Below are 56,915 nucleotides of genomic sequence, written 5' to 3' on the forward strand. Positions count from 1 at the left end.
GGCCTCGACATAGACGTCCGATCCCCAGACCGCGTCCAGCAGCTGCTCGCGGCTGAACACCCGGCCCGGGTGCTGCATGAAGTGGTCTAGCAAGCGGAACTCGGTCGGGCCCAGATGGACCTCCTTGCCGTTGCGCTTCACCCGGTGCGAGACGCGATCCACGACGATGTCGCCGTGGTTCAAACGGTCGTCAGCCAGACCCGGACGGATGCGGCGCAGGACGGCGCGGATGCGCGCGATCAGCTCCACCATCGAGAAGGGCTTGGTCAGATAGTCGTCCGCGCCGGTGTCCAGACCGCGAACCCGGTCGCTCTCCTCCCCGCGCGCCGTCAGCATGATGATCGGCAGGTTGCGGGTCTCGGCCTTGCCGCGAATGCGACGGCAGACCTCGATGCCCGACAGCTTGGGCAGCATCCAGTCCAGCAGAACCAGATCGGGCAGACGCTCGTCGATCTGGAGCATGCCCTCCTCGCCGTCGGCGGCGACGGCGACGTCGTAGCCTTCCTTTTCGAGATTGTACTGAAGAAGGGTCGCCAGCGCGTCCTCGTCTTCCATCACAAGGATATAGGGCTGCACGTCGGGTCTCCGGTCTCGGGTCAGTGCGTCGAAAGGTTCGGCGTCGGATCGGAATCCTCAGCCGTGGGCTGGGCGCGCGGGCGTTCGCCCACGATGTCCTCGCCCGTGATCTCGTAGTGGACGGTCTCGGCGATGTTGGTCGCGTGGTCACCGATACGCTCCAGGTTCTTGGCCATGAAGAGCAGATGGGTGCAGGCGCCGATCGTGCGCGGATCGCCCATCATGTAGGTCAGCAGTTCGCGGAACAGGGCGTTGTAGTGCTCATCGACCTCGTCGTCGGTCTGCCAGACGGCGACGGCGCGATCGATTTCCGAGGCCGTATAGGCGTCCAGCACGTCGCGCAGGCGGGTCGACACCAGACGGCCCATCCGCTCGATCGAACGGGTCAGGGGCTGCATCGGCTGGGCTTCGGCCAGGATCAGCGCGCGCTTGGCGATGTTCTTGGCCAGATCGCCGGTGCGCTCAAGGTCGGTGGCGATCTTCATGGCGCCCAGGGTGCGGCGCAGGTCGCTGGCGACCGGCTGGCGCAGGGCGATCAGGCGGATCGCCTTCTTCTCGATATCGCGGTGCAGGGCGTCCAGCTTCAGATCGCGTTCGACCACGGCGCGGGCCAGGGCGATGTCGCGCCGGGCGACGGAGTCGATGGCGTCCGCGACCTGGGCCTCGGCGAGACCGCCCATGCGGGCGATCTCGGCCGTGATCTGGTTCAGTTCGTCGCCATAGGCTTTGACGGTGTGCTGGTTCATCGGATTAGCCGAAGCGTCCCGTGATGTAGTCGAGCGTGCGCCGTTCGCGCGGATTCTGGAAGATGTCTTCCGTGTCCCCGGTCTCGACCAGACGACCCATGTGGAAGAAGGCGGTGCGTTGCGACACGCGCGCGGCCTGGGCCATCGAGTGGGTGACGATGACGATGCAGAACCGCTCGCGCAGTTCGTCGATCAACTCCTCGATCCGCGCCGTGGCGATGGGATCCAGCGCCGAACAGGGCTCGTCCATCAGGATGACCTCGGGGTTCACGGCGATGGCGCGGGCGATGACCAGACGCTGCTGCTGACCGCCCGACAGACCCATGGCCGACGATTGCAGTCGGTCGGCGACCTCGTCCCACAGGCCGGCGCGCTTCAGAGCCTTCTCAACGACCTCGTCCATCTCGGCCTTGGACGACACCAGGCCGTGGATCTTGGGCCCGTAGGCGACGTTTTCGTAGATCGATTTCGGGAAGGGATTCGGACGCTGGAACACCATGCCGACGCGGGCGCGCAGCAGCACCGGATCGATGGAGCGGTCGTTGATGTCCTCGCCGTCCATGGCGATGCGGCCCGTGACCTTGGCCCCGGCGATGGTGTCGTTCATGCGGTTCATGGTCCGCAGGAAGGTGGACTTGCCGCAGCCCGACGGGCCGATCAGGGCCGTGACGGTCTTGTCCGGAATATCCAGCGAGACGTCGTAGAGCGCCTGTTTGCCCTCATAGAAGACCGAGACGTCGCGCGCGGCGATCTTGATCGGACCGACGGGCGGGCTGTCGACCACGGCGAGGCCCGACCGGGGCGTGGCGTCCTCGATGCGCGGTTCGGCGGCTGCGCCCTTGGACGGGGCGATTTCGGGCAGGACCTGGCCGCCCATGCGCGGCGCTTCGGTCGGATCGACCGAGCCGGCGCCGGTCTGGTCCTCGGCGGAGCGGAAAATACGGAATTTCATTCTCTTACCACCGACGCTCGAAGCGCCGCCTCAGGATAATGGCCGCCGCGTTCATGATGATCATGAAGACCAGCAGGACGATGATCGCCGCAGCGGTGCGTTCGTGGAAGGCCCGCTCCGAGGCGTTCTCCCAGATGTAGATCAGCGAGGGCAGCGCGCCGACCGGCTGGTCGATGGCGTGCGGCACGCCCGGCACGAAGCTGACCATGCCGATCAGCAGCAGCGGCGCGGTCTCGCCCAGAGCATGGGCCATCGAGATGATGGCGCCGGTCATGACGCCGGGCATGGCGAGCGGCAGGACGTGGCTGAACACCGTCTGGGTCTTGGATGCGCCCATGGCCAGGGCGGCCTCGCGGATCGACGGAGGCACGGCCTTCAGCGCCGAACGGGTGGCGATGACCAGGGTCGGCAGGGCCATCAGGGCCAGGACCAGACCGCCGACGATGGGGCTGGCGCGCGGCAGATGCATCCAGTTGATGAACAGGGCCAGACCCAAGAGGCCGTAGACGATCGACGGCACGGCCGCGAGGTTGTTGATGTTGACCTCGATGATGTCGGTCAGCTTGTTCTTGGGCGCGAACTCTTCCAGCCAGATAGCCGCGCCGACGCCCAGCGGAATGGCGATCAGAGCCGTGACCATCAGCATCAGGGCCGACCCGACCACGGCGCCCAGGACGCCCGCCAGCTCGGGCTGCGTGGAATCGCCTTTGGTGAACAAGGCCGTATTGAAGTGCGAGCCGATCACGCCACTGGCCTTCATCCGGTCCAGCCAGGCGATCTGCTGATCGGTGAGACGGCGTTGATCCTCGGGCGTGGCCTTGGAGATTTCGCCCTTCAGATACAGATCGGCGTCGTCGGACAAGGGCACGGCCAAGGGCACGGTCTCGCCGATGACTTCGCTGCGCTTGGCGACCAGGTCGGCGGCGACGAACTTCAGCTCCGACGAGAACAACCGCTTCATCTGTGCGGCTTTGGTCCCGGCCGCGTCGTCCGGAATGCCCATGCGGACCAACTGCTGCTCGGCGGCCAGTTGCTCGAAGTTGGAGCCCTGCGGATAGGCGCGATCCACGCGCGCCGGGTCCATGAAGACCGGCACGGTGACGGTATGGGTGTAGAAGGCGGTGTGGCCCTGCTCGACGATGCGGACCAGCAGCACGGCCAGGAACAGCATGGCGGCGGCGATGGCCAGGCGGCCATACCATTTGAAGCGCGTTTCCTTGGCGTGACGACGCTTCAGACCGGCTCGCAGGCGGTCCAAACGTCCCTTGGCGGCCGCGCCGGCGATCTGATCGGGGGTCGCGTCAGTCATATTGTTCCCGATAGGTCTGCACGATCCGGTGGGCGATGATGTTCAGCATCAGCGTCACCAGGAACAGGGTCAGGCCCAGGCCGAAGGCGGACAGGGTCTTGGCGCTGTTGAACTCCTGGTCGCCGGTCAGCAGGGTCACGATCTGCACGGTCACGGTGGTGACGGTGTCCAGCGGGTTGAAGGTCAGGTTGGCGGCCAGGCCCGCGGCCATGGTCACGATCATGGTCTCGCCGATGGCGCGCGACACCGCCAGCAGCAGGGCGCCGGCGATGCCCGGCAGCGCGGCGGGCAGCAGAACCCGCTTCACCGTCTCGGACTTGGTCGCACCCATGGCGAACGAGCCGTCACGCAGCGACTGGGGCACGGCGTTCAGAATGTCGTCGGACAGGGACGACACGAACGGGATCAGCATGATGCCCATCACCGCGCCGGCCGTCAGGGCCATCTGGTTCTGAACCATGGCCAGGTATTGGCCCAGTCCGTCCAGCGGTCCGCCGATCAGGAAGAGGCCGATCTCGTTGAACAGGACCCGCAGCACGGGCCCGACGGTCAGGGCGGCGAAGAAGCCGTAAACGACGGTCGGCACGCCGGCGAGAACCTCCAGCAGCGGCTTGATCACCGCGCGGGTCGTGCGGCCGGCGTATTCCGACAGATAGATGGCCGACAGCAGGCCGATCGGCGCGGCGACGCACATGGCGATGACCATGATCAGCAGGGTGCCGGCGAACAGCGGCACGGCCCCGAAGGCGCCCGACGACCCGACCTGATCGGCGCGGATCGCGATCTGGGGGCTCCATTGGGTGCCGAACAGGAAGTCGAGAACCGGCACCTTCTGGAAGAAGCGGAAGCTGTCGAAGGCCAGGGAGGCGATGATGCCCAGGGTCGTCAGGACGGCGATGGCCGAGCAGACGAACAGGGCGCCGTAGATCCAGCCCTCGACCCGGTTGCGGGCGCGCGTCTGAGGCTTGATCTGCGTCAGGGCGAACAGTCCGCCCAAGACGGCGGCCAGGATGGCGGCGACGCCGCCGCCCCACGACAGGGTGCGTTCGATACGAACCATGCGGCGCGCCTCGACCGGCAGTTCTTCGGCCAGCGGACGCTCCCAAATCTGCATGGCGGGCTCGCCACGACCCACGCGGTGGGCGTCGGCGAAGAAGGCGTCGCGACGGAAGGGCTCCAGCGCAGCGACTGCATCAGGCGTGCCGGCGGCCGTCAGCTGACGCTGAAGCGGGGCGGCGAACACCGAAGCCAGGATCAGGACCAGCAGAGCCGGCGCGGCGACCCAGATCAGCGCATAGGCGCCGTGCTGGCCGGGGCGGGAATGGGGCTTTGCGCCGATCGCACGACGACGCGCCAACGCGCGTCCGCCCAGGAAGGCGGCCGCACTCAAGGCGACGAGGATCAGCAGATAAATCCAGATCATTCAGAAGTCCGAAGCGCCGTGCGCGAATCGACGACGGTCCTGAACATCGGGACCAACGCGGCGCGACTACTGCCTGCGAATGGTCAGCGGATTACGACGGGTCGATGACAGTTGGGTGACAGCGACCGTCCGGCGCGCTCTCAGCGTCGCTCGACCGGTTGAGGGAACCAGGCGGTGAAGGCCGCACCCATGCCCGGCACGCTTTCGACCACCAGACCGCCTTGGTGACGGTTGATGATGTGTTTGACGATGGCCAGCCCCAGCCCCGTCCCCTGCCGCTCGCCGCTCTTTTGACCCTCGACCCGATAGAAGCGCTCGGTCAGGCGGGGCAGGTGTTCGCGCGCCATGCCGGGCCCATGGTCGCGCACCGTGACAGCGGCATAGGAAACGCCCGCCGTGCGGTCCGGCGTGACCAGCGGCAGTCGTGTGGCGCCGGGCATGCGCGAGGCCCAAGCCTCGTCGAACGACAGGTCCGAACGGACGGAGATTTCGACCGTGCCGTTGCGTGACGAATATTTGACGGCGTTGTCGAGCAGGTTCTGCACCACCTGCAATATCTCGTCGCGATCGCCGCTGATCGACGCCCTCGCCTCCCCTTGATCCAGGGCGATGGCGATCTCTTTTTCACGCGTCAGAACGCTGATGGCGTCGACCACGTCAGAGGCGGCGCGGTCCAGATCGACGCGACCGGACGGCGGAATATGCTCGTTCAGCTCGATCCGGCTGAGCGACAGCAGATCCGCGACCAACCGCCCCATCCGGTCCGCCTGGGCCGACATGATGTCCAAGAAGCGGTCGCGCGCAACCACGTCCTCACGGGCATGGCCCTTCAGGGTCTCGATGAAGCCGCTGAGCGAGGCCAGGGGCGTACGCAGTTCGTGGCTGGCGTTGGCCAGGAAGTCCACGCGCATCATCTCGATACGGCGCGAGTCCGTTTCGTCGCGCAGGATCAGCAGGGCCAGCTCCGACCCGGCCTTCCCTGACGATTCGACTGAGAGCGGCCGGGTCCAGGCGCGCCAGCGTCGGTCGCGCTGACCGCCCGTCGCATAATCCGTCGTGCGGGCCGTCCCGCCGAACAGGGCCTCGTCCACCGCCTCCAGCACGCCCGGTTCGCGGATCACCTGGACCAGCAAGGCGCCCTGACGCTGGATACGCAGAAGCTCGCGCGCCGCCGCATTCGCCATGACAATGCGTCGCCCTGCGATGTCGTCCGGCTCGCCGCCGCTGACCACCAGCACCGGATCGTCCAGCGCCTCGAACACCCGGTCGAGAAGATCGCCCGTCATCATGTCGATGGCGGGCTCGATCGCAGCGCCTTGACTGGCCGCCGGCTCAGCCCTGCTCGCCTCGCTCATGTTCAAAAGCCAGGCCGAGGCCGCCACGATCACCGCCCCGCCGACCAGCCAGTTCGCCATTTCGGGATGCAGGATCGCCAGCACCAGCAAGGTCACGATGGCGATGCCGATGCTGGCGCCGACCGTCCACAGCCTTGAGGTGGAGACCGGCGCGACAGGCGATGGCGAGACTTCGTAAGGCATGGGTCCGGGCGACCTCGAACTGAAGAACGATTCCGATCCTTGCACGGATTCTGTGACGGCGTGCCGACAGCCTGCGGCGCCCATAAGCTTCGCCGCACGGTTTCTTTAGAATTGTCGCCTATCGTACGCTTAACGGGAGGCCTCGTGGACCGCATCATCCATTGCATTGCGCACGATCACGACTGGCGGATCACGCTGTTCGCTGCGCTGATCTGCATGGCCGGTCTGGGCGTCTCCACCCACGTCATGCAACGGATGGGTCGGCGCGATCCCGGGCGACGCCGTCGCTCGGTCCTGCTGGCCGTCATGATCGGCGCCCTATCCATCTGGGCGACCCATTTCGTGGCCATGCAGGGGTTCGTGGCCGGTGTGCCGGTGCGGCACAATCCGTTTCTGACGATCGCCTCTCTTGGAATCGCGCTGGCCATGATCGGCCTGACGATCGGCTCGACGTTGATGGGCAAGGGCCGCATGTGGCGCGTGCTTGCCGCGGTGATCGCGGTCGCCGGCGTCGGCGCCATGCATTATCTGGGCATGGCCGCCATCAAGGCGCCGGCGCACATCAGCTGGGACCCCGGTCTTGTCGCGCTGTCCATCATCGCGGCCCTGGCGATCGGCGGAACGACGGCCTTCTTCTATCGTCGAGGCGGCCTGCTGCGCCTGCTGGCGACGACGACGGGACTTTCGGCGACAGTTCTTGTTCTTCACTTCATCGGCATGTCTGCCATCACGGTGACGCCGGACCCGACCGTCGCCGCCGACCAGGGGCTCTCCAGCGAGGCGATGCGACTGCTGCTGGCCGCCATTCTGCTGATGATCTGCTCAGCGGCCGCCGTCCTGGGCATGATGGCCTATATTTCGCGCGCCACCGCGCTGCGCCGTATCCGCGAGGCGGTGGACGCCATGCCCGATGGCCTTGGCTTCTATGATTCCAAGGATCGGCTGGTGCTTTGGAATGCGCGCTATGCCGAGGTGAACCCCGAACTTGAGCCGCATCTGGTCGTCGGCCTGACCTTCCGAGAGGCCCTGCGCATCGGCATCGACGAAGGCCGCTATCAGGAAGCGGCCGGTCGCGAAGAGGAATGGTTGAACGAGCGCATGCAGGCGCGTCGTCAGTTGTCCTCGAACAGCGAGCAACAGGTTGCCGGCGGGCGCTGGCTGCGTATTCAGGACCGCCGTACATCCGAGGGCGGGACGGTCACGGTCTGCAACGACATCACCGATCTCAAGCGCGACGCCGAGGCCCTGTCCGAAGCGCGTGACGCGGCCGAGGCCGCCAACGTCGCCAAAAGCCAGTTCTTGGCCAACATGAGCCACGAGATCCGCACGCCGTTGAACGGTGTGATCGGCCTGTCCCAGGCTCTAGCCAAGACCGATCTGACGGCTGAACAGCGTGAGATGCTGGATCTGATGCAGGCGTCGGGAAAGACGCTGCAGACCCTGCTGAGCGACATCCTGGATCTGGCGCGTGTCGAATCGGGCAAGCTGGAGCTGACGGAAGACGCCTTCGAACTGGCGACGGTCGTGCGCGAGGCGGCTCAACTCTATGCCGAGAACGCGCGTGAGAAGCATCTCGACTTCCACGTCGATATCGATCTGGAGGACGACGTCTGGATCCTGGGCGATGCGGTGCGCCTGAAGCAGATTCTGACCAATCTGATTTCGAACGCCGTCAAGTTCACCAGTAAGGGATTCGTCGGCCTGATCGTGCAGCGCGGAGCGGATCGCCAGGGCTCGCCCGTGCTGCGCTTCACCGTCGAGGACAGCGGCATCGGCTTCGACGCCGCGACGCGGGCGCGCCTGTTCAGCCGGTTCGAACAGGCCGACGGCGGCATCACGCGCAAGTTCGGCGGTTCGGGACTGGGCCTGTCCATCTGTCGTCAGCTGGCCGAGATGATGGGCGGCGACCTGGGCTGCGAAAGCGAACCCGGCGGCGGCGCGGCCTTCATCCTGACTTTGCCGCTGATACAGACTGAGGCCCCGGCCCGCAAGGAACCGGCGCCGGCGCAACCCGCCGTCGTCGAGCAAGCGCGGACGATACGCGTGCTGGTCGCCGACGACCATCCGACCAACCGCCGCGTGATCGAACTGATTCTGGCGCAGACGCCGACGCAGATCGTGATCGCCGAGAACGGCGCCCAGGCGGTGGAAAGCTTCCGGGCCGACACCTTCGACTTGGTGTTGATGGACATGCAGATGCCCATCATGGACGGGCTGACCGCGACGCAGGAGATTCGCCTGCACGAGGCGACGATGGGTCTGGATCGCACGCCGATCGTCATGCTGACCGCCAACGCCATGCCAGAGCACGTCGCCGCCGGACGCGCGGCCGGGGCCGACCACCACCTGGCCAAGCCGTTCAACGCCGCAGAGCTGCTGGGCATCGTGGGGGCGCCGACCTCACTGCTGAAGGATCGCGCGCGGGCGGCGTGAAGCGGAACCTTTGACGGTTGCGCCTTGGACCTGATGCGTGTAATAGCCCGCGCTCTTGAATTCGAGGGTTCATCACCCCCGCCGCGAGAGCCCCGGGTTGGCGCGGCGTTTCCGTTGTTGTTGAGGCGAGCCACATGGCCGAGATCATTCTGAACGTGGACGTCCGCGATGGCGTCGGCACCGGCGGCGCTCGCGCTGCGCGTCGCGCCGGTTTCGTGCCGGGCGTCCTTTACGGCGGCGAGCAAGCCCCCGTCGCCATTTCGGTGAACGAGAAGGACTTCCGCAAGTCGCTCTACACCGGCAAGCTGCTGGGCCACCTGGTGACCCTGAAGTACGGCGACGAGACCCAGCCGGTCATCGCCAAGGACGTGCAGTTCGACCCCGTTTCGGACCGCCCCCTGCACTTCGACCTGATGCGAGTCGACGAGAAGGCTCCGGTCAAGATCGAAGTCCCGGTTCACTTCCTGAACGCCGATGAAGCGCCCTACTCGCGTCAGGGCGGCTCGCTGGAGATCGTCCGCCACGCCGTCGAGATCCTGGTCCGCGCCGACCAGATCCCGGAAGAGCTGGTTGTCGATCTGGCCAAGGCCGAAATCGGCGACACCATCCGCATCTCGGACATCAAGCTGCCCAAGGGCGCGGAAGCCACCATCACCGACCGCGACTTCGTGATCGCCACGGTCAAGATCTCGTCGGCCGCCCTGTCGGAAGCTGCTGACGAAGCCGCTGACGCCGAGGCCGCTCCGGCCGAGAAGACCGAAGACTGATCCTTCGTCGCTTCGACAAGATCGCGCCCCGCCCGGTTCGCCGTGCGGGGCTTTTCTTTGCCTGACGCAAACGGCAAGAGGACGCCATGATCATCATCGCGGGGCTCGGCAATCCGGGCGGGAAATACGAAAAGAACCGGCACAACATCGGCTTCATGGCCGCCGACGAGATCGCGCGCCGGTGGCGGTTCGGTCCCGAACGCGCCAAGTTCCAGTCGATCGTCAGCGAGGGTCTGGTCGACGGGACCAAGGTCCTGCTGATGAAGCCCCAGACCTATATGAACGAAAGCGGTCGGGCCGTCGGCGAGGCGGCGCGCTTCTACAAGATCAAGCCGAGCGAAATCATCGTCTTCCACGACGAGATCGACCTGGCCCCCGGGCGGTTCCGTATGAAGACCGGCGGCGGCGCGGCGGGACAGAACGGCATCCGCTCCCTGATCAGTCACCTGGGCGCCGATTTCCGACGCGCGCGCATGGGCATCGGCCATCCGGGCGAAAAGGACCTGGTGATGCCGCACGTGCTGGGCGACTTCCACAAGGCGGAGCAGCCCTGGCTGGACGCCATGCTGCAGGCCTGCGCCGACGCCCTGCCCTTCGCGATCGCCGGCGACGACGAACGCTATCAGGGCGAGGTCATGCGCCTGGCCCCCGCGCCCAAGTTCAGCCCCCGCCAGGCGGCGCGTGGCGAGCTTTAGGACAAACCGCCGCCTTTCACGCCGTTGCAAAACGCCGTAGAGGCCAGACGTGACCCGCGCCCAGGCCGACAATTGGTCGATCTCGCAATCGCTCGCCTTCCTGGCGGCGGTGTTCGCGCTCGTGCTCGGCACCCTGCTGCCGTTCGCGGCTCTCGCGGCGGTCCAGCCGGGCCACCCGCTGGTCATCTGTTCGGCGGAAGGCCCCCAGACGATCCAGTCCGGCGGTATGGACGGCCCGGTCAATAAGCACGTCGGGGCCAAATGCGCCGCCTGCGTCATGCCGTTGGCCGCCGCCCTGCCCTGCCCGCCAGCGCCGGAGCCGGCGCCGGTGGTCCGCACCGTCGAGCGCGTCGTCTATGTCGCCGCCAGCGTCAGCCCCCCGCCGCCCGCGCGCGCGCCGCCGCGTCCCCCGTCCACCGCCCCGCCCCACGCCTGAACCAGACCCCAAGCCCGCGCCGGCCCCAGCGCCCGCGCGCCGTCTCGTTCTGATTTCAGGTTCATTCCATGTCCTTCAAGACCACCGTAGCGCCCTGCGCGCTGCTGCTCGCCGCCCTCTCCAACGCCGGTTGGACAAGCCCCGTTTGGGCCCAGCAGACGCCCGAACCGGCATTGCTGGATAGCGTCATCGTCACCGGCCGCCGCAACGCCGAGGATCCGCCCATCGTCGCAGACGCGCGACAGCGGCTGTCGCGCACGCCGGGCGCCGTTGCTGTCATTTCAGCCGAATCCTATGCCGACCGGTATGCGACCAACCTCGCCGACGTGCTGCGCGATGCGCCCGGCGTCTATGCCCAGAAGAAGTGGGGCGGCGACATTCGCCTGTCGATTCGCGGATCGGGCATAGGCAATGCGGCTCACAATCGCGGCGTTCTGCTGGCTCAGGACGGCGTGCCGTTCAACGAGGCCGACGGGTTCGGTGATTTCCAGCTGATCGACCCGCTGATCGCCCGCTACACCGAGGTTTATAAGGGCGGGAATGCGCTGCGGTTCGGCGGAGCCCTGCTGGGCGGGGCGGTCAATCTGGTGACACCGACGGGGCGCACGGCCTCGTCCAACCTGCACCTGCGCCTGGACGGCGGCTCTTACGGAACCGTGCGCGCCCATGCGGAGGCCGCGGGCGTTCGCGGCGACTGGGACGGTTTCGCCGCCGTCACGGGCCAGAGCGTCGATGGGTGGCGTCAACAGAGCGAAGGCAAGGCGCTGAACCTGTCGGGCAACATCGGGCGCAGCTTTGGGCAGGATCGCGAAGTTCGCCTGTTGGTCTCGTGGGGCGACATCCATCAGGAGATTCCGGGCAGCGTCAGTCTGTCCGACGCCCTGACAAATCCCGAGGCGGCCAATCCCGCCAATATCGCCCTCAACTATCAGCGCAATATGCGCTCGCTTCGCACCACTTTGCAGACCCGCTGGAGGCTGGACGACGCAACGGTGTTCGAGGGCGCCCTCTATGGAACCTGGAAGGATCTGGACCATCCCATCTTCCAGGTCATCGACCAGCAGAGCCGCAACTACGGTGCCTTTGGTCGGTTCGATTGGCAGGGCCGGATCGGCGGGATGCGCGCCGACGCCTTCTATGGCGCCTGGTATCGACAGGGTGATCTGGACGCCAAACAGTGGGTCAATGTCGGCGGACAGCAGAACGGTCTACGCGCCCGCAGCTTCCAGAACGGCAAGGGGCTGGATGTCTTCGGCGAGGGGCGGCTGTTCGTGACCGATCGCCTGGCGCTGGTCGCGGGAGGAACCTGGGGGCGCGCCGAGCGGGACTATCAGAGCTATGTCGTTCCCGGCGTCGTCGGCACGATCGACCTGACCACCGACAAGACCTTCGACTGGTTCGCGCCTCGCGCCGGCCTGTTGTGGGAGAGCGAGGACGGCGCCCAGGTCTTCGCCAACGTCACCCGCTCGATCGAGCCGCCCAACTTCTCGGCCTTGTCGCCGACTGCTGGCGGTTATCAGCCCCTCGTTCCGCAAGAGGCCGTGACCTGGGAAATCGGCACGCGGGGTCGCCGGGGACCGCTGACCTGGGACGTGACCGCCTATCGCGCCGATCTGAAGCACGAACTACTGAACTTTGCTGTAAACGCCGCCCTGGGCATACCGGCCGCGACCTTCAACGCGGGACCGACCATCCACCAGGGGATCGAAGCAGGGCTGGATTGGCGGATCGCGCCGGAATGGCGGCTGCGCCAGACCTACGCCTTCTCCGACTTCTATTTCGACGGGGACAAGGTCTATGGAGACGGCCACCTGCCAGTCGTGCCGCCGCACCTGTACCGCGCGGAGCTTCGCTACGACGATCCGGCCGGCTGGTTCATCGCGCCTAGCGTGGAATGGTCGATCAAGGATGCCTGGGTCGATTACGCCAACACTCTGAAGTCGCCGTCCTATGCGGTCGCGAACCTGAACATGGGCTGGACCGTCAATCGCCGACTGACGGTGTTCGCCGATGTCCGCAACCTGTTCGACGAAGCCTATGTGTCGAACTTCGGCGCGGTCACGGACGCCCGCGTGGCCACCGTGTCCAAGGCCGTCTTCTTCCCCGGCGACGGCCGTTCGGCCTATGTCGGCGTCAGGATGAGCTACTGATGGCGCGCAATCTCGACAAGACGACGCCGGACGACCTGTCCGACGCCTACCGCGCGGTCTGGCGCTGGCACTTCTATGCCGGCGTCTTCGTGATGCCGGTGCTGATGCTGCTGGCCCTGCCGGGCGGGCTTTATCTGTTCAAGGACGAGATCGACGAGTTTCTTTATCGCGACATGATCCGCGTGCCGGCGGTTCAGGCCCAAGCGACGCCGAAAACCTGGGTGGCTTCGGCCGCCCAGGCCGCAGGCGGCGGGCGGGTCGCCAATCTGGTCATGCCTGCCCGCGACGATGAGGCGATCCGGCTGCGGGTCGATCGACCCGACGGCGTGCAGAAGACGGTCTTCGTCGATCCGCACACCGGGCGGGCCACGGGCGTCATTCCGGCCGGCGGGTTCATGGAGTTGGTCAAGAACACGCACAGCCTGACCCTGCTGGGGCGGCCGTTCAACATCCTGGTCGAGATCGTCGCCGGCTGGACGATCATTCTGTTCGCCACGGGGCTCTATCTGTGGTGGCCGCGCGGGCGGGGCGTGGCGAACTTCGCACCACAGACGACCGACGGTCGCCGCCGTCCGTTCTGGCGCGACCTGCATGCGCTGACGGGTTTCTATGTCGGCGGGGTGGTGCTGTTTCTGGCCGTGACCGGCATGCCGTGGTCGGCGGTCTGGGGCGACAAGGTCATGGGGGCGGTCAAGGAGACGGGGCTGGGGCGGCCGCCCGCACCCGTCGCCGGCGCCTGGCAAAGGGCGCAGCACCACGATGCGCCGGTCGGGACCGGCTGGACCATGGAGGGCATGGTGATGACCCACGACCACGCTGGCCATGGCGGCCTGGCGCAGGTTCTGCGGGTCGCGGATGAAGCCAGCCTGGCGCGCCCCTATACGGTGAACATCCCCAAGGCCGACGACACCGCCTATACGCTGACGACCCAGGCGACACGGGTTCAGGACAGCCGGTCGCTCTATGTCGATGCGGCCTCCGGGCGGCTGCTGGGCGACATCGGCTATGACCAGTTCGGCGCCGGCGCAAAGGCCATCGAGTTCGGCATCTATACGCACCAGGGCACGCAGTTCGGACAAGTGAACCGCATCGTCATGCTGATGGGCTGCATCGGCGTGTGGCTGCTGGCCATCAGCGGCCTGGTCATGTGGTGGAAGCGCCGCCCGCCCAATCTGTCGCGCCGACGCCTGGGCGCGCCGCCCGCCCCGCCGGGACCGCGTGCGCGCGCGGCTGTCCTTGGCATCGTCCTGCCACTCGCCATCCTCTATCCCCTGACGGGACTGAGCCTGATCGCGGCCGTATTGCTCGACCGAGCCCTGCGTCCGATGATCCGGCGCCGTTCCGCCGCATCGTGAAAGACCTGACGCCATGAAGATTAAACTCGCCCTTGCCGCCGCCGCCCTGTCGCTGGCGGCCTGCAATCCGTCCGAACCGGCCAAGGCGCCCGCCGCTGAGACGCCGACGGCGACCGCCGCCGTGACCGCGACCGACGCCTGGTGCCGCCCGTCGCCGAACGGAGCCAAGGCCGGCGGCTGCTACGTCACCCTGACCGCTGCGACCGACGACCGACTGACGGGCGGATCGACACCGCGCGCCGGATCGCTTCAGGTCCACGAGATGAAGACCGAGAACGGCATGATGAAGATGGCCGAGCTGACGGGGGGCCTGCCCCTGCCCGCCGGTCAGGCGGTGGCCTTGGCGCCGGGCGGCAACCACCTGATGCTGATCGGCCTGACCGCGCCTCTGGTGGCGGGCGAGACCGTGCCGCTGACCTTGCAGTTCGCCTCGGCGCCGGCGATCACCGTTCAGGCCCAGGTTCGCCAACCGGCCATGGACGGCATGGATCACGGCGCCCACTGACCTCAGTTGAAGCGCGAGCCTGACAAACGGGTTGGAACCCGCTAAAGGCTCGCGCCTCACGAGGAATACCATGGCTCTTAAAGTCGCGATCGTCGGCCTGCCCAACGTCGGCAAGTCCACCCTGTTCAACGCCCTGACCAAGACGGCGGCGGCCCAGGCGGCCAACTATCCATTCTGCACCATCGAGCCGAACACCGGCGACGTGGCGGTGCCCGAGGCGCGTCTGAACGCCCTAGCCGAGATCGCCGGCTCGAAAGAGATCATCCCGGCCCGCATCACCTTCGTCGACGTCGCCGGCCTGGTGCGCGGCGCGTCCAAGGGCGAAGGCCTGGGCAACCAGTTCCTGGCCAACATCCGCGACTGCGACGCCGTGGCCTTCGTGGCCCGCTGCTTCGTCGATGACGATATCACCCACGTCGAGGACCGCATCGATCCAATCGCCGACCTGGAGATCATCGAGACCGAGCTGATGCTGGCCGACATGGAAAGCCTGGAGCGCCGTCGGCCGCAGCTGGAGAAGCGCGCCAAGGGCGGCGACAAGGAATCCGTCCTGACGCTGAAACTGGTCGATCTGGCACTGGCCCAGCTGAACGCCGGCAAGCCCGCCCGCACCGCCGAGGTGTCCAAGGAGGACATCAAGGCCTGGCACATGCTGCAATTGCTGACGGCGCTGCCTGCCCTCTATGTCGCCAACGTCGAGGAAGGCTCGGCCGACAAGGGCAACGACCTGTCCGACAAGGTCGCGGCCCGCGCCGCCGCCGACAACGCCAACTCGGTCGTCATCTCGGCCCAGATCGAGTCCGAGATCGCCGTGCTGGACGACGAGGAACAGAAGGAGTTCCTGGAGACCCTTGGCCTGGAAGAGCCCGGCCTGAACCGTCTGATCCGCGAGGCCTACAAGCTGCTGGGCCTGCAGACCTATTTCACGGTCGGCCCCAAGGAAGCCCGCGCCTGGACCATCAATGTCGGCGACACCGCGCCCCAGGCGGCCGGCGTGATCCACACCGACTTCGAAAAGGGCTTCATCCGCGCCGAGACCATCGCCTTCGACGACTTTGTCGCTCTGCGCGGCGAAGCCAAGGCGCGCGAGGCCGGCAAGCTGCGCGCCGAAGGCAAGTCCTATGTCGTCAAGGACGGCGACGTGATGAACTTCCTGTTCAACTAGGCGGCGCGGCAGGCGGGGTTTCGGCCCCGTCCTTCTTCATCATCTTTTCAAGCGGATTGGCGGGATCGGGCGCGCGCGGCGAACCGGGGCAGCGCGCCAGTTTCACCGTCTTCATGTCCTGATCGACATAGGTCAGGTTCATCACGTCGCCGCTCGTGCTCATATGCACCCGCTCGGTCTGAGCCTGCCCCGCGCATCGCAGAACCGCGACATAGCCGGAACCCGTCTCATCGATGCTGGCGATGTCGCAGTTGCGGCCATAGGCGTCGAAGCGCAGCGGCGTCAGGGTGATCGGGCTGCGTTCGCCTTGGGGCCGGGCGCACCATTGCGGGTTCGCCGCCCAGACGCCCACGAAACTGCGCGGCCCACGTCCAGCCAGAGAAGACGGCCCAGGCGGTTCGACCGGCTGCATGGCCTCGGGCGTTCGCAGGGGCGCCGCCGGTTCGTTCGGCGGATTGACCTCGTGATCGCCGCAGGCGGCCAGAAGGGCGATCACGCCCGCCATCGGGATCAAGGCTGTTTTCATCCCGCCACAACGCCACGGCCAAGGTTCGGGTTCAATCCGACTAACCGCGCCGGCGCCTGATGTCGATTTCAGCTCAAAACCACCCGGCCGTCGATCATGCGGAAGGCCACGTCTGTGCGCTGGAACAGGCGCGCGATGACGGCGGACGGATCGGACGCGCCCTGATCCAGCAGCCGCTCGACATCGCCGCGCAACGACGGGTCGCGCGATGTCCGGGTCAGGGCCGTCAGCCATTCCTCGCGGCTGAGCACGCCGTCCGGCTGGCGCAGCAGCGGTCTCAGGAAATCGAACCAGTCGCCGCCGGTCCGCTGGCGTTGCGCGCCCTCCGCCGCCAAGGCGAAGACGGCCCCGCAGGCGTAGTAGGCGCGGTGTTCGCCCCGGGCGCCGGCCTGGGCGACCGGCTGGCGGGCCAGGTTGACGCAGTCGTCCACCTCGGACTGAAGCTCGGCCCGGTCGTCATAGTTTGCATCGAGGGCCTTCAGGGCGCGCACAGCCATCAGGTCGGCCCCGCCCTCGGTGATCCAGGCCTCATCGGCGAAAGCGTAGCGCACCATCTGCCCCAGCCAGAAATGCGCCCCCTCATGGCCGATGAACCAACGCGAACGCTCCATGATTTCGGGCTGGGGCGAGGTGACGCCCCGCCCCTCGAACGACATGACGATCAGGCCCGGCAGGACGCTGCCGCCCATGCTGGTCATGCTTTCGGTCGGCCCGTTCCAGGCCACCATGACGATGGGCGTATCGCCGCCGGAGCCCGGCGCGCCGAGGCGATCGCGGTAATAGTGACCGACTCGCGGTGCAAAGCCGCGGATCTCCTCGCCGATCCACGGCGGCAGATTGGGGTCCATGACGGTCGACAGTCCGTCGCCCGGCGTGACCGTCGCCTCGCCCAGCAGGACGTAGCTGCGCTCGTCCATCGTGGTCAGCTCGTCGCGGCGGCGCCCGTTGAACAGGACGGGTCCGTTCTCGTCCCGCCACGTCACGCGCGAAGGACCGCCATCCAGCCGGATCCGGTTCAGATCGTCCGGCACCAGCTCAGCCGCCCGGGCCGACGGCAGGGCGAAGACGTCCAGTTGCCGCGTCGGCAGGGCCACCGCGCCATTGGAGAACAGCAGGGTCGGATACTCGGCCTCAAGATCTACCGCCTGCGGTCGAACGCGGAAGCGGACCTCGCGCGGCACCGGACCGCCGTCCGTGCTGCGGATGATGTCGTAATGGCCGCGCCGCTCCATGACGACGCCGGGCGTCTCGACCGTCCATTGGCGCGGTCGCCAGGGTTGACGCGAATCCTGTTCCAGCGCCGAATCCTGGAAGGCCCAGACCGGCACGTCGCGCCCGAAGCGATAGTCGATGTTCAGGTGATCGCCGTCGCGGGTCACCGTCACCTGGGGTCCGTCTTCCGCCTGAAAGGTCGCCGGCGCCGACATGGGTCCGGCGGCGCAGGCGCCGCTCATCAGGGCGAGAGCCAGGGCGGCGGACGAGGCGAAGGCGTGGACGCGCAAGGGCGATCTCCTGAAGGGCGGTCGGCGCGAAGCCTAGCGGTCGTCAACGCGCCGCGTCAGCTTACGGTTTCGTCAGGCTGAGGCCCGTTCCAAGGCGCGGCCCGCCGCCGCCAGTTCGCCGGCCATCACGGCCTTCAGCCGCTGCGGCGCCAGGATCTGCACCTGCTCGCCCCAGGTGAACAGATGCCAGGCCAACTCGCGCATGCCCGAGGCGCGGAACCGCACGATCACGCCGCCGTCCGGCTGATCCTCGAACGACTGGGTGGGGTGCCAGCGCCAGCCCCTGGCCTCGGCCGCGCCCTCGGGCGCGATGCGCAGCACGACGTCCTCGATCTCGTCCTGATAGATGCCGAAGGACTGGCTGGCGAAGACGTTGAGATCGAAATCGGCGGGTGGTACGGCCATCCCCTCCTGCGGGGCGACGTGGCTCATTCGGTCCAGGCGGAAGGTCTGGATGCGGCCGGTCTCGCGGTCGGCGGCGACCAGATAGTTGGCCCGGCCGAACATGACGCCGCACGGCGCCACGCTGCGCCGACGCGGCTCGGCGCCCGGACGGGAATAGGTGAAGCCCAAGGGCTGCTGAGCCAGCACCGCCGCGCGGATGGCGGTCAGCATGGCCTCGTCGGCGGAGGGTCGAGGGCCGGCCTGAACCGCAATGGTCTCGGCCCGGACCAGGGCCTCCAGATCCGGCGCCATGCGGTTAAGGGTGGTTGACCGCATCGCCGCCTTCAGCTTGCGCTCCAGCCCCTCCAACGCCGTGGCGCGCGCCGGTTCGCCGGCGGCGCGCAGGGCGGTCGCGGCCTTGGACAGTTCCAGCATTTCGGTCGCCGTCGGGGCCTGTTCGAAGGCCGACAGACCGCCCCGGATGCGCCAGCGTTTGGACGGCGGGTCCGAGACCTCATCCACCTGGGGGAACAGCATCAGAACCGCGTCGCGCATCCGTTCGGCGGTGCGGCGGCCGACGCGCATGTCGCGTGCGATCTCGTCCAGACTCAGCCCTTCGGCGCTGGCGGCCATGCGGCGCGCCAGATCGATCACCATCGCCGCCTTGTCGTGTCTCAATGCTCTCGCCGATCCCTACGTCCGTTTCTGACGCAACACTGCTTCATAACGACATCATCGACAAGAGGCCCCCGCTTCAGGAGATCATCAGATGGCGCATTTCCAACCCGCCCAGACCGTCAACGCCAGCCGCTACATCATCGTGCCGTGCGAGGCCGATGGGTCGTCCGACCTCGCCGTGATCTGGGACCGGCTGGAGGAACAGGTGGTCGACGTCATCTCGGCCGCCGCCAGCAGCCGCTATTCTGACGAGGACATGCTGTGGGACGAAGGCCGCGCCGGCGACATGGCCCCGGAATGGCGGATGGCCGCCTGACCTCAGGCCGACTTGGGCTTGGTCCAGCGGTCGATCATGCGCTGGGCCGGCTGCTCGACCAGTCGGTGCGCCACCACGGCGACCGCGACGATGAAGCCGAACATGGCGACGGCGAAAAGGTCGTTCAGCCAGACCGAGCCGAAATCGATGCGACGAACCGGTACGAGGTCCAGCGTCCTGGCCACGATCATCATCACGGTCAGGATGAACATGTGGACCATGTAGATGGCGAACGACCATCGTCCCAGGGTGACCAGAGCTGGATGGTCCAGCACGCGTGACAGCGCCCCCTCCTCTCCGGCGAAGACCCAGATCAGCGCCACGAAGATCAGGGTGACGGCCACGGTGATCGGCCCCTGAGCATAGCCGATGAAGACGCAGGCCGCGACGATGGCCGCAATCTCCAACAGAGTCGCGGCGCCGCCCTTGAGCCGCGGAATGCGGGTCCAGAGCCCCTGCAGCAGGCAGCCCAGGAAGAAGCCATAGACCGCGCGCGGCACGGCGAAATCATAGGTCGTGTTCATCCAGCGCCGGGCGTAGCTGAGCACCAACGCCCCGCCGATGATCGCCAGCACCAGCCCGATCCAGCGGAACCTTCTGGGCGCGATCAGCACCAGCCCTGCGAAGATCAGATAGCAAGCCCATTCGGCGCTGAGCGTCCACGACGGCCCGTTCCAGGTCAGATAGGGATGCACATGCCAGGCCTGGATCAGCGCCAGATTGGTGAAGATCGCTTCGATCGACCGATCCCGCGTGAACGGCGGCGCACTGTCGAAATGCAAGACCAGACGCGCCAGCTCCAGCCCGATGAAGGCCGCCAGCATCAGCAGATGCAGCGGCCAGATCCGCCCGAAACGCCGCACCATGAACCGCCCGGCGTCCCGTCCGGACTTCAATCGGTTTGCATAGGCATGGGCGATGACAAAGCCCGACAGGACGAAGAAATAATCGACGAACAGATAGGAGTGCTGAATAAAACCCCAGTCGCGCCAGTGACTTGCAACCGGCATGTGAAACATCACGACAAGGATGGCGCACACACCCCGCAGGGAATCCAGAGCCTCGAAACGGCGATGGGCGACAGGAAGGGAGCCGGACAGGGTGTTCACGGACGCGTGATAGCGCCGGTCAAGGTTGCGCGATAGGGGTCTGAAGAGACTTCAGTCCGAGCCGGCTTCGACCGCGCGAACAGCGCGACCGCAAAGGTCCTGCAGAACCTTCTGATCGACATCTTCGAGGCGTGAAATATAGATGCACCCGACGCCGGTCTTCACCTTGCCCAAGCGGGCGATCAGCTGGGCCCGTTCAGGGAAATCGGCAGCGACATAAAGCACCAGATTGGCTTTTCGCGGCGAGAAGCTGATCAGCGGCCAGCCACCCTTGGGACGGCCGTCATTGCCGAACCCGATGATGGACGGTCCCCAGAGCACGGCCGGTTCACCGGTGATCTCCGACATCAGTGCGGCGACGGCATGAGCGTCAGACCGTCGGCGTGGATCGTCGATTGCAGACAAGAAGCCGTCGACAGAGGCGTCTGTGGGGCCGGTCTTGGGCGTACTGGCCATGGCTCAAAGCCCCTTCACGATCCCTTCGACCATCTTCTTGGCGTCGGCGAACAGCATCATGGTGTTGTCGCGGAAGAAGAGTTCGTTTTCGACCCCGGCATAGCCCGAACCCATGCCGCGCTTGATGAACAGGACCGTGCCGGCCTTTTCCACGTCCAGGATCGGCATGCCGTAGATGGCGCTCGTCGGGTCGGTCTTGGCGGCGGGGTTGGTCACGTCATTGGCGCCGATGACGAAGGCGACGTCGGCGGTGGCGAACTCGGCGTTGATGTCCTCAAGCTCGAACACCTCGTCATAGGGAACGTTGGCCTCGGCCAGCAGGACGTTCATGTGGCCCGGCATCCGGCCCGCGACGGGGTGGATGGCGTATTTCACCTCGACGCCTTCCTCCTTCAGCTTGTCGGCCATTTCACGCAGGGCGTGCTGGGCCTGGGCCACCGCCATGCCGTAGCCGGGCACGATGATGACCTTGGACGCATTCTTCATGATGAAGGCGGCGTCCTCGGCCGAGCCTTGCTTGACCGGGCGCGTCTCCTTGGCGCCGCCGGGACCGGCCGTCGCATCGCCGCCGCCGAAGCCGCCCAGGATCACCGAGACGAAGCTGCGGTTCATGCCCTTGCACATGATGTAGCTGAGGATCGCGCCCGACGACCCGACCAGGGCGCCGGTGATGATCAGGGCGATGTTCTCCAGCGTGAAGCCCAGCGCGGCTGCGGCCCAGCCGGAATAGGAGTTCAGCATCGACACCACCACCGGCATGTCCGCCCCGCCGATGGGAATGATCAAGGTCGCGCCCAAAACGAGGGCGATCAGGAAGACGCCCCAGAAGGCCCAGGTCGCCGCGCCGTTCGTGCCGATCAGGATGCCGATCAGGAAGACCAGCCCCAGGGCCAGGCCGACATTGATCAGATGCCGCGCCGGCAGGATGATCGGCGCCCCGCTCATGTTGCCGTTCAGCTTGGCGAAGGCGATGACCGAGCCAGTGAAGGTGATGGCGCCGATGGCGACGCCGAGGCTGAGTTCGATGATCGACAGCGTCTTGATGCCGTTTCCGTCGTCGGTCAGGATTCCGAACGCCTCGGGCGCATAGATGGCGCCGATGGCGACCAGACAGGCGGCCATGCCGACCAGACTATGGAAGGCGGCGACCAGCTGCGGCATGTCGGTCATGGCGACCCGCTTGGCGATCAGGGCGCCGGCCCCGCCGCCGACGATGACGCCGCCCGCGATCAGGGCCAGGGTCACGGTATCCAGCGCCCCCGTCGTGCCCAGCGTCAGCAGGGTCACGCCGATGGCCAGCGCCATGCCGACCATGCCGAAGGTGTTGCCCTGACGGCTGGTCTCGGGGCTGGACAGCCCCCGCAGCGACAGGATGAACAGGACGCCCGAAACCAGATAGGCCAGTGCGGCCAAAGATGCGTTCATCACGCCCCTCCCCTCAAGACGTGCGGGCCAGCCGCCACAGGGCGGCGGCGATGAACAGCGGGCCGATGAAGAACAAGGCCCATTCGAAGACGCCCAGCGGCCGGTCCTGCGTCACCACCCGAACCAGAATGGCCGAGAAGACCAGGGCGATGCCGCAGTCGTGCAGCCGCTGGCGCTTGATCGGAGTTTTGGTGCCGAACCAGCCATACAGCCACAGGCCGAAGCCGACGCCGGTCGCGACCCAGGAGCCGGTGATGGCGATCTGCGCGGCGTCGGTCACGAGGACGCCTTCGGAGCGGTCGGCCGCTCCTTCTTCTTGTACATGGCCAACATCCGGCGGGTGACCATGAAGCCGCCGAAGATGTTGACGCTGGCCAGGGTGACGGCGATGACGCCCGCGCCCTTGGCGATCCAGGCGCTGGGGCCGGTCGCGTCACCGGACACGGCCGCCGCCGCGATCAGGCCGCCGACGATGATGACGCTGGAAATGGCGTTGGTCACGGCCATCAGCGGCGTATGCAGGGCCGGCGTCACGCTCCAGACGACATAGTAGCCGACGAAGATCGCCAGCACGAAGATGGCCAGGCGGAAGACGGTGGGATCGACGTGTTCCATCAGTGTGTTCCCTTCAGACCTTCATGCACCACGGCTCCGCCATGGGTGACCACCGCCGCATTCAGGATCTCGTCTTCGAGATCGACCGCCAGACCGCCATCCTTGATCATTAGGCCGACGAAGGCGGTGAGGTTGCGGGCGTAGAGGGCGCTGGCGTCGGCGGCGATGCGGCCGGGCAGGTTCGACCAGCCGACGATGGTGACGCCGTTTGCGGTGGTCACGACCTCGTTCAGCTTGGAGCCCTCGACATTGCCGCCCGCCTCGACCGCCAGATCGATGATGACTGAGCCGGGCTTCATCGCGGCGACGTGCGCTGCGGTCAGCAGCACCGGGGCGGCGCGGCCGGGGATCAGGGCCGTGGTGATGACGATGTCTTGCTTGACCACGTGGCTGGCGGTCAGCTCGGCCTGTTTGGCCTGGTATTCGGCCGACATGGGCTTCGCGTAACCGCCGGCGGTCTGGGCGTTCTTGAATTCGTCGTCCTCGACGGCCAGGAATTTGGCGCCCAGGCTTTCGACCTGTTCCTTGGTCGCGGGGCGGACGTCCGTGGCGGTGACGACGGCGCCCAGACGACGCGCTGTCGCGATGGCTTGCAAGCCCGCGACCCCCACCCCCATGATGAAGACCTTTGCCGCAGCAACCGTACCGGCCGCCGTCATCATCATCGGGAAGCCCTTGCCGTAGGCGTAGGCCGCCTCGATCACCGCGCGGTATCCGGCCAGGTTGGCCTGGGACGACAGGACGTCCATGACCTGGGCGCGGGTGATGCGGGGCACGAACTCCATGGCGAAGGCGGTGGCGCCAGCCCCGGCCAGGGCGTCGACGGTCGCCTTGTCGCGATAGGCGTCCAGCATGGCGATGACGACGGCGCCGGGCTTGAGCGCGCTGGTTTCCTGGGCCGTGGGGCCGCGCACCTTCAGCACGATGTCGGCGCCGTCCAGCACGGCGCGGGTGTCGGGCTTCACCACGGCGCCGGCGGCGGCGTAGTCGGCGTCGGGAATGGAGGAGCCCAGGCCGGTCCCGGCCTCGACCGTGACGGTCGCCCCCAGGGCGATCAGCTTCTTGACCGTCTCTGGCGTGACGGCGCAGCGCGTCTCGCCTTCGCGACGTTCACGGGTGACGGCGATAGCGACGGCCAAGCGAATCCCCTCGTTCTTTTCGTTGAACGAAGGTTAGGCCCTTCCGGCGCAAGCCGTCAAAGCACGGTTATGCCAAAGCTTGGCGAGGGCGCGTGATTTCAGACCGCCCGAGGGCGATCGTCTGCAAGGCTCAGTGCGCGGCGCCGGGCTTGGACTTCAGCGCCACGAAGCCGACGCCGCCCAGAACGACCGCGCCGATGATCGCGGCCATGAAGCTGCCGCCCGGGTGGAACCACAGGGTCAGGAACAGCAGCAAGACGGCGATGGCCAGACTGCCCCACTTGGCCAGGTTCAGGAACAGGCGGTAGGTCGAGACCTGTTCGCGCACTTCCATATGGCCGTGCAGATAGGCTTGCGCATCGGCGTCGGCAGGTGCGTTGGCGGTGTCGTGCAGGTCGGCCATTCGTGGAATCCCCTCGTCGTTATCGCGGACTTACACCGAGGCGACCGCCCCGCTCAAGCCCGCAGTCATGCCCTGGTCAGGCCAGCGCCTCGAACTGATCGACCAGCCGCTCCAGCCTCTGACAGCCGACGCTCCAGAAGGCCGGGTCGCGCGGGTCCAGACCGAACGGCTTCAACGCCTCGACGTAGGTTCGCGACCCGCCGCCGGCCAGAAGCTCGCGATAAAGGGGCGTGAACTCGGCCGGATCGCTGCGACGCGCCTCCATCAGCGCCGCCACCAGCAGGTCGCCGAAGGCGTAGGCGTAGACGTAGAAGGGCGAATGGACGAAGTGGCTGACATAGGCCCACCAGTGTTCATAGCCCGGGTTCAGCTTGACCGCCGGCCCCAGCGAGGCGCCCATTTCCTCAAGCCACAGCTGGTTGATCCGCTGCTGCGACACCTCGCCCTGCAGGCGCTCGTCGTGGAAGCGGGTCTCGAACCGGTGGAAGGCGATCTGGCGCACGACGGTGTTCAAACCGTCCTCGATACGGCCCGCCAGAAGGCCGCGCTGTTCCGACTTGGGCGCCGTGGCCAGCAAACGGTCGAAGGTCAGCCCCTCAGCGAAGATCGACGCCGTCTCCGCCAGGGTCAGGGGCGTATCGGCCAAAAGCGTGCCCTGATCGGCCGCCAGGGTCTGGTGGACGCCATGTCCCAGCTCATGCGCCAGGGTCAGGACATCGCGCCGCTCGCCCATCCAGTTCAGGAAGACATAGGGGTGGCGGTCGGCGGTGACGGGATGGGCATAGGCGCCCGACTGCTTGCCCGGCCGCGCCCGGCCGTCGATCCACGGCTTGTCGAAGAAGCCGCCGGCCCGGTCGGCGAAATCGCCGCCAAGGTCCGAGAAACTGTCCAGCACGATCTCGCGCCCCTGGGTCCAGGTGAAGGCGCGCGGCGTCGTGGTCTCGATAGGCGCGTTGCGGTCCCAGTGGTCCAGGCGCGCCTTGCCCATCGCCTTGGCCTTCAGCGCATAATAGCGGTGCGACAGGCGCGGATAGGCGGCGGCGACGGCCTCGGCCATCGCATCCACAGCCTCGCCATCCACCTCGTTGCCCAGGTGACGGCTGTCGGCGGGACGTTTGAACCCGCGCCAGCGATCCTCCATCGCCTTGTCGGCGGCGACGGTGTTCAGCACCAGGGCCAGGGTCGGGGCGCGGGCGGCCAGCGCCTCTGACAGACCCTCGGCGGCGGCCTTGCGGCGCGCGGGCTTGGCGTCCGACAGGCGGTTCAGCGCCTCGGCCAGCGTCAGTTCTTCATGGCCCGCCTTCGCACGCAGGGCGGCCAGCTGCTCGTCGAACAGGCGCGGCCATTGGGCCGTGATCGGGCCGCGCTCGGCGATGAAGGTTTCCAGTTCGGCCGACAGTTCGTGCGGCTTCATCGCCCGCACCCGGCGCAGCCACGGCCGCCACCGCGCCGCGCCTCCATGGGCGGTGAGCGCCGCTTCCAGCGCCGCATCGTCGATCTGGTTGATCTCCAGCGTCAGCCAGACGGTCGGGGTGGCGATGGCGGTGATCTTCTCGCGCACATCGGCCTCGAACCCTTGCGCTGTCGCATCATCACGCGCAGTCGAGGCCGACAGGAAGGCATAGGCGCCCAGCGCGCCCCGCACATCGGACGCCTGCTCGTAAAGCTGGATCGCGCGGTCCAGCGCCTCGCCCAGCGCCTGCGCGTCCTGATCCACCGCCAGCCGGCCCTTCAGGCCGTTCAGCGCCTCGACCAGACCGCGCGCCTTGTCCAGGTCGGCGGCGACCTTGGCGTCGTCGCGTGACGCATAGAGGTCGGTCAGGTCCCATAGCGGGGCTTCGGTGTTGGGCGTCTTGAAGGGAGCATTCATGCCCCTGTTCTGGGGATGCGCGGCGACGGCTGCAACCGTCCCTTGCGCTTTCTCGGCGTCACGGCCCGTGCAATCCTGCCCTCCGGAGACGCGCTAATGACCGAAACCCTGCAGCATGACACCGGCCGGACGGGCCTTGGCGAGGCCTCTGGCCTGTTTGCGATCCGCCTGGCGACGGGTCTGGTTCAGGGGCTGGCGCTCTATCTTCTGTATCTGGCGGCCGACAGCCGCGTCTGGCCCCAAACCCAGCCGGTGGTGTTCGGCGCCCTGGCCCTGGCGGCCGGCTATGTGCCGGTGGTGGTTCTCGCCGGTGTGGGCCGGGTCAAGCCGCTGGCCCTGATCCTTTGGGCAGCCGCCGCAGCCGGCGTGCTTGCCCTGCTGGGCGCCCACGACGTCGCTCGCCAGGTGCTGAAGCCTTACGAGGAGCCGCCCTTTCTGAGTTTCCCCGTGCTGGCCTTTGGCGCGGCGGCCCTGTTCATCGCCCACCACCTGATCGTGCCCGCGATCCGCGAACGACGCTGGATCGTCGACTATCCCGAATATTTCGACATCGCCTGGAAGGCGGGGGTGCAACTGGCCCTATCTCTGGGCTTCACCGGCGCCTTCTGGATTCTGCTGCATCTGGGTGCAGCGCTGTTCAAGATGATCGGCCTCGGCTTTCTGCAGCACCTGCTGAGCGAGGCGTGGTTCGCCATTCCGGTCACGGCCCTGGTCTTCGCCACCGCCGTCCAGTTGACCGATGTGCGCGACGGGCTGATCAGGGGCGTGCGGACCGTGGCCTTGATGCTGCTGTCCTGGCTGCTGCTGGTGATCACGGTCCTGGTTGGCGGCTTTCTCCTCGCCCTGCCCTTCACCGGATTGGACGGCCTGTGGGAGACGCGCAGCGCGACCGCCCTAGTGCTGTCGGCCGCCGCCGCCCTGATCGTGCTGATCAACACGGCCTATCAGGACGGGCGCGCCGACAATCTGCCGCCGGTCGTTCTGCGATATGGCGTGCGGGTGGCGTCCGTCCCGATCGCGCCGCTGATCGTTCTGGCCGCCTGGGGGCTGGCCTTGCGGATCGGCCAGCACGGCCTGACGCCCGATCGGATCATCGCCGCCGCCTGCACCCTGGTCGGCGCGGTCTATGGCGCGGGTTATCTGCTGGCGGCCGTGAAACCGGGCGGCTGGATGAAGCCGCTGGAGCGGACCAATGTCGCTGCGGCGGTCCTGTCGGTTATGGTCATCCTGGCCCTGTTCAGCCCATTGGCCGATCCCGCCCGCCTCTCGGTGAAGGATCAGGTCGCCCGCTTGCAGCGGGGGGCGGTGTCCGCTGACACGTTCGACTATGACTTCCTGCGATTCGAGAGCGGCAAGGCCGGCGAGGCCGCGTTGCGACGTCTGGCCGCCTCAACCGATCCTCGCATCGCGCGGAACGCCCGCGCCGCCCAGGCTCGCCCGTGGCCATCCGGCGATACCGAGCAGGGACGGCAAGCGCGCAAGGCCGCCATCCGCCTGAAGGCCGCCGGTGGCCAATCCGTCCCCGCCAGCTTCGTCGATCAGTTGGACGCGCAGGTGGATGCGCTGTTCAGTTGCAATGCGGAAGCCCCCTGCGTCGTGCGATCAATGGACCTGAACGACGATGGACGAACCGATCTGCTGGTCGCCACGGCTCGTGAAATCGTCGCCTTCGATCAGGACGCCCAGGGCCAATGGCGCGTGACGGGCCGATACGGCTTCACCTGCGGGCGCAATGCCGAGCGGATGAACGAGGGCCTGTCGAAGGGCGTCGCGACGGCGCCGGCGGCCCTGCCCGACCTGGTCGTCGATGGCCAGAGATTGCGCGCCAGCCCCGAGGTGCAATGCGACGCGACAGAGCCGCGTTAACGGGACGCTCACCACGCCGTGTCACCCGATTTTCACCTCGCCATCCTAGGAATCGTCCCGAAACGATCCATCCGTGACGGGTTGGGCGACAGTACAAGGGATTTTCATGGCCAAGACCATTTTGGTCGTTGACGACGATCCGACCCAGCGCCGGTTGATCCAGGCCGTGCTGGAGCGGGACGGCAACGCCGTGGTCCATGCCGCCAGCGGCGGCGAGGCCATCGACCGGATGACGCGGGGCGGCGGCGCCGACCTGATCCTGCTGGACATGGTCATGCCCGAGATGTCGGGGCTGGAATGCCTGGCCGAACTGCGCAGCGCCGGGGTCAACGAGCCGGTCATCGTCCTGACGGCCAACGGCGGCATCGACATGGTGGTCAAGGCCATGCAGGCCGGGGCCCAGGACTTCTTCGTCAAGCCGGTCGGACCCGAACGTCTGCTGGTCGGCGTGCGCAACGCCATGCAGATGAAGCGCCTGACCGCCGAGGTCGGACGCCTGACCAAGCGCGTCCAAGGCCGCACCAGCTTCGACGATATCGTCGGCGACAGCCCGCCGATGCGCATGGTCAAGGCGCTGGGCGCACGGGCCGCTAAATCCTCGATCCCCGTCCTGATCACCGGCGAGAGCGGCGTCGGCAAGGAAGTCATCGCCCGCGCCCTGCACGGCGCCAGCGACCGAGCCGGCAAGCCCTTCGTCGCCGTCAACTGCGGCGCCCTGCCCGCCAATCTGATCGAATCCATCCTGTTCGGGCATGAGAAGGGCGCCTTCACCGGCGCCGTGGACAAGACGCTGGGCAAGTTCCGCGAGGCGGACGGCGGCACCCTGTTCCTGGACGAGATCGGCGAACTGCCGCTGGACATGCAGGTCAAGCTGCTGCGCGCGCTGCAAGAGGGCGAGATCGATCCCGTCGGCGGCAAACGCCCGGTCAAGATCGACGTGCGCATCGTCTCGGCGACCAATCGCGACCCCGCCCAGCAGGTCAAGGACGGCGCCTTCCGCGAGGACCTGTTCTATCGCCTGAACGTCTTCCCGATCGAGGCCCCGTCCTTGCGCGACCGGCGCGAGGACATCGCGCCCCTGGTCGATCACTTCATCGCCCGTTTCAACGCCGAGGAGGGCAAGCGGATCGCCGGATGCGCGCCCGAGACCCTGGCTCTGCTGCAAGGGTTTGATTGGCCCGGAAACGTGCGACAGCTGGAAAATGCGGTGTTCCGCGCCATCGTCCTGGCCGATGCGCCCTTCCTTCAGCCGCACGATTTCCCCGCAATTTCGGGCGTCGCCGCGCCCATGCCCGACGCCCACCCCCTGCAGGCCGCAACAGCCGCCGGCGCCCAGACCGACGCCGCCGCGCAGGTCGATCAGCCGATCCGCATCCTGGACGAGCGCGGCCATCTGCGCACGCTGGAAGACATCGAACGCGACCTGATTCAGCACGCCATCGAGGTCTATGCCGGTCATATGAGCGAGATCGCGCGCCGCCTCGGCATCGGCCGTTCGACCCTGTATCGCAAGGTCCGCGAACAGGGGCTGGAAGGTCAGCTGAAGGAGGCGGGCTGAGGGTCACCCTCTCCTCCCACATCGTGGGGAGGTGGCGCGGCGCTCCTTAGCGCCGTGACGGAGGGGCTCTTCGCCGCATCATAGCGCCTTTGGAGATTCGAGAGCCCCTCCACCGCTGTGCGGTCCGGCTCCCCACAAGTGGGGAGGAGACGATCACTCCGGCTTCTTCCTGCCCCAACGCCGTTTCGGCTCTTCGCCATTGGCCTTGGCGGTTATCTCTTTCAGCTTGCGGCCCTGCATGGCCGAGAGGGCTTGGCCCGGTGCGCCCTTTTCGGGGTCGGCGAAGGCGCGGCCATGGGTTTTCACGCGCTCGCTGACCGAATCGATGAACTCGCCTTCCCATTCGGACAGGGAAACGCCCGCCTTATCCGCCGCACGGCGAGCGCGCTTTAAGGCATTCAACGCAGCGCGCTTAGCCGCCTCGCGCTGCTGATCCCAAGGGCTCAGCAGCTTCTCTTTTTTGGCGCTACCGCCCTTTGGGCTGCTTGAGCGCAGGCTTGAACGCGATTTGGATGCGCCATCGCCTTTCAGGCCGCCCGATCGCGACAGCCCGCCTCCTGGCTTGAAGGGGGTGCGCTTCAAGCCGGATCAGCCTCAGATCTCGCCGAGCGCCGACAGATAAAGGTCCAGGATGGCGTCCTCTTCCTGACGCTTGGCCTTGTCCTGCTTTCTGATACGGATGACCTTACGCAGAATTTTGACGTCGTAGCCCTCGCCCTTGGCTTCGGCGAAGACCTCCTTCATGTCGGTCATGACGGCCTGCTTGTCCTCTTCGAGACGCTCAAGGCGCTCGATGATGGTGCGAAGGCGGCCCTGCGCCGTGGCGGTGAGAACGTCGGAACCACCGTCAAACGAGGCGTCGTCAGCCATGGGGAATACTCCAGAAATCAGGCGCGGACGCTAACCCTGCGGACAGGCGCGCGACAACCGCGAACACGAAAAAGGCCGCGGACAGAAATCCGCAGCCTGTGGATCGTCATCTTTCAAGCGCGCTATCGCCCTTCGGGCTGCCTGAGCGCGATCCAGCGTGCGCACGCCGCCGAAGCGGCGCGCAGCGAACGCTGCTTAGCCCTGCTTCGCCTTGAAGCGCGGGTCGGTCTTGTTGATGACGAAGACGACGCCCTTGCGACGCACGACCTTGCAGTCGCGGTGGCGGGTCTTCAGCGACTTGAGCGAGCTACGGACCTTCATGGTCGGACGTCCTGAAAGAAACCAATAAGAAAGCCGCTGACCCGGTCGGATCGCGGCGGAGGCGGTCGTATAGAGAGAGGGGTTCGGAAGGTCAAGCCGCCAAAGGCCGAAACCGCAGAAAACCCAGTCCCTGTCTGGCCCGAAGGACGCACCGGCCTCTCGTGCTCAAGTAACGCAAAGCGCGATAGCACGACAAAAAACTATGGAGGCCTGACCTCCGAGTCGAACGGAGGGTTTACGGGGTTGCACGCCCGCCGCGTCGCCGCTCCGCCATCAGGCCGTCAGAGCTGGTGCGTCATTACGACACACACGCATAAGGCGTCCAATACAAAGGTGGTTAACGGCGCGCCTTACACCCGAGTGGGGAATGGTCAGGCAACGCATTCGCGCGGCGCGCGCTTTAGGGCGTCGAAATGGCCGTTCGCGCGGATGTCATTTCGTGTCTGACCCCGGGGGCTCTAGTTTGAATCTCATGCGCTTTTCCTACCGCCTTCTCCTGATCGGCTGCGTCTCGGCCTGCGCGCCCATGCTGCCCGAGCCGCAGGTGAACCTGCCGACGTCCCAGCCTCAGCCCCAGGCGGGCGCGCCGGTCACGACGCCGGCCCCCGCCCCTCAGACGCCGCCGTTGGCCGCCTATGACCAGCAGGGTTTCGAGGGCTGGAAACAGGGCTTCCTCGCGCGCAAGGGCGGCGCTCGCCGCGCCGACTACGCCCGGGAACTGGAGGGGCTGACGCCCGATCCGACGGTGATCCGCCTGGATCGCAACCAGCCTGAATTCTCCAAACCCGCCGGCGCCTATGTTCAGAATGCGGTGACCCCGGTCCGAATCGCCCAGGCCAAACAGCGCATCGACCGGGTTCCGTGGTCGGTGGTTCAACGCTTCGGCGTGCCCAGCGAAATCCTGGTCGGCGTCTGGGCCCAGGAGAGCGCCTTCGGTCAGGTGCAGGGCGACTATGACGTGATCCGCTCGCTGGCGACCCTGGCCTATGACGGTCGCAGACGCGATTGGGCCGAGGGGCAGCTGAAGGACGCGCTGGACATCGTCGTGGACGGCCGGCGCGAGCGCGCGGGCCTGAAGGGCAGCTGGGCCGGGGCCATGGGCCAGACCCAGTTCATGCCCGACAACTATCTGCGCCTGGGCGTGGACCAGGACGGCGACGGCAAGGTCGACATCTGGCGCGACGACGCCGACGCCCTGGCGTCGGCAGCCAACCTGCTGGCCCAGGCCGGGTGGAAGCGCGGTCAGGGCTGGGGCTATGAAGTCACCCTGCCCTCGGGCTTCGACTATGCCGAGGCGGAAGGCCCGAAGCACAACTGGGCCTATTGGGCGGCCAAGGGCGTGCGCTTGGCGCAAGGCGGCACCCCGAACGGCGCCGAGGCGCTGGAAGAGGCGACCATCCTGCTGCCCCAAGGCGCCGACGGTCCGGCCTTCCTGGCCCTGCCGAACCACTATGTGATCCGCCGCTACAACAACTCGGTGTCCTACGCCCTGGCGATCGGCCTGACGGCGGACGGGATCATGGGCAAGCCGGGGCTGACCAAGGCCTGGCCCAACGATCCGTCGATGACGCGCGATCAGCGTATCGGGGCGCAGCGCGCCCTGACGCAGCTGGGTTACGACACCCAGGGCGTGGACGGCGTGATCGGCTCCAACACCCGCGCGGCCCTGCGTCGCTGGCAGATCGCCAACGGCCGGATCGCCGACGGCTATCTGACGCCGGCGCTGGCGGACGAACTGATCCGCCGGACGAACTGAGGGCTTAGAGTCGGGCATGGTTCGCCGCTCCTGCCTTTTATCGGGCGGAGGGATGGAGGGCTGGGCGGAGCGCCGGGCCTTCGCCCGGAGTGTGAGTTTTTAAGTACCGTTTCGACGAAGGGTATGACGCTCCGCGCGGAAGGTTGGCCTGCAAGCTCGGGGCGCCGAGCGGTGGCGGTCTTATCGCCTAACCCCATAAGCCTGCGACGGGCGGGTCGGAGCAGCGATCCCCGATCCCCGGTGCGGCCGAGTATCCCCCTCGACCCTGCGACGCGGCTGCGGACGCCGGGGCGATTCCCCGACCGATCAGCCCCGGCGCCGCGATGGGATTTCACCATCGCCCCCGTTCCCTCCGCTCTCGCCGCCGCAAGGTCGCAGGCCAGGCGAGCCCTCCATGCGACGAGACGGGTGCATTATGGGGCCGTTTGACCCCGTGGATGGGAAACGGGGGACATAAATCGGCAAGCGGTTGAAATCGCTGCGGATGGACCAGCGGCATTGCGATGGCTGCGGCGGTGATCCCATCCATCGTCATCCTCCGGCGCGAAGCGACCGGGGGACCCAGCGGCGCGCGAGAGCGCGAACCTGTCGCGGACTCGCTGACAGCCGTGCGGCGGAAACATCGCCTCCGGCGCCGCTGGGTCCCCCGGTCTGCGCCGCAAGCGGCTTGCCGGAGGATGACGAAGAGGGAGGCGCGACTGCTTTCTCAGCTTGAGAGAGAATAGCCTGCTTACCCTTTCACGCGCCAGGTGGCGCCGTCGGGGCCGTCCATGACGACGACGTTCAGGGCGTTCAGGCGGTCGCGGATGCGGTCGGCCTCGGGCCAGTCCTTTGCGGCGCGGGCCTTGGCGCGTTGGTCGAGCAGGGCCTCGACCTCCACCTTCAGGGCGGGATCGCCGCCCTCGAACCAGGCGTCCGGCGTCAGAGACAGCACCCCCAACAACCCGGCCGCTTCCTTCAGGCTCCAGCGGGCCATGGCGAGGTCATTGATATCGGCCTCGGCGTCGTTCAGCAGTTCGCGCAGAGCGTTCCCCAGCCCGAACAGCAGGGCGATGGCGCCCGGCGTGTTGAGGTCGTCCTCAAGCGCGTCCAGCACCGGATCCAGGGCGTTCTCGGCCAGTTCTCTCTCGGCCTCGTCCAGCGTGTCCTCGTCGAAATCGCTCAGGGCCGCATCGGCGTCGCGCAGGACGCCGTATAGCCGGTCCAGGTTCTTGCGGCTCTGGTCCAACAGCCCCTGGTTCCAGTCCAGCGGCTGGCGGTAGTGGGCCGACAGAAGCGCCCAGCGGACGACCTCGCCCGGCACGGCCTGCACCAGATCGTGCAGCAGCAGGACGTTGCCGATCGACTTGGACATCTTCTCGGCGTCCACGGTCAGGAAGCCGTTGTGCATCCAGTAACGGGCGTATTCGTCGTGGGCCTGATCGCCATGGGCATGGCCGTGGGCGCAGACGCCCTGCGCGATCTCATTCTCATGGTGGGGGAAGACCAGGTCGATGCCGCCGCCGTGGATGTCGATGGGCAGACCCAGGGTCTTTTCGATCATGGCCGAGCATTCGATGTGCCAGCCAGGACGTCCCTCGCCCCACGGCGACGGCCAGGACGGCTCGTCCGCCTTGGACGGCTTCCACAGGACGAAGTCGTGCGGGTTCTTCTTGTAGGGCGCGACCTCGACGCGGGCGCCGGCGATCATGTCGTCCAGGTTGCGGCCCGACAGGGCGCCGTAGGCCTTGTAGGACGAGACGTCGAACAGCACGTGGCCTTCAGCCGCATAGGCGCAGCCGGCGTCGACGATGGCCTGTATCTGATCGACGATGGCCGGGATGTAGTCGGTGACGTGGGGCGCGATATCGGGCGGCGAGACGTTCAGCAGGCCCATGTCGGCCAGATAGGCGGCTTCATAGCGGGCCGTGACCTCGCCGATCGGCACGCCTTCGCGCGCGGCCTTCTGATTGATCTTGTCGTCCACGTCGGTGACGTTGCGGGCGTAGATCACGTGGTCGGCGCCATACGTTCGGCGCAGCAGCCGCACCAGGACGTCGAACACCACCGGCGGACGCGCATTGCCGATGTGGGCGTAGTCATAGACCGTCGGGCCGCAGACATAGAGGGTCACACGATCCTTGTTCCGGGGCTCGAACAGGCGCTTTTCACGGCGCAGGGTATCGTGGATGTGCAGCGGCATGGATCAGTCTTCAGCGGGTTTTCTTGCGGGACGCACGGTCTGTCCCATATAGCGGCCTGATATACAGTCCCGACGGATTGTAGAAGGTAAACCGGGCGACCGCCCGCCCCGGCCGGAAATCGAGTTCATGAGCGTCACCCCCGCCAAGCCCGTCCTCGTCAGCGATGCTGCCGTGCAACGCCCGTCGCGCGAACAGGCGCTGGAGGCCGTGCGCACCCTGATCGCCTGGGCCGGCGACAATCCGAACCGTCCCGGGCTGATCGACACGCCCAAGCGGGTGGTGGACGCTTACGGCGAATGGTTCGACGGCTATGACGCCGATGCAGGCAAGGAACTGAGCCGCACCTTCGAGGACGTGACCGGCTATGACGACATGGTCATCCTGCGCGACATCGAGGTCGAGAGCCACTGCGAGCACCACTTGGCCCCGTTCCTCGGCAAGGCTTATGTCGCCTATCTGCCCGGCGAGAAGGTGGTCGGCATCTCCAAGCTGGCGCGGGTCGTCGAGATCTATGCGCGGCGCCTGCAGAACCAGGAAACCCTGACCAACGACATCATCGACGCCATCGAATCGCACCTGCAGCCGCGCGGCGTGGCGGTGCTGGTGGACGCCGAGCATCAGTGCATGACCACGCGCGGCGTGCATCATCGGCACGTTTCGACCATCACGACCCGCTTCACCGGCGCATTCAAGGACGATCCTGCCCTGGCGGACCGTTTTTTGAAGCTGGCCAAGGCGTGAAGGCCGAACTGACGTCCCTCTGTCGTGTATAATTGGCGTTCGGGAACGGCAGATCGTTTAGAACCGCTTTACAAGCCCGCATCGGGACGCCAAGAACCGATCAAGCCTTCGGGCGATCCATAGGGAAATGTCGGCGCGGAACGCAGCCGGCGAGTAACGGAGACGATGCATGGCTGCCAAGCTCGGTGGTTCCGGCGGGGACAAGCACACGATCGAACAGACGGCGGATATCAACATCACGCCGTTCATCGACATTCTGCTGGTGCTCATGATCATCTTCATGGTCGCCGCGCCGATGGCGACCGTGTCGATCCGTCTGGACCTGCCGCCCGCACAGCCGCCCACCAATCCGACCGAAGAGAAGGAGCCGGTGTACATCACCATCCAGGAAAACGGTCAGCTGTTCCTGTCGGACAAGCAAACCTCGATCGACAACCTGGCCACTGACGTCTGCACCGCCCTGGGCGGCGGCGCCTGCCAGGAAGAGCGCGTCTTCGTCCGCGCCCAGCCGGAAGTGAAGTACTCGCAGTTCATGGAAGTCATGAACAAGATGCAGGAGAACGGCTTCTTCAAAGTCGGCCTGCTGAACGAAGACATCGAATAGGACCTTCGTCCTTTCCAGGATTTGGGCCGCGTTCCGAAAGGGACGCGGCCTTTTTCTTTGCCGCAAGGCTTGCCGGATCGATCGACTGCACCCTTGATGCCGCATCGGTTGTTCGAGGAGTCCGCCCATGCGTCGTCGCACCTTCCTGTCCGCCCTGCCTGCCGGCGCGCTGGCGGCGACCGCAGCCCAGGCCCGGCAGGCCTCTCCCGCCGCCAAGCCGACCAAGGCGGCGCCCGCTCCCGCTCGCCCGGCTGACCCCTATGCCGGCGTCGGCATCGGCGACCGGATTTCGGGACCGAAGTTCATGGGACGCTCGACCGTCTGGGGCGCGAACGGGGCGGCGGCGACGGCGCATCCGGCGGCCAGCCTGATCGGCATCGACACCCTAAGACGCGGCGGATCGGCCATCGATGCGGCCATCGCCATCAATGCGGCCCTGGGCTTTCTGGAGCCGGTCGCCAACGGCATCGGCGGCGACGCCTATTGCATGCTGTGGGACCCTAAACAGAAGAAGGTCGTCGGGCTGAACGGATCGGGCGCCAGTCCGCGGGGCCTCAGCCTGGAGATCGCGCGATCAAAGGCCATCGACGGCTATCTGCCCCGCTATGGCGCGGTGACGGTCAATGTGCCGGGCACGGTGGACGCCTGGTGGAGCGCGCACCAGCGGTACGGCAAGCTGCCGTGGAAAGAGGTGCTGCTGCCCGTCGCCGAACTGTGCGAACAGGGTGTGCCCGTGCCCCAGGTCATCGCCTACTATCTGGAACGCAACATGGCTGCGTTTGATCGGGGCCAGATCCCGATCGAGGAAAACGAGAACCGAAAGCGCATCTGGGCCGCCGGCGGCGCGACGCCGAAAGTGGGCGAGATTTTCGCCAACCCCTATCTGGGCAAGACGCTGCGGATGATCGCAGAGGGCGGGCGCGACGCCTTCTACAACGGCCCCATCGCCGATCAGATCGAGGCCTATTTCAAGCGGATCGGCGGCTGGATGACCCGCGCCGACCTGGCCGCCCATCATACCGAATGGGTCGAGCCGATCCGGACCAACTATCGCGGGGTCGATGTCTTCGGCCTGGGTCCGAACACGCAGGGGCTGAGCACCAACCAGATCCTGAACATCTGCGAACAGTTCGACCTGAAATCCATGGGCTTCCAGTCCGCCGCCTCGCTGCACGTCCAGGCCGAGGCCAAGCGGCTGGCGTTCGAGGACCGGGCGCGCTGGTTCGCCGACGACCGATTCTCCAAGACGCCGGTCGAATGGCTGAACTCCAAGGCCTATGCGGCCGAGCGCGCCAAGCTGATCCGGCCCGATCGGGTCATGGACCGCGTCATGCCGGGCGATGCGCCGCACCACGGCGACACCACCTATTTCAGCGTCGCCGACGCCGACGGGATGATGGTCAGCTGGATCCAGTCCAACTATCGCGGCATGGGTTCGGGCCTGGCGCCCGACAACGGCTCCGAACCGCTGGGCTTCATGTTTCAGGACCGTGGCGAGCTGTTCGCCCTGACCGACGGCCATCCGAATATCTATGCGCCCGGCAAGCGCCCGTTCCAGACCATCATCCCCGGCTTTGCGGTCAAGGACGGCGAGCCGTGGATGGCGTTCGGCGTCATGGGCGGCGCCATGCAGCCCCAGGGCCAGGCCCAGATCATCATCAACATGGTCGATTACGGGCTGGAGCCCCAGGCGGCGGGCGACGCCCCGCGCTGGCAACACTATGGCTCGTCCGAACCGACCGGCCAGCCGCAGGAAGGAACCGGCGTGCTGCATCTGGAAAGCGGCGTGCCCGAGGCGACTAAGGCCCAGCTGCGCGCCATGGGCTGGACGCTGGGCGAACCCGACGGCGGCTTCGGCGGCTATCAGAACGTCATGAAACAGATGAACCCCGGCGGGCGCTGGACCTATGGCGCGGCGACCGAGATGCGCAAGGACGGGATCGCGCTGGCTTATTGAAGTTGGCTGACTGAGGTTGACCGACCGATGACCCACGACGAGGTCCGGGCCCTTCTGCTGTCGTTTCCCGGCGTGGAGGACGGCGTGTCCTATGGCGAGCCGTCGTTCAAGGTGGCGGGCAAGTTCTTCACCTGGATGCGCCCGGCGCTGGACGACAGCATCGTGGTGCATCTGGACAATCGGGATGAGCGCGAACTGCTGATCGAAATGGACCCGGCGACCTTTCATTTCACCGACCACTATCGCGACCATCCCATTGTCCTGGCCCGCATCGCCAGCGTCGATCCCGTCTGGCTGAGGGCCGCGCTTGAGAAGCGATGGCGTCGGATCGCGCCGAAAAAGCTGTCCAAGGCGCATCCGGACCTTACCGGAGCGGGGTCGGGCGCCTAACTACGCCCCTCAAGCGGACCCAGCCCAAGGAGCGCCCCATGGCTTACGGCGACCAACCCACGATCACCGTCGACGGTATCGAAATCCCCCTGCTCGGCTTCGGCACCTGGCAGCTGGAGCCGGAAGATGCGCGGCGCATGGTCGCTGAGGCGCTGCGGATCGGATATCGCCACATCGATACGGCCTGGATCTATAAGAATGAGAAGGCGGTCGGCGAAGGCATCCGGGACGTTGTCGATTCTGGGGGCGTGGCGCGCGAGGACATCTTCCTGACCACCAAGATCTGGGTCGAGCATTTCACCCACGACGCCCTGCTGAAACAGGCCAGGGAATCGGCCGACAGCCTGGGCATGACGCCGGACCTGCTGCTGCTGCACTGGCCCAAGACGACGCCGACGTTCGAAGAGACGCTGGGCGCCCTGAACGAGGCCAAGGACCAGGGCCTGACCAAGTCGATCGGCCTGTCCAACTTCCCTTCCAAGGAGTTCCGCCAGGCGCAGAGCCTGTCCAAGGCGCGGCTGCTGACCGATCAGGTCGAGCATCACCCCTATCTGGGCGTTGATCAGCTGGTCGCCACCGCGGCCGAGCTGGGATCGTCGATCACCGCCTGGTCGCCGCTGGCGCAGGGCAAGATCGCCGACGACGCCACGATCAGCGAGATCGCCGGCGCGCACGGCAAGACCAACGGCCAGATCACCTTGCGCTGGCTGATCCAGCACGGGATTATCGCCATCCCGCGCACGACCAAGGAAAGCCGCGCGCGCGAGAACTTCGACATCTTCGACTTCGCCCTGACGGACGAGGAGATGCAGCGGATGGACGCGCTGGATCGCGGCGAACGGCTGGGCGACTGGCTGGACCCGGCGTTCGAATGGGACAAGACTGCCGCCTGACCGACACGGGAGGCGCCGGTGTTTCGCAAGCGGGACCAGCCCAGGCTGTGGCGCGCGACGTTCGCCGTCGTGGGCTGGACCGCGCTGGCGCTTCAATATCTGCTGATGATCGCGCCGACCCAGGGCTGGACCGTGCTCGAACGGACGATCAACTACTTCAGCTTCTTCACGATCCTGACCAACATCCTGGTCGCCCTGGCCTTCACCGGGCCGCTGCTGGGCGAAGGATCGCGGCTGGCCCGCTGGTCCGCCAGCGAAGGTGTCAGGGCGGCCGTCGCCATGTACATCGTGGTGGTCGGGGTAGTGTATCACTTCCTGCTGCATCCCTATTGGAACCCGACCGGCTGGTCCTTGGTGGTCAATCTGGTGCTGCACTACGTCATGCCGGCCGCCTTAGTGCTGGACTGGCTGTGGTTCAGCCCCAAAGGGCGGCTGCGCTGGATCGATCCAGCGAAATGGCTGGCGTTTCCGATCGTCTACGGCGGCTGGACCCTGGTTCATGGACTGGCGACGCGCTGGTGGCCCTATGGCTTCGTCAATGTGGATCAGCTGGGGCTGGTCCGGGTCGTGGTGATTTTCGGCGTGCTGCTGGTGTTTTTCCTGCTGATCGGCCTGGTGCTGGTGGGCCTGGATCGGGTGTTCGGTCGCGCGGCGCGTGACAGTTCGGCTCCGGCGCTCTAGGCATCCTCAACATCGCTCATCCCCGCGAAAGCGGGGACCCAGTTCTTTTGCGTGGCAGAGTGTCGGGGATTGAGGACTGCACCACGGTCCGGATGCCAGAACGCCCCAAAACGCTGGGTCCCCGCTTTCGCGGGGATGAGCGGAATGGAAAAGACCGGACGCTTCATGGCCTACAAATCCCTGCGTGACTTCATCGACCAGCTGGAAGCCAAGGGCGAGCTGGTGCGGGTGTCCGAACCCGTCTCCACAGTGCTGGAGATGACCGAGATCCAGACCCGCCTGCTGAGGAACGGCGGACCGGCGGTGCTGTTCGAAAAGCCGGTCATGCCGGACGGTACGATCAGCCCCATCCCCTGCCTGGCCAATCTGTTCGGCACGGTGAAGCGGGTCGCCATGGGGGTGACGCTGGAGGGCAAGGACCGCACCACGGCGGGCGAACTGCGCGAGGTCGGGGAACTGCTGGCCTTCCTGAGAAACCCAACGCCGCCGCGCGGTCTGGGCGACGCGATGGAGATGCTGCCGCTGATGCAGACCGTCCTGTCGATGCGGCCCAAGACGGTGAAGAAGGCGCCGGTGCAGGAGGTGGTGCTGAAGGGCGACCAGATCGACCTGACCGCCCTGCCCGTCCAATCATGCTGGCCCGGCGAGCCGGCGCCCCTGATCACCTGGGGCCTGGTCGTGACAAAGGGGCCGAGCGACGACCGCGAAGACGACTTCAACCTGGGCATCTATCGGATGCAGGTGCTGGGCAAGGACAGGGCCATCATGCGCTGGCTGGCGCACCGTGGCGGGGCGCAACACTATGCCCGGCACAAGAAGGCCCGGCCCAAGGAGCCGCTGCCCTGCGCCGTCGTGCTGGGCGCCGATCCGGGGACCATCCTGGCGGCGGTGACGCCGGTGCCGGACACCCTGTCGGAGTACCAGTTCGCCGGCCTTATGCGGGGCGCCAAGGCCGAGCTTGTGCCCTGCAAGACCGTGCCGCTGATGGTCCCGGCCCAGGCCGAGATCGTGCTGGAGGGCCATGTCCTGCTGGACGAGTTCGAGGACGAGGGTCCGTATGGCGACCACACCGGCTATTACAACTCGGTCGAGAAGTTCCCGGTCTTCAAGGTCAGCGCGATCACCATGCGCCGCGACCCCATCTATCTGACCACCTTCACCGGCCGGCCGCCGGACGAGCCGAGCGTGCTGGGCGAGGCGCTGAACGAGGTCTTTATTCCCCTGCTGCGCCAGCAATTTCCGGAGATCACGGACTTCTGGCTGCCGCCCGAGGGCTGCAGCTACCGGATCGCGGTGGTGTCGATGAAGAAGGCCTATCCGGGCCACGCCAAACGCGTGATGCTGGGCGTCTGGAGCTATCTGCGCCAGTTCATGTACACCAAATGGGTCATCGTCGTGGACGACGACATCGACGCCCGCGACTGGAAGGACGTCATGTGGGCCATCTCGACCAAGATGGACCCGGCGCGCGACATCACCGTGATCGAGTCGACGCCCATCGACTATCTGGACTTCGCCAGCCCCGAAAGCGGCCTGGGCTCCAAGATCGGCCTGGACGCCACCGACAAATGGCCGCCCGAGACCAAGCGCGAATGGGGCGAGGAGATTCGCATGGACGCGGCGGTCGTCGAACGGGTCAACGACCTGTGGGGCCGTCTCGGCCTGCCGGGTGACGGGACGCCGATCTGGAAATAAGCTTGGCTTTTGGTGACGCCGGGGGGCGATGTGAGCGCGTTTGAGTTCTTCTTCAGCTTTTACGGCCTGCTGTTGGGCCTGTCCGTGGCCGAACTGGTCGGCGGGTTCGCGCGGGTGCTGCATGAGAAGAAGCGGATCCGGTTCGGTTGGCTGACGCCGATGCTGGCCCTGTTCGTGGCCATCGACATCGCCACCTTCTGGAACCAGGCCTGGGTCATCTTCCGCGGGGCGCCGTTCAACACCTTCGTGCTGCTGATCTCACTGGCCATCGCCGCAACCTTCTACGTCGCCGCCAGCGTGACCTTCCCGCGCGTTTCAGCCGAGGGCGGCGACCAAAAGATCGATCTGGACGCGCATTTCTGGTCGCATCGGCGACTGGTGTTCGGCTGCATCCTGGCGGCCAATCTGATCGTGGCGGTGATTGTGATCATCCTGGCCCAGCTCAATCCCGGCTTCGCCAGGATCGCCGACTCGGTGCGGTTGTGGGTCGGGGTCGCCATCTTCGTGATCGGCACGGCGACGGCGGCGTTCGCGCCGTGGCGCCGGGTTGCGGTCGGCGCCCTGGTCGTCGTTCTGGTCTACAGTCTCTGGCAGATGGGGAACGCGGCGGCCCTGCTGCTCAAGGCCGGAGGCTGGGCGCCCGTCCTGGGCGGCGGCGGTTGAAACCTTGTCAGGGCCGCGCAATCGGCTCACGAAAGGCCATGCAGTCCCCTCTTCTGGTTTCGGCGCTGGTCGCCGCCCTTGCCTGTAGCGTGAGCCCCGCCATGTCCCAGACGCTTCCCAACACCGCCCCGTGGGATCAAGCCTTCCTGCCGCCCGCCCCCGCCTGGGACGGCGCATCCAAGGCCTTGCTGCGCGATGCGGCTGATCCGTGGGCTACGGCGTTCGAGGCCGATCCGGGCCATGACTTCAGCCCCAACTATATCGACACGCGCGCCTGGTTCGATCGTCTGGACGCCGCCAGCGACCTGATCCGCATCGAACAGTTCGGCGTCTCGCCCGAGGGCCGACCCATCTATGCGGTGATCGCTTCCAAGGACGGGACCGCCTTCGATCCCGCAAAGCCGGTGCTGATGATCCAGGCCGGCATCCACCCCGGCGAGATCGACGGCAAGGACGCGGGCATGATGCTGCTGCGCGACATCGCCTTCTATGGGAAGGACGCCCTGCTGGACCGGGTCAACCTGATCCTGATCCCGATCCTGAGCGTGGACGGCCATGAGCGCTCCGGACCCTATTCCCGCCCCAACCAGCGGGGCCCGCGCATCCAGGGCTGGCGCAATACGGCGACCAACCAGAACCTGAACCGCGACTATCTGAAGCTGGACCAGCCCGAGATGCGGGCCGTGCGCGGCCTGATCCTGAAATACCGGCCGGACCTCTATGTGGACGTCCACGTCACCGACGGCATGGATTACCAGTACGACGTCACCTACGGCTTCAACGGCGAGGACGGGACCTTCAGCCGCTCGCCGAACGTCTCGGCCTGGCTGGATTCGGTCTTCAAGCCGGCCATGAACGCCGCCCTGGAACGCGAGGGTCATATTCCCGGCGAGTTGGTGTTCGGCATCGACGACGATGAACCCAGGAAGGGCCTGTCGGACGGCGGCCTGGGCGAGCGGTTCTCGAACGGTTGGGGCGCGGCCGCCCATGTGCCGACGATCCTGATCGAGAACCACAGCCTGAAACCGCATGAGCAGCGGGTGCTGGGCACCTATGTCTTCATCGAGGCGGCGATGCGTCTGCTGGCCGATCAGGGCGCCGGTCTTCGCGCCGCGACGGATCAGGACAAGGCCCTGCGTCCGGCGCAGATCCCCGCCAACTTCGAGGCCGACGAGACGCCATCGTCCACGCGCCCGTTCAAGGGCATGCTGTACGAGATGTATGACAGTCCCGCCTCGGGTCGGAAGGAGATCCGCTGGCTGGGCCAACCTGACCCCGAACTGTGGCAAATGCCCTTCTATGGCTCCAGGCCGACGCTGACCCTGACGCGACCGACGGCCTATTGGGTGCCGGGCTATCGCACCGACATCATCGAGCGGCTGAAGACGCACGGGATCGAAATGGAGACGGTCGAGGCTGCGCGCACCGTGAACCTGTCGATGCTGCGCCTGGTCGAGCCCAAGCTGGCGACCCGCGCCAATGAAGGTCACGTGCCGGCGTCGGTGAAGACGGTGGAGGTCGAGAAGCGCGACTGGACGTATCCGATCGGCTCGGTGCGCGTGCCGACGGATCAGCCGCTGGGCGACATCGTCGTGCTGCTGCTGGAGCCGCAATCCAGCGAAAGCTTCTTCGCCTGGGGCATGTTCCCCGAGGTGATGAGCCGCGTCGAATATATCGAGGCCTACGCCATCGCCCCGCTTGCGGACAAGATGATGGCGGCGGACCCGGCGTTGAAGGCCGAGTTCGAGGCCAAGGTGGCGGCCGACGCCACGTTCGCCGCCGATCCGCAGGCGCGTCTGGCCTGGTTCTATGAGCGCACGCCCTTCTATGACGACCACTATCTGCTCTACCCCGTCGGGCGCGAGGACTGATCGATGACCACGCCGCTGATGTACGCCGTCCAGGCCGCCGCCCTGTGGAGCGGCCTGCTGATCCTGATGATGCTGGTGCTGTCGGGCATCGTGGTCAGCGGGCGACGCAAACACATGGTGTCATTCGGCGACGGCGGGAACGCGGACCTGATGGCCGCCAGCCGCGCCTTCGGCAATCTGGTGGAATATGCGACGCCGGGCATGATCGCCATGCTGCTGCTGGCCGCCGTCGGCGCGCCGGCCTGGATGGTCCATGGGGTCGGCGCGACGCTGTTCGTCGGCCGGGTCGCCCATGCCCTGGGCCTTTTGCTGCAGACCGGGCCGTCGCTGGGTCGCGTCGTCGGCATGCTGCTGACCTGGGTGGCGCTGCTGACGGCCGCTGTGGGCCTGATCGCCTTCGCCGTCGTCTGACGCGGTTGCGGTGCAGCGGGGCGTCCGCCATATCGGGGCATGACTGAAACCCTGGCCGCGCCCGTTTCCACCGATCTTCTCAACGACATCGTCAAGGCCGCGCTGAAGGCCGGCGCCGACGCCGCAGAGGCGGTCAGCGCCGATCGCCGATCCCTGTCGGTCGGGGTGCGCAACGGCAAGCTGGAAGATGTCGAACGCGAGGAATCGCGCGACCTGGGCCTGCGCGTGTTCGTGGGCCAACGGCAGGCGTCCGTTTCGGCCTCGGACCTTTCGCCGGCGACCCAGGCGCGCCTGGTCGAGCGGGCGGTGGCCATGGCGCGCTTGGCGCCGGAAGACCCCCACGCCGGTTTCGCGCCCGAGGAACGGCTGGCGCGCGGCCCGTTCATCGATCTGGATTTGTTCGATCCCAGCGAACGCAGCGCACAAACTCTGGAACAGGTCTCGGCCGACGCCGAGGCCGCGGCCTTGGCGGTGCCCGGCGTGGCGCGATCAGAAGGCGGACACGCCGGCTGGTCGTCTACCCGCTGGCGGCTTGTGACGTCTCACGGTTTCGACGGCGCCTATGAGGGTTCGGCCTTCTCGCTGGGCGTCGGCGTCATCGCCGAAAAGGATGGGGCGATGGAGCGCGGCGGCGAGAGCCGTTCGACCCGCCACCTGTCCGACCTGCCGGGCGCCGACCTGATCGGCCGCACCGCCGGCGAGCGCGCGGTGGCCCGCGTCGGACCGCGCAAGATCGCCTCGACCACCGCGCCCGTGATCTTCGACAACCGGATGGCGGGCCAGATCGTGTCGCCGGCCATCGGCGCCATTTCCGGCCCCTCGATCGCGCGCGGCACCTCCTTCCTGAAGGACCGCATGGGTCAGCGCGTCTTCGCCGAGGGCGTCACCCTGATCGACGATCCGTTCCGCCCGCGCGGCATGGGATCGACCCCGTTCGACGACGAAGGCGCAGCGGTTCAGAAGCGCGCCCTGTTCGACGACGGCGTCCTGACCACCTGGTTGCTGAACAGCGCCTCGGCCCGGCAACTGGGTCTGGAAACCACCGGCCACGCGTCGCGGGGGCTGGCCGGGCCGTCCGGCGTCTCGACGCACAATCTGCATATGGAGCCGGGCGAGCGCGATCTGGCGGGCCTGATGGCCGACGCCGGGACCGGCCTGTTGGTGACGTCGATGTTCGGCCCGTCGCTGAATGGCAACACCGGCGACTGGTCCGCCGGGGTGTCGGGCTTCTGGTTCGAGAACGGCGTGATCGCCTATCCGGTCAGCGAGGTCACGGTCGCGGGCAAGCTGACTGACCTCTATCTGCGGATCGAGCGCGGCTCGGACCTGGAGTTCCGGGGCGGATTCAATGTGCCCAGCCTGATGTTCGACGCGGTGGCCATCGCCGGCAAATGATCGACTTGCACGCCGACCTCGACCTGATCCGCCAGGCGGCCATAGACGCCGGGACGCTGGCCATCGCCGAGCGTGAGGCGGGGCTGAAGATCGAGTCCAAGGTCGGTGGTTCGCCCGTCACCAGCGGCGACCTGAAGGTCGACGCCATGCTGCGGGACAGGCTGCTGTCGGCGCGGCCCGACTACGGCTGGCTGTCAGAGGAGACGGAAGATACGGCCGAGCGTCTGTCGAAACGACGCATCTTCGTGGTCGATCCCATCGACGGCACCGTCGCCTATATGAAGCGGACGCCGTGGTGGTGCGTGCCCATCGCCGTGATCGAGGACGGCGAGGTCGTCGCCGCCGTCATCCATGCGCCCGAGGTGGACGAAACCTATGTGGCGACGCGCGGCGGCGGGGCGCGGCGCAACGGCAAACCCATCCACGCCTCGGATGTCGATACGCTGGAAGACGCCTCGATCCTGGGCGATGCGCGACTGATCGAAGCGCCCTATTTCGCCGACGAACCCTGGCCGTCCATGCGGTTCGAAAAGCGCAACGCCCTGGCCTATCGGATGGCGCTGGTCGCCGCCGGCGCCTTTGACGCCGCCTTGGCCCTGACGCCGAAATGGGACTGGGACGTCGCCGCGGGCTGGCTGATCGCAACCGAAGCCGGCGCCAGGGTCAGCGATCACCACGGGCGGCCATGGGCGTTCAACCGGCCTGATCCGCGTCAGGCCAGCCTAGTCTGCGCGGCGCCGATCATCCAGCCGATGATCGTGCGGCGTTGTAAAAACGTGCCGCTTTCGACCTGAGGCGAGGGCGGAAAAACCCCGGCCCACATTGATCCGAGGGCATTCTCGGCCTATGCCGCGCGCAAACCTCCTCCCCCAAGCCTTCCGGCCCAGCCTTCAGGATTTCCGATGACCGATCAGAACGCCGTCCCGCCGCAACTTCTGCACATCGTGATCGGCGGCGAGCTTCGTCACCTGGGCGAGCCGACCTTCCGCGACCTGTCGCAGGTCGAGTTCGTCGGCGCCTTCGGCAACTATGAAGACGCCAAGAAGGCGTGGAAGGCGCGCGCCCAGGCGACCGTGGACAACGCCCACATGCGCTATTTCATCCTGCACGCCCACAAGCTGATCGATCCGCGCGGCGACGCGGCCTGAGCCGAGGACTGAGTGCGACATCGAGGAGCCGAACCGGCTCCTCGATCCGACGTTTCGATCTGTAGGCGAGGACGACGATGAACCTGGAACCGCAACAGATCTTCCAACTGGTCAGCCTGCTGGCCGTGCTGGCGCTATTCAGCTTCTCGCTGCGCGGCCACATCGACTACGCCCGCTGGTTCAAGCGGTGGGAGGCCGATCGCAAGGCCCGTCGCGACGCCGAACTGGCCGCCGAGGCCCGCGCGAACGGCGAAGGCGGCGACGAGCCGAAAACCGGTCCCTGGGGCTGAAGTCCCCTACTCCCGCCGCAGCAGCTTGTCGGTCAGCAGCGTGCCCCACCAGCCGGCCTTGAACTCGGCGCGGATGGTCTTGGGGTCGTAGTCGGGGCTGTCGACCCAATCGATGAAGCTGATGCCCTTCGGCTCGATCTCGTTGACGTATTTCTCCAGCGTATAGTCCAGCACCCCGGTCAGCCCCTCGCGGGAGTGCAGATATTTCTTGGAGAGCTGCTTCATGGCGACCGAGATCGGCTCGCCCAGGTGGAAGTGGCGATAGAATACCGCCATCATCCCCGCTCGATCCGCGCCGGACTTGCAGTGGATCAGCACCGGATACTGGATCGTCCTGAACAGCTCGCGCGCGCGGTGGATGCGCACCGTCTCGGGCGGATCGCGCGAGTCCAGCGGCGCGTCGATCAGGGTCAGGCCCAGCCGCTCGCAAGCGTCCTTTTCCAGCCAGTAATAGCCCTCGTCCCGCGCGCCGCGCAGGTTGATGACCGTCTTGACGCCCTTCTTTTTCCAATAGGCCAGCTGGCGCGGCGACGGCTGATTGGTTCGCACCAGATCCGGGCCCAGCCAGTGGGCGTTGGAAAAGGCCACGCGCAGAAACGCGTGGTCGGCCAAGAAATAATGCCAATGCGCCCGAAAACGGCCCATCGCGGTCGAGAGGTCGAAGCGCGCCATGCCCGCCAGATAGCGATCCGACGCCGCCGCGTCATCCGATCTCGATCCTGATGCGTTGGAATGTTTGTCGAGACCGGAGAACACCCCGATGAAAACCCTCGCCGCCACCGCCGTCGTCGCCGCCGCCAGCCTGTGGGCCGGCGCGGCCGCCGCCCAGACGCCGCCGCCCGAAGACCCCGCCCTGATCGCCTATCTGCGCGACCGGGCCAAGGAGGCGCTGGACACCAGCCGCTATACGGCCGCGATCACGCCGGACGGGGCCATGACCCTGGTCTATCTGACCGGCCCCAACTGGTGCGGCTCGGGCGGATGCCGGCTGCTGGTGCTGGACCGAACCGGCGAAACTTATCGGTCGGTCGGCGAGATCAGCGTCGCGCGCGCCCCGATCCGGCTCTTGGAGCGACAGACCCATGGCCGACGGGATCTGGGCGTCTATGTCGCGGGCGGCGGAATCACCGAAGGCTATGAGGTCGCCGTGCCGTTTGACGGGCGTCGATACGCGTCCAATCCGACGGTTCCGCCCGCGGTCAGGATCCGGGAAGCGCCCGGCGAAACCCTGATCCGCGCCGACGAGCCGGGCCATGCGCTGGAACCGTCGCCGGACAAGCCTTGACTTGAACGGCGGCTCGGACGACCGAGAGCCGATGACCGTCGCCGCCTCCGAAACCATGCCGCTGCGCGCCCTGCTGGCGCGGATTTGGCGCGACTATCTGTCCAAGCACAAGGGGTCGCTGATCCTGTCGGTCTTGTGCGCGGCGACGACGGGCCTGCTGACGGCGGCGCTGCTGAAGCTGCTGGAGCCGGCCGTCAACGGTCTGTTCCTGGGCGGGACCAAGCCGATCAGCCTGTTCGGCCTGGTGACCTTTCCGGCGGACAAGGCCGTCGTCTGGATTCCGGTCGCCATCCTGACCGTCGCCATTGCGCGGACCCTGGCGGCGCTGGGCCAAGCGGCCCTGGTCAACCGGCTGGGTCACACCATCGTCGGCGACATCCAGATTCGCCTGTTCGGGGCCATGATCCGCGCCGACCTGGCTCGGCTGAGAAGCCAGCATTCGGGCGGTTTCGTCTCCTCCGTCCTGTTCGACGCCAATATGGTGCGCGAGGCCTTCACCTCGGGCGTGGTCAACTACACCCAGAACCTGCTGACCCTGATCGCGGTGCTGATCTACATGGGCTTCATCGACTGGCAGCTTACGATCGTCGTGCTGCTGGGCGTGCCGCTGGTGGCGCTGGTGTTGCGGCGCTTCGGGCGCAAGACGCGCAAGGCCGCCGTCGGCGCCATGGCCGAGACCGAAAACCTGTCGACCGCCCTGATGGAGAACCTGGACGGGGTTCGTCTGATCAAGATCGAGAACCGCGAGGCCGCCGAACAGGACCGCGTCGCCGAGGTGGTCGCCCGTCGCCAGCGCCACGTCATCAAGGGCGCCAACGCCCGCGCCTTCGCCGGCCCGTCCAGCGATCTGGTCGCCTATATCGTCGTCGCCGCCGTCATGGCCTACGCCGGGTGGCGGGCGCAGTCGGGCGACATGACGGTGGGCGGGTTCGCCGCCTTCATCGGCATGCTGCTGGCCGCCGGGCAGGCCCTGCGCCAGGTGACCAACCTGGCCACGGTGATGAGCGAGGGCTTCACCGCCGCGCGCCGCCTGTTCGGCGCCTTGGACATCCAGCCGGAAATCCGTGAGGCGGCGGACGCCGCGCCCCTGGCCGCCGGGCCTGTGGAGGTCGTGCTGAACAATGTCTCCTTCGCCTACGCCGGGACCGATGCGCCGACGCTGGACGGGGTGTCTCTGCGGGTCGCGCCGGGTGAGACGGTGGCGCTGGTCGGACCGTCGGGCGGCGGCAAGAGCACGATCCTGAGCCTGCTGCCGCGCTTCTACGATGTGACCGGCGGGGCGGTGACGATCAACGGCGCGGACGTGCGGGCGCTACGCATCCACGACCTGCGCGACCACATCGCCCTGGTGACGCAGGAACCCTTCCTGTTCGACGACACCATCGCCGCCAACATCGCCTATGGCCGGCCGGGCGCGACACAGGCGCAGATCGAGGACGCCGCGCGGTCCGCCGCCGCCCACGACTTCATCACGGCCTTGCCTGACGGGTATGCGACCCGCGCGGGCGAGGCGGGCCTGCGCCTGTCCGGCGGTCAGCGCCAACGGATCGCCATCGCCCGCGCCTTCGTCAAGGACGCGCCGATCCTGCTGCTGGACGAGGCCACCAGCGCCCTGGACACCGAGAGCGAGGCCCTGGTCCAGGCGGCGCTGGAGCGGCTGATGCAGGGACGCGCCACCCTGATGATCGCCCACCGCCTGTCCACCGTTCGGAACGCCGACCGCATCTATGTGATCGAGGCCGGGCGCGTGGTCGAGGAAGGCTCGCACGACGCCCTGGTCGCCAAGGGCGGCCTGTATTCTCGCCTCGCGCGTCAGCAGTCGCTGGACGGCGCCGCGCCCAGCGTCGAGACGGTCGCATGAGGCCGCTTCGCAACCCGGCGGTCCAGTCGGCCCTGGCCTGGACGCTGGCGAAGTGGATGCAGTTCTGCTTTTCCACCATCCGCTGGACGCACGAAAACCAGCAGGCCGCTGAGGCCGTCTGGGCGCAGGGCGGCGGGGTGCTGTGCGTGTTCTGGCATTCGCGGATCGGCCTGTCGCCGTCATGCTGGCCGCTGGACCGGGCGCAGCCGGCCAAGGCGCTGATCTCCCTTTCGGCCGACGGCGAGTTCATCGCCAAGGCGGTGGCGCGTCAGGGCTTTCCCGCCGTGCGCGGATCCTCGGCCAACAAGGACAAGGCGGAGAAGGCCAAGGGCGGCACCCAGGCGCTGCGTGACGGATTGAAACAGCTGAAGGTCGGCGCCTTGGCCATCACGCCGGACGGGCCGCGCGGCCCGGCCAATGTCATGGCCGAGGGCCTGCCCTTGATGGCGAAGTTGTCAAAGGCGCCGGTGCTGTTCATCGGCATGTCGTGCAATCCCGCGATCCGTCTGGACAGTTGGGACCGGGCCGTGCTGCCCCTGCCCTTCGGCAAGGGCGCCATCGTGTGGGACCGCGCCGACTATCCCGCTGACGCGGACATGGCCGATGTCGTCATCGACTGGACCGCGCGGCTGAACGCCGTGGAGGCGCGGGCCGATGCGATCACGGGCCTGAAGCCGTGAGGACCCAGCCGTGACGCCCTTGCCGCTGATCGCCTATCGGCTGGCGACGCGCGCGCTGGAGCCCCTGGCCCCGCGCCTGCTGGATGCACGCGCCAGGCGGGGCAAGGAAGACCCGGTGCGGGTGGACGAGCGGATGGGCTTCACCCGCACCCCGCGCCCCGCAGGCGATCTGGTCTGGCTGCACGGCGTCAGCGTGGGCGAGAGCCTGTCGCTGCTGCCTGTGGTCGAGCGGCTGACGAAGGCGCGTCCCGACCTGACCGTTCTGGTCACGTCCAGCACCGTGACCTCGGCGCAGATTCTGGCCGAACGACTGCCGGCGGGCGTGATCCACCAGTATGCGCCGGTCGATGCGCCGGGCGTGGTCGAGCGGTTCCTGGACCATTGGCGGCCCAATCTGGCGGTCTTCGTCGAGAGCGAACTGTGGCCCAATCTGTTGCTGGAGGCGCGTCGGCGGGGCGTGAAACTGGCCTTGGTCAGCGCGCGCATCACGGAAAAGACGGTCGAGGGCTGGGCGCGGTTTCAGGCTTCGGCGCGCGCGCTGACCGGCGCCTTTGATCTGGTCCTGCCGCAGGATGCGGTCTCTGCCCAGCGGCTGGAGGGCATGGGCGCGCGGATCGACGGGCTGGTGAACCTGAAACTGTCGGGAGACGCCCTGCCCCACGATCCCGCCGCCTTCAGCCGTTTGAGCGCCGCCATAGGCGACCGGCTGGTGATCGTCGCCGCCAGCACCCATGAGGGCGAAGAGATCGCCATCGTGCGGGCGCTGGATCATTTGAGCGAGCGTGTCTGCCTTATCCTGACGCCACGCCATCCCGAGCGGGGGGCGCACATCGCCCAGGCCCTGCAACGCGACGGCTACGCCTTCGCCATGCGCTCGCAGGGTCAGACGATCGGGCCGGACACCGACATCTATCTGGCCGACACCCTGAACGAGATGGGCCTGTTCCTGCGTCTGGCCGATGTGGTGGTGATGGGCGGCTCGTTCGCGCCCGCCATCGGCCTGCCGCCCGTCGGCGGGCACAATCCGCTGGAGCCCGCGCGGCTGGGCAAGCCGACGATCACGGGGCCGGATGCGTCCAACTGGGCGCCGGTGACGGCGGCCCTAGTCGAGGCGGGGGGCCTGGCCCTGGTTCAGGCGCCGTCCGACCTGCCCGGCGTGATCGAGCCCCTGCTGGAAGACCTGAACGCGGCCAAGGCCATGGGCGAACGCGGGCGTCGCGCGGCGGTCGAGGCTGGAGGCGGGCTGGAGCGACTGTGGGCGCTGCTATCGCCGCTAATGCCGCAGAGGCAGGGCCGGCGATGAAGCTGAATACGCCGCGCTGGTGGTATGTGCGCGACAGCAACCACGTCCGGATGACGCGCACGGCGCTGAAACCGCTGGGCTGGGTCTGGGCCGCCGTGACAGCGCGTCGGATTGCCAAGGCGGTCCCGGTCGACCCCGGCTGCGCGGTCATCTCGGTCGGCAATTTGACGGTCGGCGGATCAGGCAAGACGCCCGTCGCGCGCGAAACCCTGCGGCTGCTGCGCGAGGCAGGGATGGAGGCGCAGGGCCTCTCGCGCGGCTATGGCGGTCGGCTGGAGGGTCCGGTTCGGGTCGATCCTCAAATCCATACGGCCGACGATGTCGGGGACGAGCCGCTGATGTTGGCGCGGGGGTCGCCGATCTGGATCGCGCGCGATCGTGTGGCGGGCGCCAGGGCCGCCGTCGCGGAAGGGGCGCAGCCCCTGGTGCTGGACGACGGCCATCAGAACCCGGCGCTGAAAAAGACCGTCAGCCTGATCGTCGTGGACGGCGAGACGCGCGGCGACGAATGGCCGTTCGGCGACGGTTCGGTCTTTCCCTCAGGCCCCATGCGCGAGCCGTTGAAGGCCGGGCTGGCGCGCGCCGACGCCGTGGTGGTCATGCTGCCGACCGATGTGGACGCGGCCGATCCCGAACTGCTGGCGGTGTTCGGCGCCCTCCCCGTCTTCGTCGCGCGCCTGACGCCCGAGGGGCCCCCGCCGTCGGGGCCCCAGGTGGGGTTCGCCGGCATCGCCAAGCCCTGGAAGGTCGAGCGGTCGCTGAAGGCGGCGGGCTGCGACCTGGTCGACTTCGTCCCCTTCCCCGACCACGCGGCCTACAGCGCCGCCGACATGACGTTCCTGACTGACCGGGCTGCGGTGTTCGACGCCGGACTGGTCACGACGGAAAAGGACTGGGTGCGGCTGACGCCCGAGCAGCGCAAAAACGTCGTCGCCTGGCCGGTCGTCGCCCGGTTCGAGGACGAGGCGGCTTTCGCCGCCTTCCTGAACGACAGGATTCAGTCGGCGCGATAGACCACGCCGGACTTCATCACGAACTTCATCCGCTCCAGCTCGGTCACGTCCGACAGCGGATCGCCCGAGACGGCGACGATGTCGGCGGGCATGCCGACGGCGATCTTGCCGGCCTCATTGGCGATGCGCAGGTGTTCGGCGGCGCCGACGGTGGCGGCCTGGATGGCCTCGAGCGGGCTCAGGCCGGCGCGGACCAGAAGCGCGAACTCCTGGGCGTTGTCGCCGTGGGCCGAAACGCCCGAGTCGGTGCCGAAGGCGATCCTGACCCCGCCCTCATGCGCGCGGCGCGCCATGTCCAGCATCTTGGGTCCGGCCTCCAGCGCCTTGGCCGTCTGGGCAGGGGTGAAGAAGTTGTCGGGGCCGGAGGCGATGCGCGCCACGAAATCGCCGGCCAGCAGGGTCGGGATCAGCCAGGCGCCGTTCGACTTGAACAGGCGGATCGACTGATCGTCCAGATAGGTGCCGTGTTCGATGGAATCGCCGCCGGCCCGTAGGAAGGCGTTGATGCCGTCCACCCCGTGGGCGTGCGCCGTCACCTGGCGGCCCATGCGGTGAGCGCTGCCGACGATGGCGGACAGTTCGTCGTCGCTGAACTGCTGGTTCAGGCCGGCGGCGGTGTTCGACAGCACGCCACCCGTCGCGGTGATCTTGATGATGTCGGCGCCGGCGCGAACCTGGGTGCGCACCGCCCGCATACAGTCCTCAGGCCCCGAGCAGATGCTCTCGGACGACAGCAGGTGCATGACGTCCTCGCGATAGCCGTTGATGTCGCCATGCCCGCCGTGGATCGACACCGACGATCCCGCCGCGATGATGCGCGGTCCCGGCACGTCGCCGTTCCTAACGGCGTTCCGCAGGGCGAAGATGGCCTGGTTCGAGGCGCCGAGATCCGCCACCGTCGTAAAGCCGGCCATCAGGGTGCGACGCGCATAGCGGGCGCCGACCATCGCCTGGTCCGCGTCCGAAAGCGTCACCTCTTCAAGGCGTGCGTTCGGGTTCTGCTGGCTCGTCAGATGGACGTGGCTGTCGATCAGGCCGGGCAGGACAAAGGCTTGCCGCAGGTCCACGACCTTGCCCTGAGAGGCATCGCCGACGAAGCCGTCGCGCACTTCGACGATCTGGTTCCCTCTGATCACGAGAGTTTTATCGCTCTGCACAACGCCGTTCTCCGGATCAGCAAGCAACCTTCCGGCCTCGACGAACGTTGTTTCGGGTTGCGCCGAAAGTCCCGTGGCCACGGGGGTTTGCTGGGCATGAGCGCTTACCGCCGACGCCATCACCGCCGCCAGCGCGATTCCGAAACGTTTCATCGATCTCTCCCCGCGGCGCGTCGGCCGCAAAAATGCCCCACAAGGCTCAGGTTGCCTCGCCCGTAACCAACTGAAACAAACACGCCTCAAGACCAACCGCAACGAGGGCGTCGCATGCGGCTATCGAGACGAGGACTTATTCTGGGCGGATCGGCCATGCTGGCGGGATGCGCCAGTGCGAGCGCTACGGCGCCGCTGACGACGGCTCAGAACGGAACTCCGATCGCCATGCCGCAGGTCGGTCTGCCCACGGTCCAGACCTCCGCCCTGACGCCTCCGCCGCTGGATCCACGCGGTCACGTTCGCAAGGACCTGATGGAGCGCGCCATGACCGCGCTGGACACCCACCATCACCGCCTGCCTCTGCGTGACCGGATGTATCTGGTCGATTTCCAGAAATTCTCGGGCGAGGAGCGGCTGTACGAAGTCGACCTCATCGCGGGTGAAGTGAAGGTGCTGCGCACCTGCCACGGTCGAGGATCGGACCCCAGCCACACCGGCTATGCCCAGCGCTTTTCCAATACGCCGGATTCCAACATGTCCTCGATCGGCGCCTATGCGACCGCGGGCGCCAACTGGGGCGCGCAACAGGGGCCGAACGTGCTGCTGGACGGGCTGGAATATTCCAACGACAAGGCGCGCGAGCGGGCCATCATCGTCCACGGCGCAGACTATGCCGATCCCGACTTCCTGGCGCGTGAAGGCAAGCTGGGTCGCAGCTACGGCTGTTTCTCGGTCGCCCACACCGACCTGCCGGCCTTGCGTGAACGCATGGGCGAAGGCCGACTGCTGTTCGCAGCGGCGTAGGCTTCAGCCCCGCTCCAGCGCGCGCCAGCCGATGTCGGAGCGGTTGAAGCCGCCCGGCCAGTCGATCTTGCGGATAGCGGCATAGGCGCGTTCGCGGGCCTGGGCGATGTCGTCGCCCTCGGCGCAGACGTTCAGGACGCGCCCGCCCGAAGCGGCCAGCAAGCCGTCGTCGCGGCGCTTGGTCCCCGCATGGAAGACCTGGACATGAGGGCCGAAATCCTGATCGGCGCCGCGGATGATCGAGCCTTCCAGCGGGCTATCGGGATAGCCCTTGGCCGCCATGACCACGCAGATCACCGTCTGCGGCTTGAAGGCGGGCGAAGCCAGGCCCGAGACGTCGCCCCGCGCGCAGCCCAGCAGATAGGGCACGATGTCGCCCGCCATCCGCATCATCAGGACCTGGCATTCCGGGTCGCCGAAGCGGGCGTTGAACTCGACCACCTTGGGGCCGTCCTCGGTCGCCATCAGGCCGGCGTAGAGGACGCCGCGATAGGGCGCACCCTCTTCGGCCATCTTGCGAATCGTCGGCTGGACGATCAGTTCGTCGGCCTGCTGCACCAGGTCGGGCGTGAAGACGGGGGCGGGCGAATAGGCGCCCATGCCGCCGGTATTGGGGCCAAGGTCGCCGTCGAAGGCGCGCTTGTGGTCCTGGGCGCCGCCGAACAGCAGGGCGCGTTGACCGTCGCACAGGGCGAACAGCGAGCCCTCCTCGCCGTCCATGAACTCCTCGATCACGACGCGGGCGCCGGCCGTGCCGAACCGGCCGCCCAGCATCCGTTCGATTTCGGCCTCGGCGTCGGGACGGTCGGGGCTGATGGCCACGCCCTTGCCGGCGGCCAGGCCATCGGCCTTGATGACATAGGGCGGCCGAAACACGTCCAGCGCCGCCT

At 67.1% G+C, this 56,915-nt stretch carries 56 protein-coding genes (2 of these 56 cut by a window edge); 32 read left to right on the plus strand and 24 right to left on the minus strand.

The features are described from left to right. The 6 genes from phoB to VH88_RS05155 all read right to left on the minus strand — a co-directional run. Positions 1-576, minus strand: partial view of a phosphate regulon transcriptional regulator PhoB gene (gene phoB, locus VH88_RS05130; protein ID WP_017505977.1) — the 5' portion only. Its footprint begins 117 nt before the window's first position; only the first 576 of its 693 coding nucleotides appear in the window; its start codon is at positions 574-576; its stop codon lies off the left edge, out of view. A gap of 20 nt (positions 577-596) precedes the next feature. Beyond that, positions 597-1,322 carry a phosphate signaling complex protein PhoU gene (phoU, locus tag VH88_RS05135; RefSeq protein WP_045810288.1) on the minus strand — a complete coding sequence of 242 codons (726 nt, stop codon included), beginning with the start codon at positions 1,320-1,322 and terminating at the stop codon, positions 597-599. Between the two features lie 4 nt (positions 1,323-1,326). Next, entirely contained in the window at positions 1,327-2,274 is a 948-nt protein-coding gene (gene pstB / locus VH88_RS05140) for a phosphate ABC transporter ATP-binding protein PstB (protein ID WP_045810289.1), read from the minus strand. Between the two features lie 4 nt (positions 2,275-2,278). Then, the gene (gene pstA / locus VH88_RS05145) at positions 2,279-3,583 is read right to left on the minus strand and encodes a phosphate ABC transporter permease PstA (protein ID WP_045810290.1); all 1,305 of its coding nucleotides are present in this window, start codon (positions 3,581-3,583) and stop codon (positions 2,279-2,281) included. After that, positions 3,576-5,006, minus strand: coding sequence for a phosphate ABC transporter permease subunit PstC (gene pstC, locus VH88_RS05150; RefSeq protein WP_045810291.1), 1,431 nt, complete (start codon positions 5,004-5,006; stop codon positions 3,576-3,578). The genes pstA and pstC overlap by 8 nt, the downstream gene beginning before the upstream one ends. Before the next feature lie 140 nt (positions 5,007-5,146). Beyond that, the gene (locus VH88_RS05155) at positions 5,147-6,544 is read right to left on the minus strand and encodes an ATP-binding protein (protein WP_045810292.1); all 1,398 of its coding nucleotides are present in this window, start codon (positions 6,542-6,544) and stop codon (positions 5,147-5,149) included. A gap of 144 nt (positions 6,545-6,688) precedes the next feature. Here VH88_RS05155 and VH88_RS05160 point away from each other — a divergent pair, with 144 nt between their 5' ends. From VH88_RS05160 to ychF, 8 genes are all read left to right on the plus strand, one after another. Continuing rightward, positions 6,689-8,977 carry an ATP-binding protein gene (locus tag VH88_RS05160; RefSeq protein WP_082064380.1) on the plus strand — a complete coding sequence of 763 codons (2,289 nt, stop codon included), beginning with the start codon at positions 6,689-6,691 and terminating at the stop codon, positions 8,975-8,977. Between the two features lie 134 nt (positions 8,978-9,111). Next, entirely contained in the window at positions 9,112-9,744 is a 633-nt protein-coding gene (locus VH88_RS05165; RefSeq protein ID WP_045810293.1) for a 50S ribosomal protein L25/general stress protein Ctc, read from the plus strand. An 86-nt stretch (positions 9,745-9,830) separates the two neighbouring features. Further along, positions 9,831-10,439, plus strand: coding sequence for an aminoacyl-tRNA hydrolase (gene pth, locus VH88_RS05170; RefSeq protein WP_045810294.1), 609 nt, complete (start codon positions 9,831-9,833; stop codon positions 10,437-10,439). Between the two features lie 49 nt (positions 10,440-10,488). Beyond that, a complete protein-coding gene (locus VH88_RS05175) occupies positions 10,489-10,875 on the plus strand; it encodes a hypothetical protein (protein ID WP_045810295.1) in 387 nt (128 codons plus the stop codon). Between the two features lie 68 nt (positions 10,876-10,943). Next, positions 10,944-13,025, plus strand: a complete 2,082-nt coding sequence (locus VH88_RS05180; RefSeq protein ID WP_045810296.1) for a TonB-dependent receptor domain-containing protein — start codon at positions 10,944-10,946, stop codon at positions 13,023-13,025. Beyond that, positions 13,025-14,380: a PepSY domain-containing protein gene (locus VH88_RS05185; protein WP_045810297.1), complete on the plus strand. Its 1,356-nt coding sequence runs from the start codon at positions 13,025-13,027 to the stop codon at positions 14,378-14,380. The genes VH88_RS05180 and VH88_RS05185 overlap by 1 nt, the downstream gene beginning before the upstream one ends. Positions 14,381-14,393: 13 nt before the next feature. Further along, entirely contained in the window at positions 14,394-14,885 is a 492-nt protein-coding gene (locus VH88_RS05190) for a copper chaperone PCu(A)C (RefSeq protein ID WP_045810298.1), read from the plus strand. Between the two features lie 70 nt (positions 14,886-14,955). Next, positions 14,956-16,050 carry a redox-regulated ATPase YchF gene (ychF, locus tag VH88_RS05195; protein ID WP_045810299.1) on the plus strand — a complete coding sequence of 365 codons (1,095 nt, stop codon included), beginning with the start codon at positions 14,956-14,958 and terminating at the stop codon, positions 16,048-16,050. Here ychF and VH88_RS05200 read toward each other — a convergent pair. The 3 genes from VH88_RS05200 to VH88_RS05210 form a co-directional block, all read right to left on the minus strand. Further along, positions 16,043-16,576, minus strand: a complete 534-nt coding sequence (locus tag VH88_RS05200) for a hypothetical protein (protein ID WP_045810300.1) — start codon at positions 16,574-16,576, stop codon at positions 16,043-16,045. The two genes, ychF and VH88_RS05200, sit on opposite strands and share 8 nt — an antisense overlap. A 68-nt stretch (positions 16,577-16,644) precedes the next feature. Beyond that, the gene (locus tag VH88_RS05205; protein ID WP_197070997.1) at positions 16,645-18,078 is read right to left on the minus strand and encodes a hypothetical protein; all 1,434 of its coding nucleotides are present in this window, start codon (positions 18,076-18,078) and stop codon (positions 16,645-16,647) included. A 72-nt stretch (positions 18,079-18,150) separates the two neighbouring features. Further along, positions 18,151-19,140, minus strand: a complete 990-nt coding sequence (locus tag VH88_RS05210; RefSeq protein WP_045810301.1) for a YafY family protein — start codon at positions 19,138-19,140, stop codon at positions 18,151-18,153. 91 nt (positions 19,141-19,231) lie between these two features. Between VH88_RS05210 and VH88_RS05215 the strand changes: the two genes are divergently transcribed. Next, positions 19,232-19,456, plus strand: a complete 225-nt coding sequence (locus VH88_RS05215; protein WP_045810302.1) for a hypothetical protein — start codon at positions 19,232-19,234, stop codon at positions 19,454-19,456. Between the two features lie 2 nt (positions 19,457-19,458). On the opposite strand, the gene VH88_RS05220 is transcribed toward VH88_RS05215, so the two are convergent. The 8 genes from VH88_RS05220 to VH88_RS05255 all read right to left on the minus strand — a co-directional run bounded on the left by VH88_RS05220 (position 19,459) and on the right by VH88_RS05255 (position 26,473). Next, complete coding sequence (locus VH88_RS05220) at positions 19,459-20,565, minus strand: acyltransferase (RefSeq protein ID WP_045810303.1); 1,107 nt, start codon at positions 20,563-20,565, stop codon at positions 19,459-19,461. A 51-nt stretch (positions 20,566-20,616) separates the two neighbouring features. After that, a complete protein-coding gene (locus VH88_RS05225; protein WP_045810304.1) occupies positions 20,617-21,021 on the minus strand; it encodes a DUF1801 domain-containing protein in 405 nt (134 codons plus the stop codon). Positions 21,022-21,024: 3 nt separating this feature from the next. Further along, positions 21,025-22,446, minus strand: coding sequence for an NAD(P)(+) transhydrogenase (Re/Si-specific) subunit beta (locus tag VH88_RS05230; protein WP_045810305.1), 1,422 nt, complete (start codon positions 22,444-22,446; stop codon positions 21,025-21,027). Positions 22,447-22,459: 13 nt separating this feature from the next. Beyond that, positions 22,460-22,726, minus strand: coding sequence for a hypothetical protein (locus tag VH88_RS05235; protein ID WP_039245373.1), 267 nt, complete (start codon positions 22,724-22,726; stop codon positions 22,460-22,462). Continuing rightward, positions 22,723-23,061: an NAD(P) transhydrogenase subunit alpha gene (locus tag VH88_RS05240; protein ID WP_045810306.1), complete on the minus strand. Its 339-nt coding sequence runs from the start codon at positions 23,059-23,061 to the stop codon at positions 22,723-22,725. Before VH88_RS05240 ends, VH88_RS05235 begins: the two co-directional genes overlap by 4 nt. Further along, complete coding sequence (locus VH88_RS05245) at positions 23,061-24,200, minus strand: Re/Si-specific NAD(P)(+) transhydrogenase subunit alpha (RefSeq protein WP_045810307.1); 1,140 nt, start codon at positions 24,198-24,200, stop codon at positions 23,061-23,063. The genes VH88_RS05240 and VH88_RS05245 overlap by 1 nt, the downstream gene beginning before the upstream one ends. A gap of 130 nt (positions 24,201-24,330) precedes the next feature. Beyond that, complete coding sequence (locus VH88_RS05250; RefSeq protein ID WP_052247637.1) at positions 24,331-24,603, minus strand: aa3-type cytochrome c oxidase subunit IV; 273 nt, start codon at positions 24,601-24,603, stop codon at positions 24,331-24,333. A 76-nt stretch (positions 24,604-24,679) separates the two neighbouring features. Beyond that, positions 24,680-26,473 carry a M3 family oligoendopeptidase gene (locus VH88_RS05255; RefSeq protein ID WP_045810308.1) on the minus strand — a complete coding sequence of 598 codons (1,794 nt, stop codon included), beginning with the start codon at positions 26,471-26,473 and terminating at the stop codon, positions 24,680-24,682. Between the two features lie 96 nt (positions 26,474-26,569). Between VH88_RS05255 and VH88_RS05260 the strand changes: the two genes are divergently transcribed. Continuing rightward, complete coding sequence (locus tag VH88_RS05260) at positions 26,570-28,339, plus strand: DUF4153 domain-containing protein (RefSeq protein WP_052689513.1); 1,770 nt, start codon at positions 26,570-26,572, stop codon at positions 28,337-28,339. A gap of 106 nt (positions 28,340-28,445) precedes the next feature. Then, positions 28,446-29,897 (plus strand): sigma-54 dependent transcriptional regulator, encoded by a 1,452-nt coding sequence (locus VH88_RS05265; protein WP_045810309.1) that lies wholly within the window; start codon positions 28,446-28,448, stop codon positions 29,895-29,897. A gap of 153 nt (positions 29,898-30,050) precedes the next feature. Here VH88_RS05265 and VH88_RS05270 read toward each other — a convergent pair whose 3' ends face one another. The 3 genes from VH88_RS05270 to ykgO form a co-directional block, all read right to left on the minus strand. Next, positions 30,051-30,347 (minus strand): hypothetical protein, encoded by a 297-nt coding sequence (locus tag VH88_RS05270; RefSeq protein ID WP_045810506.1) that lies wholly within the window; start codon positions 30,345-30,347, stop codon positions 30,051-30,053. 144 nt (positions 30,348-30,491) lie between these two features. After that, positions 30,492-30,767, minus strand: coding sequence for a DUF2312 domain-containing protein (locus VH88_RS05275; RefSeq protein WP_017505946.1), 276 nt, complete (start codon positions 30,765-30,767; stop codon positions 30,492-30,494). 195 nt (positions 30,768-30,962) lie between these two features. After that, positions 30,963-31,088, minus strand: a complete 126-nt coding sequence (gene ykgO / locus VH88_RS05280) for a type B 50S ribosomal protein L36 (protein ID WP_008263184.1) — start codon at positions 31,086-31,088, stop codon at positions 30,963-30,965. A 472-nt stretch (positions 31,089-31,560) separates the two neighbouring features. Here ykgO and VH88_RS05285 point away from each other — a divergent pair, with 472 nt between their 5' ends. Next, the gene (locus tag VH88_RS05285) at positions 31,561-32,844 is read left to right on the plus strand and encodes a lytic murein transglycosylase (RefSeq protein WP_045810310.1); all 1,284 of its coding nucleotides are present in this window, start codon (positions 31,561-31,563) and stop codon (positions 32,842-32,844) included. Positions 32,845-33,574: 730 nt separating this feature from the next. Here the strand turns inward: VH88_RS05285 and cysS are convergent. Further along, complete coding sequence (cysS, locus tag VH88_RS05290) at positions 33,575-35,026, minus strand: cysteine--tRNA ligase (protein ID WP_045810311.1); 1,452 nt, start codon at positions 35,024-35,026, stop codon at positions 33,575-33,577. A gap of 127 nt (positions 35,027-35,153) precedes the next feature. Between cysS and folE the strand changes: the two genes are divergently transcribed. The 14 genes from folE (at position 35,154) to VH88_RS05360 (ending at position 47,766) form a co-directional block, all read left to right on the plus strand. Then, complete coding sequence (gene folE, locus VH88_RS05295) at positions 35,154-35,768, plus strand: GTP cyclohydrolase I FolE (RefSeq protein ID WP_017505349.1); 615 nt, start codon at positions 35,154-35,156, stop codon at positions 35,766-35,768. A 169-nt stretch (positions 35,769-35,937) separates the two neighbouring features. Then, on the plus strand, positions 35,938-36,372 hold the full coding sequence (locus VH88_RS05300) for a biopolymer transporter ExbD (protein ID WP_017505348.1): 435 nt from the start codon (positions 35,938-35,940) through the stop codon (positions 36,370-36,372). Positions 36,373-36,499: 127 nt separating this feature from the next. Next, complete coding sequence (locus VH88_RS05305) at positions 36,500-38,329, plus strand: gamma-glutamyltransferase family protein (protein WP_045810312.1); 1,830 nt, start codon at positions 36,500-36,502, stop codon at positions 38,327-38,329. 27 nt (positions 38,330-38,356) lie between these two features. Then, positions 38,357-38,719 (plus strand): MmcQ/YjbR family DNA-binding protein, encoded by a 363-nt coding sequence (locus VH88_RS05310; RefSeq protein WP_045810313.1) that lies wholly within the window; start codon positions 38,357-38,359, stop codon positions 38,717-38,719. Between the two features lie 38 nt (positions 38,720-38,757). Then, positions 38,758-39,612 (plus strand): aldo/keto reductase, encoded by an 855-nt coding sequence (locus VH88_RS05315; RefSeq protein WP_045810314.1) that lies wholly within the window; start codon positions 38,758-38,760, stop codon positions 39,610-39,612. An 18-nt stretch (positions 39,613-39,630) separates the two neighbouring features. After that, entirely contained in the window at positions 39,631-40,293 is a 663-nt protein-coding gene (locus tag VH88_RS05320) for a Pr6Pr family membrane protein (RefSeq protein WP_082064381.1), read from the plus strand. Positions 40,294-40,458: 165 nt separating this feature from the next. Continuing rightward, positions 40,459-41,988 (plus strand): UbiD family decarboxylase, encoded by a 1,530-nt coding sequence (locus VH88_RS05325; protein ID WP_045810508.1) that lies wholly within the window; start codon positions 40,459-40,461, stop codon positions 41,986-41,988. Positions 41,989-42,018: 30 nt separating this feature from the next. Beyond that, positions 42,019-42,651 (plus strand): hypothetical protein, encoded by a 633-nt coding sequence (locus VH88_RS05330; RefSeq protein ID WP_045810509.1) that lies wholly within the window; start codon positions 42,019-42,021, stop codon positions 42,649-42,651. 101 nt (positions 42,652-42,752) lie between these two features. Then, positions 42,753-44,522: a M14 family metallopeptidase gene (locus VH88_RS05335; RefSeq protein ID WP_231576582.1), complete on the plus strand. Its 1,770-nt coding sequence runs from the start codon at positions 42,753-42,755 to the stop codon at positions 44,520-44,522. A gap of 3 nt (positions 44,523-44,525) precedes the next feature. Continuing rightward, positions 44,526-44,933 (plus strand): MAPEG family protein, encoded by a 408-nt coding sequence (locus tag VH88_RS05340; protein WP_017505339.1) that lies wholly within the window; start codon positions 44,526-44,528, stop codon positions 44,931-44,933. Between the two features lie 39 nt (positions 44,934-44,972). After that, complete coding sequence (locus VH88_RS05345) at positions 44,973-46,328, plus strand: TldD/PmbA family protein (RefSeq protein WP_045810316.1); 1,356 nt, start codon at positions 44,973-44,975, stop codon at positions 46,326-46,328. Then, the gene (locus tag VH88_RS05350; protein ID WP_045810317.1) at positions 46,325-47,122 is read left to right on the plus strand and encodes a 3'(2'),5'-bisphosphate nucleotidase CysQ; all 798 of its coding nucleotides are present in this window, start codon (positions 46,325-46,327) and stop codon (positions 47,120-47,122) included. The genes VH88_RS05345 and VH88_RS05350 overlap by 4 nt, the downstream gene beginning before the upstream one ends. Before the next feature lie 108 nt (positions 47,123-47,230). After that, positions 47,231-47,476: a DUF4170 domain-containing protein gene (locus VH88_RS05355; protein ID WP_045810318.1), complete on the plus strand. Its 246-nt coding sequence runs from the start codon at positions 47,231-47,233 to the stop codon at positions 47,474-47,476. 77 nt (positions 47,477-47,553) lie between these two features. Further along, positions 47,554-47,766, plus strand: a complete 213-nt coding sequence (locus VH88_RS05360) for a hypothetical protein (RefSeq protein ID WP_045810319.1) — start codon at positions 47,554-47,556, stop codon at positions 47,764-47,766. Between the two features lie 6 nt (positions 47,767-47,772). On the opposite strand, the gene VH88_RS05365 is transcribed toward VH88_RS05360, so the two are convergent. Then, complete coding sequence (locus VH88_RS05365) at positions 47,773-48,438, minus strand: tyrosine-protein phosphatase (protein ID WP_045810510.1); 666 nt, start codon at positions 48,436-48,438, stop codon at positions 47,773-47,775. 88 nt (positions 48,439-48,526) lie between these two features. On the opposite strand from VH88_RS05365, the gene VH88_RS05370 reads away from it, so the two are divergent. From VH88_RS05370 to lpxK, 5 genes are read left to right on the plus strand one after another with little or no spacing between them, the layout of a single operon-like run. Then, on the plus strand, positions 48,527-49,051 hold the full coding sequence (locus tag VH88_RS05370; protein ID WP_052689495.1) for a hypothetical protein: 525 nt from the start codon (positions 48,527-48,529) through the stop codon (positions 49,049-49,051). Between the two features lie 31 nt (positions 49,052-49,082). After that, a complete protein-coding gene (locus tag VH88_RS05375) occupies positions 49,083-50,912 on the plus strand; it encodes an ABC transporter ATP-binding protein (RefSeq protein WP_045810512.1) in 1,830 nt (609 codons plus the stop codon). Further along, a complete protein-coding gene (locus VH88_RS05380; protein ID WP_045810320.1) occupies positions 50,909-51,592 on the plus strand; it encodes a lysophospholipid acyltransferase family protein in 684 nt (227 codons plus the stop codon). Before VH88_RS05375 ends, VH88_RS05380 begins: the two co-directional genes overlap by 4 nt. A 10-nt stretch (positions 51,593-51,602) precedes the next feature. Beyond that, positions 51,603-52,895, plus strand: coding sequence for a 3-deoxy-D-manno-octulosonic acid transferase (locus tag VH88_RS05385; RefSeq protein WP_045810321.1), 1,293 nt, complete (start codon positions 51,603-51,605; stop codon positions 52,893-52,895). After that, positions 52,892-53,908: a tetraacyldisaccharide 4'-kinase gene (gene lpxK, locus VH88_RS05390; protein WP_045810322.1), complete on the plus strand. Its 1,017-nt coding sequence runs from the start codon at positions 52,892-52,894 to the stop codon at positions 53,906-53,908. The genes VH88_RS05385 and lpxK overlap by 4 nt, the downstream gene beginning before the upstream one ends. Here the strand turns inward: lpxK and VH88_RS05395 are convergent. Beyond that, complete coding sequence (locus VH88_RS05395; protein WP_045810323.1) at positions 53,893-55,218, minus strand: amidohydrolase family protein; 1,326 nt, start codon at positions 55,216-55,218, stop codon at positions 53,893-53,895. The two genes, lpxK and VH88_RS05395, sit on opposite strands and share 16 nt — an antisense overlap. 114 nt (positions 55,219-55,332) lie before the next feature. On the opposite strand from VH88_RS05395, the gene VH88_RS05400 reads away from it, so the two are divergent. Beyond that, positions 55,333-56,025, plus strand: a complete 693-nt coding sequence (locus tag VH88_RS05400) for a murein L,D-transpeptidase catalytic domain family protein (RefSeq protein ID WP_039245408.1) — start codon at positions 55,333-55,335, stop codon at positions 56,023-56,025. Between the two features lie 3 nt (positions 56,026-56,028). On the opposite strand, the gene purD is transcribed toward VH88_RS05400, so the two are convergent. Next, positions 56,029-56,915, minus strand: partial view of a phosphoribosylamine--glycine ligase gene (gene purD, locus VH88_RS05405; protein ID WP_045810324.1) — the 3' portion only. It continues 388 nt past the right edge of the window; 887 of the gene's 1,275 nt are visible here — the last part of the coding sequence; the start codon falls outside the window, past its right edge — the gene reads right to left on this strand; it ends in the stop codon at positions 56,029-56,031.

This window comes from Brevundimonas sp. KM4 (assembly GCF_000964075.1).
Lineage (GTDB): Bacteria > Pseudomonadota > Alphaproteobacteria > Caulobacterales > Caulobacteraceae > Brevundimonas > Brevundimonas huaxiensis.

Coding starts and splice junctions, on each gene's coding strand:
- phoU (WP_045810288.1), bottom strand. CDS start 1,322: ATGAACCAGCACACCGTCAAAGCCTATGGCGACGAACTGAACCAGATC.
- pstB (WP_045810289.1), bottom strand. CDS start 2,274: ATGAAATTCCGTATTTTCCGCTCCGCCGAGGACCAGACCGGCGCCGGC.
- pstA (WP_045810290.1), bottom strand. CDS start 3,583: ATGACTGACGCGACCCCCGATCAGATCGCCGGCGCGGCCGCCAAGGGA.
- pstC (WP_045810291.1), bottom strand. CDS start 5,006: ATGATCTGGATTTATCTGCTGATCCTCGTCGCCTTGAGTGCGGCCGCC.
- VH88_RS05155 (WP_045810292.1), bottom strand. CDS start 6,544: ATGCCTTACGAAGTCTCGCCATCGCCTGTCGCGCCGGTCTCCACCTCA.
- VH88_RS05165 (WP_045810293.1), top strand. CDS start 9,112: ATGGCCGAGATCATTCTGAACGTGGACGTCCGCGATGGCGTCGGCACC.
- pth (WP_045810294.1), top strand. CDS start 9,831: ATGATCATCATCGCGGGGCTCGGCAATCCGGGCGGGAAATACGAAAAG.
- VH88_RS05180 (WP_045810296.1), top strand. CDS start 10,944: ATGTCCTTCAAGACCACCGTAGCGCCCTGCGCGCTGCTGCTCGCCGCC.
- VH88_RS05185 (WP_045810297.1), top strand. CDS start 13,025: ATGGCGCGCAATCTCGACAAGACGACGCCGGACGACCTGTCCGACGCC.
- VH88_RS05190 (WP_045810298.1), top strand. CDS start 14,394: ATGAAGATTAAACTCGCCCTTGCCGCCGCCGCCCTGTCGCTGGCGGCC.
- ychF (WP_045810299.1), top strand. CDS start 14,956: ATGGCTCTTAAAGTCGCGATCGTCGGCCTGCCCAACGTCGGCAAGTCC.
- VH88_RS05200 (WP_045810300.1), bottom strand. CDS start 16,576: ATGAAAACAGCCTTGATCCCGATGGCGGGCGTGATCGCCCTTCTGGCC.
- VH88_RS05215 (WP_045810302.1), top strand. CDS start 19,232: ATGGCGCATTTCCAACCCGCCCAGACCGTCAACGCCAGCCGCTACATC.
- VH88_RS05225 (WP_045810304.1), bottom strand. CDS start 21,021: ATGGCCAGTACGCCCAAGACCGGCCCCACAGACGCCTCTGTCGACGGC.
- VH88_RS05230 (WP_045810305.1), bottom strand. CDS start 22,446: ATGAACGCATCTTTGGCCGCACTGGCCTATCTGGTTTCGGGCGTCCTG.
- VH88_RS05240 (WP_045810306.1), bottom strand. CDS start 23,061: ATGGAACACGTCGATCCCACCGTCTTCCGCCTGGCCATCTTCGTGCTG.
- VH88_RS05250 (WP_052247637.1), bottom strand. CDS start 24,603: ATGGCCGACCTGCACGACACCGCCAACGCACCTGCCGACGCCGATGCG.
- VH88_RS05255 (WP_045810308.1), bottom strand. CDS start 26,473: ATGAATGCTCCCTTCAAGACGCCCAACACCGAAGCCCCGCTATGGGAC.
- VH88_RS05260 (WP_052689513.1), top strand. CDS start 26,570: ATGACCGAAACCCTGCAGCATGACACCGGCCGGACGGGCCTTGGCGAG.
- VH88_RS05265 (WP_045810309.1), top strand. CDS start 28,446: ATGGCCAAGACCATTTTGGTCGTTGACGACGATCCGACCCAGCGCCGG.
- VH88_RS05275 (WP_017505946.1), bottom strand. CDS start 30,767: ATGGCTGACGACGCCTCGTTTGACGGTGGTTCCGACGTTCTCACCGCC.
- ykgO (WP_008263184.1), bottom strand. CDS start 31,088: ATGAAGGTCCGTAGCTCGCTCAAGTCGCTGAAGACCCGCCACCGCGAC.
- VH88_RS05285 (WP_045810310.1), top strand. CDS start 31,561: ATGCGCTTTTCCTACCGCCTTCTCCTGATCGGCTGCGTCTCGGCCTGC.
- cysS (WP_045810311.1), bottom strand. CDS start 35,026: ATGCCGCTGCACATCCACGATACCCTGCGCCGTGAAAAGCGCCTGTTC.
- folE (WP_017505349.1), top strand. CDS start 35,154: ATGAGCGTCACCCCCGCCAAGCCCGTCCTCGTCAGCGATGCTGCCGTG.
- VH88_RS05300 (WP_017505348.1), top strand. CDS start 35,938: ATGGCTGCCAAGCTCGGTGGTTCCGGCGGGGACAAGCACACGATCGAA.
- VH88_RS05305 (WP_045810312.1), top strand. CDS start 36,500: ATGCGTCGTCGCACCTTCCTGTCCGCCCTGCCTGCCGGCGCGCTGGCG.
- VH88_RS05310 (WP_045810313.1), top strand. CDS start 38,357: ATGACCCACGACGAGGTCCGGGCCCTTCTGCTGTCGTTTCCCGGCGTG.
- VH88_RS05315 (WP_045810314.1), top strand. CDS start 38,758: ATGGCTTACGGCGACCAACCCACGATCACCGTCGACGGTATCGAAATC.
- VH88_RS05325 (WP_045810508.1), top strand. CDS start 40,459: ATGGCCTACAAATCCCTGCGTGACTTCATCGACCAGCTGGAAGCCAAG.
- VH88_RS05335 (WP_231576582.1), top strand. CDS start 42,753: ATGTCCCAGACGCTTCCCAACACCGCCCCGTGGGATCAAGCCTTCCTG.
- VH88_RS05340 (WP_017505339.1), top strand. CDS start 44,526: ATGACCACGCCGCTGATGTACGCCGTCCAGGCCGCCGCCCTGTGGAGC.
- VH88_RS05345 (WP_045810316.1), top strand. CDS start 44,973: ATGACTGAAACCCTGGCCGCGCCCGTTTCCACCGATCTTCTCAACGAC.
- VH88_RS05350 (WP_045810317.1), top strand. CDS start 46,325: ATGATCGACTTGCACGCCGACCTCGACCTGATCCGCCAGGCGGCCATA.
- VH88_RS05355 (WP_045810318.1), top strand. CDS start 47,231: ATGACCGATCAGAACGCCGTCCCGCCGCAACTTCTGCACATCGTGATC.
- VH88_RS05360 (WP_045810319.1), top strand. CDS start 47,554: ATGAACCTGGAACCGCAACAGATCTTCCAACTGGTCAGCCTGCTGGCC.
- VH88_RS05365 (WP_045810510.1), bottom strand. CDS start 48,438: ATGGCGCGCTTCGACCTCTCGACCGCGATGGGCCGTTTTCGGGCGCAT.
- VH88_RS05370 (WP_052689495.1), top strand. CDS start 48,527: ATGAAAACCCTCGCCGCCACCGCCGTCGTCGCCGCCGCCAGCCTGTGG.
- VH88_RS05375 (WP_045810512.1), top strand. CDS start 49,083: ATGACCGTCGCCGCCTCCGAAACCATGCCGCTGCGCGCCCTGCTGGCG.
- VH88_RS05380 (WP_045810320.1), top strand. CDS start 50,909: ATGAGGCCGCTTCGCAACCCGGCGGTCCAGTCGGCCCTGGCCTGGACG.
- lpxK (WP_045810322.1), top strand. CDS start 52,892: ATGAAGCTGAATACGCCGCGCTGGTGGTATGTGCGCGACAGCAACCAC.
- VH88_RS05395 (WP_045810323.1), bottom strand. CDS start 55,218: ATGAAACGTTTCGGAATCGCGCTGGCGGCGGTGATGGCGTCGGCGGTA.
- VH88_RS05400 (WP_039245408.1), top strand. CDS start 55,333: ATGCGGCTATCGAGACGAGGACTTATTCTGGGCGGATCGGCCATGCTG.